The following is a 56,334-nucleotide window of genomic DNA, read 5'->3' as shown; positions in this document are numbered from 1 at the left end:
CGCCGGCCGCGAGTAACGGAGGAGTGGACATCACTGGGTGCGGGTCGACCGCCAGCTCGCCAGCAGCCGAGCCTGGAGCGCGAACATCTCCCGCTCCTCCTCCGGCTCGGCGTGGTCGTAACCGAGCAGGTGCAGCACACCGTGCACGGTGAGCAGGTGCAGCTCGTCGGCCGGCGCGTGCCCGGCGGTCGCCGCCTGCTTGGCCGCCACCTCCGGGCAGAGCACGATGTCGCCGAGCAGGGCGGGCTCGCCGCCGGCCGGTGCGGACTCACCCGGGCCGTGGTCGACGCTGCCCTCGTCCATGGGGAAGGCGAGCACGTCGGTCGGGCCGTCGCCACCCATCCAGCGGTGGTTCAGCTCGGTCATGTAGTCGATGTCGACCAGCAGCACTGACAGCTCGGCGAGGGGGTTGACCCCCATCTCGTCGAGGGCGTGCCGGGCGACGGCGAGCACGGCGTCGGTGTCGACGTCGACACCGGACTCGTTGGCGATCTCGATGGACAACTGCTTTCCTCTGCTTTAGCGGCGGCGGCCGGCCCGGCCGCCCTGGGCGGGTCGCCCAGGCACGGCGTGAACGCCCTGCGCCTGCTGGTTCTCCCGCTCGGCGTCCCAGCGGGCGTACGCGTCGACGATCTCCCCGACCAGCCGGTGGCGGACCACGTCGGAGCTGGACAACTGGGAGAAGTGCACGTCTTCGACGTTTTCCAGGATCTCCCGAACCACCCGCAGGCCGCTGCTCGTCCCGCCGGGTAGGTCCACCTGGGTGATGTCACCGGTCACGACGATCTTGGAGTTGAAGCCGAGTCGGGTGAGGAACATCTTCATCTGCTCGGGCGTGGTGTTCTGCGCCTCGTCCAGGATGATGAACGCGTCATTGAGGGTCCTACCCCGCATGTACGCCAGCGGAGCGACCTCGATCGTGCCGGCGGCCATCAGCTTCGGGATGGTCTCCGGGTCGAGCATGTCGTGCAGCGCGTCGTAGAGCGGGCGCAGGTAGGGGTCGATCTTCTCGTTGAGCGTGCCGGGCAGGAAGCCCAGCCGCTCGCCCGCCTCGACCGCCGGTCGGGTGAGGATGATCCGGTTGACCTGCTTGGCCTGCAACGCCTGGACGGCCTTCGCCATCGCCAGGTAGGTCTTTCCGGTGCCGGCAGGGCCGATGCCGAAGACGATGGTGTGCGTGTCGATCGCGTCGACGTACTTCTTCTGCCCGAGCGTCTTGGGGCGGATGGTGCGCCCGCGTCGGGAGAGGATGTTGAGGGTCAGGACCTCGGCGGGCCGCTCGGCGCTGCCCTGCTCGAGCATGCCGACGGTACGCCGAACGGCGTCAGTGGTCAGGGTCTCGCCTTTCTCGATGAGTTCGAGGAGCTCGCTGAAGACCCGCTCGGCGAGGGCGTTGTCCGCGGGGTCACCGGTGATGGTGATCTCGTTGCCGCGGACGTGCACGTCACTGGTGACCGAGCGTTCGACGAGTCTGAGGATCTCGTCGCCTGCGCCGAGCAGATTGACCATGATCTTCGGGTCGGGCACGGTGATCCTGGTCTGCACCCGGGGCGGGCCGGGAGGTGGGGTGCCGGTCATAGGTTGGGCCGAAGGGCCCTGCGCCACCTGCTCTCGATCTCGGCGCCGGCCTGCTGGCCTGGCGTGCGGACGTTACACCCATCGTATCGGTTCAACGCGGGCCGCATCGCGCCCATTTCCGCTGGCCGCGATCAACTCCCGGCCCGGAAGTCGTACCGGTCGAAGGTCTCCTGGTGGCGGGTGAACCGGTACGTCGCCCAGTGCATCCGGACCACCGCGCCGGCCTCGTTCCGGGTCAGCCGCAGCAGCTCCCCGACCTCCCGACCGGAGACCACCCGGAACACGTCCGGCTGGTCCGCCAGCGGGGTGAAGATCGCCGGCGGACGTCCGGTCGGATCACCGACCCCGCGCGCCCGCAGGGTGCCGTCGTGCCAGGAGAAGACGTACGCGGAACCCTCGCCCCACCAGTGGCCGAGCGCACCCCGCAGGGCCGCCGGCGCGGGTGCGCCGGGTCGCCAGGGCTCGATCTCGGCCGGGTCGCGCTCGACCGCCGCGGCCAGCAGCCGGTGCGACAGGTCGAACAGTTCAGTCGCCGTGCCGGACGAGCCGAGCACGGCGGCGCCCATCGCCGCGGGCGTGCCGTCACCGCCGCGGCGGCCGTACGCCCCGGCGAGGAAGCCGGGCATCGCCCCGTCGTGCCCCACGTGCATCACCCGCTCCCCCTGCGGGATCAGGATCAGCCCGAGCCCGAAGCCCGCGCCCCAGAGCGTCTCGTCGGTGGTGGTCAGCGGCCAGCGCATCTCGTCGAGGGTGGCCGGGGCGAGGACCGCGCCGGCCGGGTCCAGCGCCGCCGGGTCGGCCAGGAACGCCGCCCAGCGGGCCATGTCGGTAGCGGTGCTCCAGAGCTGGGCGGCCGGGCCGACCGCGCCGAAGTCGGTCGGCAGTTCCGGGTGCGCCTCGTCGGAGTAGGCGTCGACCAGGAACCCGGTGGCCGCCGTCGGGCGCGGGGTCCCCGTGGTGTCGGTCAGCCCCAGCGGGGTCAGGATCCGTTCGGTGAGCGCCTGCGCCCAACTGCCGCCGCGGAGCCGGGCGACGAGCTGGCCGAGCACGGCCATGCCGAGGTTGGAGTAGTGGAACCTCCGGCCGGTCGGCAGCACCCGCTCGGCCCGGTCCAGCTCGGCGACCAGTTGGTCGTCGTCCGGTGCGCGCAGGCTGTCCCACACGTCGCCGAACGGCTCGCGTTGCAGGCCACCGGTGTGCGACAGCAGCCGGCGTACGGTCAGCTCGCCGTGCGCCGGGAGGTCCAGGTGCCGGCCGACCGGGTCGTCCAGGTCCAGCAGCCCGTCGTCGCGGCACTGCAGGACCAGCACCGCGGTGAACGTCTTGGTGATCGAGCCGATCCGGAACTGGGTGCCCGCGCCCAGGGGGTTGTCGGTGCCGGTTTCGCCGACGGTGCAGCTCCAGAGCGGTCGGTCGGCCCGGTGCAGCGCCGCGGAGACCGCCGGCACCCGCGCTTCGGCCTGCACCCGCCGGACCAGCCGGGCCAGGTGCTCATCCACCCCAGAGCCAGGTGCCGCCGCTGGGGTCACGCCAGGTCCCGGGCGAGCATCGGGCCGAGCGGCGCACCACCGAGCAGGTGCGCGTGCACGTGGAACACCTCCTGCCCGCCGTACGCGCCGGTGTTGAACATCAGCCGGAAACCGTCGCCGAGCAGCCCCTCGTCCTCGGCCACGGCGGCGGACGTCGCCAGCACGTCGGCGGCCAGCGCCGGGTCGCCCTGGGCGAGCGTGGCGACGTCGGCGTAGTGCTCCTTCGGAATGACCAGGACGTGCACCGGCGCCTTCGGGTCGATGTCGCGGAAGGCGAGCGTGGTGTCGGTCTCCCGGACCACTGTGGCCGGGATCTCCCCGGCGACGATGCGGCAGAACAGGCAGTCGGATCCCATCGGAGCAGTGTAGGGACCGACGGGCCGGGGACGCTCCGGCGCGGCGACCGCCACCGGACTGTCCGCGGGCAGGGCACGCTGAGGCAGGATGACCGGCATGACGGATCGGGCGGTACTCGTGACCGGGGCCTCGCGCGGGATCGGCCGCGCGGTGGCGGAGGCGTTCGCGGCCGGCGGCGACCGGGTGGCCATCCACCACCGCGACTCCGCCGACGCGGCCGAGGAGCTGCGCGCGCAGCTGCCGGGCACCGGGCACGTGGTGGTCCGCGCCGACCTCACCGATCCGGACGCGGTCCGGGTCATGGTCGACCGGGCCGCCGACCTGCTCGGCGGGCTGGACGTGCTGGTCAACAACGCCGGGACGTACGGCGATCGCGACGACCCGCACCCGATCTTCGGCGCGTCGTACGAGGAGTGGCAGCAGCGCTGGCGGCAGGTGGTGGAGACCAACCTGACCGGTGCCGGCAACGCCATCTGGTGCGCCGCCCAGCACATGCGCGGACGCGGCGGGCGGATCGTCAACGTCTCGTCCCGTGGCGCGTTCCGCGGCGAGCCGCACCAGCCGGCGTACGGGGCCAGCAAGGCGGGGCTCAACGCGCTGGGCCAGTCCCTCGCCGTGGCGCTGGCGCCCTACGGCATCACGATCGCCACCGTCGCGCCGGGCTTCGTGGCGACCGACATGGTCACCGAGTACCTGCACGGCGAGCAGGGCGCGGCGATCCGGGCGCAGAGCCCGTTCGACCGGGTGGGCCGACCGGAGGAGATCGCCGCCGCCGTGCACTGGCTCGCCTCACCGCAGGCGGAGTGGGCCTCCGGCACGATCGTCGATCTCAACGGCGCTTCCTACCTGCGCAGCTGAGGTCCACCCCGTCCGCAGATCACCCGACCGGGGAGGTGGTTGGCGGGTCGCGGGAGGGTAAGTCCCACCGACATGGCCGACTCCGCGCTGCTGGACCTCACCGCCGACTACCGGGTGGCCAATGGCCACGACGACGACCCTGTCCTGCTCCGCCCCGACGGCACCCCCGTCGAGACCTGGCGCGAGGACTACCCGTACGACGAGCGGCTGGACCGCGACGAGTACGACCGTGACAAGCGGCTGCTCCAGATCGAGTTGCTGAAACTCCAGGACTGGATCAAGGAGTCCGGTGAGCGTTTGGTGATCCTCTTCGAGGGCCGGGACGCGGCCGGCAAGGGCGGCACCATCAAACGCTTCATGGAGCACCTCAACCCGCGTGGCGCGTCGGTGGTGGCGCTCGCCAAGCCGGACGAGCGGGAAGCCGCCCAGTGGTACTTCCAGCGTTGGCTGGCACACCTGCCGGCGGCCGGCGAGATCGTGCTGTTCGACCGTTCCTGGTACAACAGGGCCGGCGTGGAGCGGGTGATGGGCTTCTGCAGCCGCAAGGAGTACCTGGAGTTCCTGCGGCAGGCCCCGGAGCTGGAACGGATGCTGGTGCGCTCGGGCATCCGGCTGGTCAAGTTCTGGTTCTCCGTCTCCCAGAACGAGCAGCGCACCCGGTTCGCGATCCGTCAGGTCGACCCGGTCCGACAGTGGAAGCTGTCCCCGATGGACATCGCCTCACTCGACCGGTGGGACGACTACACCGAGGCCAAGGAGGCGATGTTCTTCTGGACCGACACGGCCGACGCGCCGTGGACGGTGGTGAAGAGCAACGACAAGAAGCGGGCCCGGCTCGAGGCGATTCGGCATGTGCTGAACCGCTTCGACTACGCCGGCAAGGACCCCGAGGTGGTCGGCACGCCGGACCCGCAGATCATCGGAAACGCCGGGCTGGACCTGGGGCCGGAGGAAGAGGTGGTGCCGGTGTTCCCGAGGCCCTGACGGTCACCAGCGGCCGAGGCGGGCGGCGAGCACGCTGAGGGCCGCCACCCCGGCGGTGGAGGTGCGCAGCACGGCCGGCCCGAGGCGTACGGGTCGCCCGCCGGCCTCGACGAAGGCGGTCAACTCGGCCGGGGCGATGCCACCCTCCGGGCCGATCACCAGCACGATCTCGCCGGTGGAGGGCAGCTCGGCGGTGGTGAGCCGGTCGTCGGCCTCCTCGTGCAGCACGAATCCGGCGGCGGCACCGGCGATCCGACGGACGACGGTGGCGGTGGACTCGTCCGGCGCACCGGCCACCACCGGCAGCCACGGCCGGCGGGCCTGCTTGGCCGCCTCCCGTGCGGTGGCCACCCACTTCTCCCGGGCGCGTACGCCCCGGTCGCCGCGCCACTGGGTCACCGAACGCGACGCCGCCCAGGGCACGATCTCGTCCACCCCGACCTCGGTCATCGCCTGCACGGCCAGCTCACCCCGGTCGCCCTTGGCGATGCCCTGCACCGTCACCAGTCGGGGCACGGGCGCGTCCGCGTACCCCCGGGAGGTGACGGTGACCTCCAGGGTGCCCCGGCCGACGGCCGTGACGACGGCGGCGGCCGTGCCGCCCCGGCCGTCGGCGAGCAGCAACTCCTCGCCGACGCGCAACCGCTGCACGGTGGCGGCGTGGTGCCCCTCCGGGCCGTCCAGGGTCAGCGCGTCGCCGGTGGGCAGCGCCTCCACCAGGAACAGCGGTGCGGACACCTCAGGCGTGCCCGTTGAACGCGTCGCGCATCCGGGAGAAGAAGCCGCCCTGCTTGGACAGCTCGGCGACCTCCTCGCCCCGGGTCTTGGCGAAGTCGCGCAGCATCTTCTCCTGGTCCGGGTCGAGCTTGGTCGGCGTTCGCACGTCCAGGTGGACGTAGAGGTCGCCCCGGCCGGTGCCGCGCAGGTGCGGCACGCCCCGGGCGCGCAGTCGCAGGGTGCTGGCCGGCTGCGTGCCGGCCTTGACGTCGACGGTCTCCTCGCTGTCCAGCGTCTTGATGGTCAGCCGGGTGCCCAGCGCCGCCGCCGTCATCGGCACCGTGACCCTGCAGTGCAGGTCGTCGCCCTTGCGGGAGTACACGTCGTGCGGGCGCTCGTGGATCTCCACGTAGAGGTCGCCGGCGGTGCCGCCGCCGGGGCCCACCTCGCCCTGCTGGGCCAGCCGGATCCGCATGCCGTCCTCGACCCCGGCCGGGATCTTGACGGTCAGCGAACGGCGGGTCCGCACCCGGCCGTCGCCGGCGCAGGTGGGGCAGGGGTGCGGGACGGTGGTGCCGTAGCCCTGGCACACGGTGCACGGCCGGGCGGAGACCACCTGGCCGAGGAAGGTGCGCTGCACCGACTGCACCTCGCCCCGGCCACCGCACGCCTCGCAGGTCGCCAGGTGCGTGCCGGCGGCGGTGCCGGCACCGGAGCACGTGGTGCAGAGCACAGCGGTGTCGACGGTGATCGGGGCCTCCACGCCGAAGGCCGTCTCGTGCAGGTCGAGTTCGAGCCGCAGAATCGCGTCGGCCCCCGGGCGGGTACGCGGCCGTGGGCCACGGGCGCCACCTCCGGCACCGCCGAAGAACGCGTCCATGATGTCCTGGAAACCGACGAACGGGCCGGCGCCTCCGGGGCCACCCGGGCCGCCGGCGCCGCCGCCACCGGGGGCGAGCGGGTCACCACCCAGGTCGACGATCTGCCGCTTCCGATCGTCCGAGAGGACCTCGTACGCGGCGTTGATGTCCTTGAACTTCTCCTGAGCCTCCGGGTCCGGATTGACGTCCGGGTGGAACTGGCGCGCCAGCTTGCGGTAGGCGCGCTTGATCTCGTCGTCGGAGGCTTCCCGGCTCACACCGAGAATGCCGTAGTAGTCCCTGGCCACTGCGTTCCGTGTCCTCATGTTCGTCTCGCGTTGCGCCGGTCGGCGGCCGCAGCCGGCCGCATCGGCCCTGACCAATCAGTTCTGGGCCAGCAACTCGCCCACGTAGCGTGCCACGGCGCGCACCGTGGCGATGTTGCCGGGGTAGTCCATCCGGGTGGGCCCCAGCACCCCCAGGCCGCCCAGGATGGTGGTGCCCGGGCCGTACCCGGTGCTGACCACCGAGGCGGCTCGCAGGTTGTCGAACTCGTTCTCGTCGCCGATCAGCACCCGGGTCGTGCTCGGCTCGGTCTCACCGATGAGCTTGAGCAGCACGACCTCCTCCTCCAGTGCTTCGAGGATCGGCCGCAGGGAGCCCTGGAAGTCGAGCAGGCCGCCGCGGGTGAGGTTCGCGGTGCCGGCGAGCGCGATCCGCTCCTCGTGCCGCTCGACGAGCGTCTCCAGCAGGACGGTGGCGAGCGTGGTCATGGTCGGGCGCAGGCCGGTCGGCGCTTCCTCGACCAGCGCCTGCACCAGTGGGGGCGTCTCGGACAGCCGGGCGTTGGCGAGCTTCTCGTTGATCAGTCGGCGCAGGTCGGTGACGTCGTCGGCGGGCACCGGGCCGGGCAGCTCCACGAGTCGCTGCTCCACCCGCCCGGTGTCGGCGATCATGACGAGCATCAACCGGGTGGTGGAGATCGGCACCAGCTCCAGGTGACGCACCGAGGAGCGGGCCAGGCTCGGGTACTGCACGACGGCGACCTGTCGGGTCAGCTGGGCGAGCAACCGCACCGTGCGGTGCACCACGTCGTCGAGGTCGACCGCGCCGACCAGGAAGCGCTCGATGGCCCGGCGCTCGGCCGGGCTGAGCGGTTTGACCCGGGACAACCGGTCGACGAAGAGGCGGTAGCCGCGGTCGGTGGGCACCCGGCCGGCGCTGGTGTGCGGCTGCCGGATGTAGCCCTCCTCCTCCAGCACGGCCATGTCGTTGCGGACCGTGGCCGGGGAGACCCCGAGCTGGTGCCGCTCGACCAGCGCCTTGCTGCCGACCGGCTCCTGGGTGGAGACGTAGTCCTCGACGATGGCGCGGAGCACGGCGAGTTTCCGGTCGTCGAGACCCATCCTCCGCACCTCCTGTCGCACGTCGGCCGCCGGCTCTCTGGGCCGGCCGGGCCGTCCTGGCACTCGACTGTAACGAGTGCCAGTCTACGTCGGCGGGCCCGCCGACGCGATGATCAACGGACACCCTTCGGTGCGGCCCCCGACACCCCGTCGAGCCGAACGGCCCGCACGACGAGGCGAAGTCGCTCTGGTGCGGCGTTGCCACCGGCACCTACCGTGACATCCATGACTGAACCTCCTCGCCCTCCCGGGTCGGGCGACCCCGGCAACTACCCGCCGGAGCCCACCTCCCCCGGGCCGTACCCGTCGGCCGAGCCGCCCACCGCACCACTGTCCGGGGCGCCCGGCCCGGCCGGCTATCCCCCGGCCGGTGGCTATCCGCCGCCCACCGGTGACCAACCGCCGTCAGGCGGCTACCCTCCGGCAGGCGGCTATCCCCCGCCGGGGGGCTATCCCCCGCCCGGCGGCTACCCGGCCGGTGGGGCCTACGGCGGCCCCGGCGGTGGCTACGCCAACAACGAGGACAAGACCTGGTCGCTGGTCGCGCACTTCGGCGGCGCGCTCGGCGCGCTGGTCAGTTTCGGTCCGCTGGGCTTCGTCGCACCGCTGGTCGCCTACCTGGCCCGCGGCCAGCAGTCGCCGACCGTCCGGGCGCACGCCCTGGCCGCCCTGAACTTCCAGATCCTCTGGTCGATCATCGCGTTCGTGCTGCTCTTCGTGAGCTGGTGCCTGCTCTTCCTGCCCAGCATCGCCGTCGTGGTGATCCAGATCCTGTTCGGGATCATCGCCGGCATCAAGGCCAACGAGGGCACCCCGTACCGCTACCCGATGACCGCCAACTTCATCAAGTGAACCGGGCCGGCCGCTCCCCCGGCCGGCCCGATTCACCGTCGTCCCGGTCCGGGCGGCGGTGGGCCACTCAGGACAGCAGATCGCGGACGACCGCGTCGGCGAGCAGCCGCCCCCGCAGGGTGAGCACCGCCCGGCCGGCGGCGTACTCGTCGGCTGCCAGCAGGCCGCCGGCCAGGGCCCGCTCGGCGCCGGCCCGCCCGGCCGCGTCGAGCACCTCCAGCGGGAGACCGCTGGCCAACCGCAGCCGGAGCATCACGTCCTCCATGTGCGCCTCGTCGACGGTGAGCACCTCCCGGGCCAGGCCGGGAGACTCCCCGGCGGCCAACCGCTTGGCGTACGCCGAGGGGTGCTTCACGTTCCACCAGCGGACCCCGCCGACGTGGCTGTGCGCCCCCGGCCCCAGCCCCCACCAGTCCGCGCCGGTCCAGTAGAGCAGGTTGTGCCGGCAGCGGGCCTCCTCGGTGCGGGCCCAGTTGGAGACCTCGTACCAGGAGAGCCCGGCCGCGTCGAGCGCGGCCTCCGCGGCCAGGTAGCGGTCCGCGGCCACGTCGTCACTGGGGTACGCCAGCTCGCCGCGCCGCATCCGGGCGGCGAGCCGGGTGCCGTCCTCGACGATCAGGGCGTACGCGCTGACGTGGTCCGCCCCGGCGGCGACGACCTGCTCCAGCGAGGCGGCGAAGTCCTCGGGACGCTCCCCCGGGGTGCCGTAGATCAGGTCCAGGTTGACGTGCTCGAACCCGGCGTCGCGCGCCTCCAGGGCGGCGGCGGTGGCCCGGCCGGCGCTGTGTTGGCGATCCAGGATCGCCAGGACCCCCGGGGAGGCGGACTGCATTCCCAGCGAGATCCGGGTGTAGCCGGCGGCCCGCAGCAGCCTCAACGATTCCGGGGTGACCGATTCGGGGTTGGCCTCGGTGGTCACCTCGGCGTCGGCGGCCAGCCCCCAGGTGCTGTCGATGCCGTCGAGGATGCGGGCCAGGTCGTCGGCGGGGAGCAGGGTGGGCGTGCCGCCGCCGACGAAGACGGTGTCGACCCGGGGCGGCGGGGTGTCGCCGAGCACCCGGGCGGCGAGCCTCAGCTCGGCCAGCACCGTGTCCGCGTACCCCTCGCGGCTCGCGCCGCCGCCCAGCTCGGCCGCGGTGTAGGTGTTGAAGTCGCAGTATCCGCAGCGACTGGCGCAGAACGGCACGTGCACGTACACGCCGAAGCCGCGCGCGCCGACCGTCTCGGTGGCGGTGGCGGGCAACGATCCGTCGACGGGGACGGTCTCACCATCTGGAAGGACGCCGGGCATGGCCACTAGTGTGCCCGGCATGACCTCTCCCGACGTCCTCGTGCGGGTCGCCACGGCCCGTGGGGTGACCACCCTCACCCTCGACAGCCCGCACAACCGCAACGCCCTCTCCACCGCCCTGATGACCCAGTTGCTGGCCGGGCTGGCGGACGCGGTCGCCGACGAGACGGTGCGAGTGATCGTGCTCGACCACGCCGGTCCGGTGTTCTGCTCCGGCGCGGACCTGAAGGAGACCGCCGCGGCGTACGCCAGCGGGACGGTGCCGGCCGGGATGCTGGGTGACGTGCTGGCGGCGCTCTGGGAGTGCCCGAAGCCGGTGCTGGCCCGGGTCGGCGGGCCGGCGCGGGCCGGCGGGCTGGGCCTGATCGCCGCCGCCGACCTGGCGGTCTGCGCCGACGAGGCGACCTTCGCGTTCACCGAGGTCCGCATCGGGGTGATCCCGGCGGTGATCTCGGCGACCGTGCTGCCCCGGCTGCACCCGCGCGCCGCCGCCGAGCTGTACCTGACCGGGGACACCTTCGACGGCCGCCGGGCCGCCGAGGTCGGCCTGGTGACGGCCTCCGTCCCGGCGGACGGGTTGGACGACGCGGTACGGGCCTACTGCGACTCGCTGGTGCGCGGCGCGCCCGGTGCGCTGGCCGGCGCGAAGGAGCTGCTGCGGCGACCCGGCACCGCCGAGTTGCGGGCCGATCTGGCCCGGCTCTCCGCCGTCTCGACCGGCTACTTCCTCTCCGACGAGGGGCGCGAGGGGGTTTCCGCGTTCCGTGAACGTCGGCCGGCCCGATGGGTGCCCGCCCTGTCCGACTAGGGCCTGAGGGGCGCCGCCTGCGGTTGGCGGCGCCCCGGTCTCCGGTCCGGTCAGCGGGGTTCGGGTCACCAGGCGGTCGCGCCACCGTCGACCGGGTAGTTCGCCCCGGTGATGTACGACGCCCGGTCGGACGCGAGGAAGACCACCAGCTCGACGACCTCCTCGGGGCGCGCGAAGCGCTTGAGCAGCGTCTTGGCCGTGATGGCGTCCCGCGCCTCCTGGTTGTCACCGAGGTCGCGTTCGCTGGCCGGGGTGAGGGTGGGCCCGGGGCTGACCGCCACCGCGCGGATGCCGTGGGGCGCGCCTTCGAGGGCGAGCTGTCGCGTCATGCCGATGATGCCGGCGTTCGCGGCGGTGTGACCGACCATCGGGGGGACGTGGCCGCCGATCATTCCGGCCATGGAGGCGGCGCTGATGATGACACCGCCGCCCCGTCGGACCAGGTGCGGCCAGGCGAACTTCGACACGAAGTACGGAATGTCGAGTTCTCCGGTGATGGTGTAGCGCCAGTCCTGCACGGAGTAGTCGGGCATCGGGCCGAAGCGCAGCGCGGCGGCGTTGTTGTAGACCACGTCGAGCCCGCCATAGGCGGCCGCGGCGTCGTCGACGAGCTTGCGTACCTGCTCGGGGTCGGTGAGGTCGACCGGCGCGATGCCGGTCATCTCGCCGCCCGCTCGCCGGACGAGTGCGACGGTCTCGTCGTTACCGGCGACCTGGAGGTCGGCCCCGACGACCTTCGCGCCCTCGCGGGCGAAGGTCAGCGCCGCGACGCGGCCCAGACCCCCGCCGGTGCCGGTGATCAGCACGACCTTGCCATCGAGCGTTCCCATGGAACTCCTCCTCGTTCAATGACCAACGCGCCCGGCTTTGCGGCGGTAGGTCGGATTGACATGTCAATCGAGTTAAGCCTTTGACCGGTCAATCGCTTCCCGATGTCGCCTACCCGGTGACGCGCACGACAGCCCTGCGTGTCGGAGTGGCGTGGCAGGTGAGATCGCGACCGGAGCGGGAACGTCGCCAACCGGTACGCGGCAGCGGAGCCGGCACCGAACCGGTCGGAGCCGGCCAAGCCGGGCCCGAACCGCTCGGACGACCCGGAAGGGGCCTGCGGGGACGTACGCTTGTCGGACTGTCGATCTGGGGGTGTGGGTGCGAACTCGGGCAACCGTGGCGGGTGGAGTGGTGCTCATCCTCGTCGCCGTGATCGCGATCTGGCTCGTCGTACGACAGGTCGGCGACAACCTCAGGTTGCCGCTGGTGGCACGCAAGTGCACCGTGCAGGCCGACGGACGTGTCGCGCTGGACGCCGACCAGATGGCCAACGCGGCGACCATCGCGGCGATCGGCGCGAAGCGCGGAATGCCCGAGCGGGCCGTCGTGGTCGCGCTCGCCACCGCGTACCAGGAGTCCGGGCTGCGCAACCTCGCCGACGGCGACCGCGACTCGGTCGGCCTGTTCCAGCAGCGGCCGAGCCAAGGCTGGGGCACCCCCGCACAGATCCGTGACCCTCGGTACGCGGCGAACCGGTTCTACGCGGCCCTCAAGAAAGTGCGTGGCTGGGAGAAGATGCGCGTCACCGACGCCGCCCAGCGGGTTCAGCGCTCGGCGTTCCCCGAGGCGTATCAGAAGTGGGCCGACGATTCCGAGGTGCTCAGCCGGGCCCTGCTCGGCGACGCCAGCGGCGCGGTCGCCTGCACGGTGGGGCGCACACCGGCGATGCACGGCGCGGAAGCGGTCGCGCAACTGACCCGCAACCTCGTGCTGGACTGGGGGCTCAAGGGCACCGACCCGACCGACCAGACCGGGTTGGCGGTGACTCCGGGCGACCAACGCGACGGCTGGCGGTACGCGCACTGGCTGGTCTCGCACGCTCAGGACCACGGCGTGAAGCGGGTCCGCTTCGGCGACCTGGAGTGGACCGCCCGCGGCGGCTCGTGGGGCCGGGTGGACGCGAAACAGAACTCGGCCGGCCAGGTGGTCGCCGAGGTGTTCAACGAGGGTTGACCGACCCGGATCTCTTAACCGGCAGTCACCGCACAATCGGGCAATGCGCATTCAATCGCACTATTGATCACGCAAATCTCACTCTGTGCGTTTCTCTCGCTGCGTGGGGTCCCACCGTGGCCCAATCCCGCACCACGCCCTCCCCGACGCCTGGACCGCCGCGTTACGATCGGCGGCCTGTGCCAGAAAAGGTTTCACCTCATGGGGAGGGGTACGACGCGGTGTTCGATTACGGCGACCGGACCGGTTACGAACCGATCAGCGACACTGACCGCAAGGAGTTCCACGAGCAGGGCTTCCTCCTGCTGCGCAACGTCCTGACGGAGGACCACCGGGCGGCGCTGGAGGCGGCTGTCGACCGCGTCTACGCGGAGGAGCAGGCCAAGGGCACCACCAAGAAGGACGGCACCCTGCACCTGCTGGGCTTCCTGGAGCGGGACGAGCTCTTCGGTGAGCTGCTGACCCACCCGATCGCCTTCCCGTACATGTGGGGGCTGGCCGGTTGGAACATCTACACGCACCACAACCACCTGGACGTCACCCCGCCGGCCGCCGAGCCGGAGAAGCCGTACTGGGGTTGGCACCAGGACGGGTACCGGCAGAACTCCGACCCGGAGACGATGGACCCGAACCTGCCTCGGCCGATGTTCTCGCTGAAGGTCGCGTACGTGCTGTCGGACCTCTCCGAAACCGGCCGCGGCGCCACCAAGGTCATCCCGGGTAGCCACCTGAAGAACTCGCTGCCCCGGCCGGCGGACCTGACCGTGCAGAACCCCGACCCGGAGGGCACGGTGGAGATCACCGCCAACCCGGGCGACGCCTTCATCTTCGACCGCCGGCAGTGGCACTCGCGGTCGACGAACCTGTCGACCATCACCCGCAAGATGCTCTTCGTCGGCTACACCTACCGGTGGATCCGTCCGCTGGACGAGCTGCACCCCGACGTGAACGGCGAGTGGTACCGCAACCGCACCCCGGTGCAGCGCCAGCTGATCGGTGAGGGCACCCACACCGCCAACTACTGGGGCATCAACTGGGACGGGTACGTCGACGACGAGATCCCGCTGCGTAAGGAGCTCAAGGAGCGCGGTCTGCTCGACCGCAACATCCCCTGGCTCCGCTGATCCTCTGCCCGTCGAGCGGCCCCCTGTCACGCTGAGCGTTGGCAGGGGGCCGCTCCACGTGTCGGCGGCGGTCGGCGCGGCTTCTCAGCCCCGCGCGGCGAGACGTCGCCGGGCCTTCTCCCGGATCGACTCCGGCAGCTCCTCGGCGTCGAGCAACCGAGGGAGCAGTTCCGGTTCCAGGCTGGTCGCCCGGAACACCTCGCCGATGGTCACGCCGTGTGCCGGCCGGTCCACCACCTCCACCGGGTCGCCCGCGCCGACCTCCCCCTCGTGCAGCACCCGCAGGTAGGCCCCGGGCGACGCCCGGACGGTGAACCGCTTGATCAGATCCGGTACGCCCCAGAACCCCGCGAAGGTGGTGCAGGGGGTGCGCGGCTTGGTGACCTGGAGCAGAGCAGACCCGACCTGCCACCGCTCACCGATCACCGCGCCGGTGAGGTCGACCGCGTACGTCGTCAGGTTCTCGCCGAAGCCTCCGGGCCCGATCTCCCGCCCCAGCTCGGTCGCCCACCACGCGGCGTCCTCCTCCGCGTAGGCGTAGACCGCCTGGTCGGGACCTCCGTGATGGGCCCGCTCGCCGATGAAGTCGCCGCTGAGGCCGCCGGTGAGCACCGACACCGGGCCGTCCACCGGCCGCTTGTCGATGCCGCTGCGACCGCTCGCGTCGCCGGCCCACCCCGCCTCGGTCACGATGCCGAGGTTCACCGCTGCCACCCTGCCCGTCATGACCGCCAGCCTAGTGGCGGTCCGCCGCCGAGCAGTCCACCCGGCTTCGGGCTCGGCACCGCCCAGCTCTCCCGACGCGGGTTCAGCCCTTGACGGCGCCGGCGACCAGGCCGGAGACCATCCGCCGCTGCACCAGCAGGAAGAAGATGATGACCGGCAGGGTGAACAGGGTGGACGCGGCCATCACCGGCCCCCAGTTGGTGTCGTCCCGACCGAAGAAGAAGGTCATCGCCACCGGCAGGGTGTAGCTGCCCTGGTCGTTGATGAACGTCAACGCGAAGATCAGCTCGTTCCACGCGGTGATGAAGGAGAAGATGCTGGTTGCCACCAGGCCGGGCGCGACCAGCGGGAAGAGCACCCGGCGGAAGATCTGGGCCCGGCTGGCCCCGTCGATCGCCGCCGCCTCCTCCAGTTCCTTCGGCACCGCGGCGACGAAGCCGCGCAGCATCCAGACCGCGAACGGCAGCGAGAATCCGAGGTACGTGAGGATCAGGCTGGGCAGGGTGTTGTAGAGCCCGAGCCGCTGGATCATCAGGAACAGCGGGATGACCAACGCCTCCAGCGGGATCATCTGCACCACCAGCAGCATGATGAGGAAGCTGGTCCGCAGCTTGAAGCGGAACCGGGCCACCGCGGTCGCGGCGAGCAACGCCACCAGGCCGCTGAGCACCACAGTGGAGACGGCGACCAGCGCGCTGTTGAGGAAGAAGTCCAGGAAGCTGACGCCGGGGATCAGGTTGCCGGTCAGGATCTCCCGGTAGTGCGCCAACGTCGGATGGGTCGGCACCGGTTGCGGGGTGGCCGAGAAGATCTCGTTGCTCGGCTTCAGCGAGGTGGAGATCATCCAATAGACGGGGAACGCCGCGAAGAGCGCGACCAGCAGCCCGGCGCCGTTGAGGGCGATTTTCTTCACGACTCGTCCTCCTGCCTGAGCACCATCCGCACGTAGAAGCCGGTGACCACGAGCAGGATCAGCGTGAGGATCACCGCGATGGCAGCGCCGAGTCCGTACTTGGGCGGCGGAGAGAAGGCTTCGGCGTACGAGTAGATGGCGAGCATGAACGTCGGCCGGTCCTGGGTGCCGCCGGCCAGCACGAACTGCTGGGTGAACACCTTGAAGTCCCAGATGGTGGAGAGCACGATCAGGATCCCGAAGACCGGCCGCAGCAGCGGGAATGTGATCTTCCAGAAGACCCGCCACGGGCTGGCGCCGTCCACCCGGGCCGCCTCGTGCAACTCGCTCGGCACGCTCTTGAGACCGGCCAGCACACTCACCGCGATGAACGGGAACGAGTGCCAGACCACCACCAGGGTGAGGATGGCGAAGAACAGCAGCGGTGAGTTGAACCAGCCGTAACCGGTCCAGTCGCTGCGCCCGAACAGGCTGGTCGAGAGCCCGTCCGGCAGCGCGTTGAACAGCCACGTGACCAGGCCGCTCGTGTCGTCGAAGATCCATTTCCAGACGATGGTGCCGGTCAGCGCCGGGGTGGCCCAGGCGAGCATCACGCAACTGGCCACGAACGTCGCCATCTTTCGACCGAGCCGGTTGAGCAGCAACCCCACCAGAGTGCCGAGCACCATGGTGAGCAGCACGTTCGCCGCGGCGAAAAGAACCGTGTTGCGCAGCACGGTCAGGAAGAACGGGTCGGAGAGGATGTCGGCGTAGTTGCCGAGCCCCACCCACGGCCACTCCCGATCGCCGCGCAGTTGCCGGACGCTGTTCAGCCGGTAGAAGGACATCACCACCACCTGGCCGAGCGGCCAGAGCAGCAGCACCCCGATGATCACCAGTGCGGGTAGGAGCAGCAGGTAGGGCAGGCGGTCCACCCGGCGACGCCGCCGCGCGGGGGTCTCCCGCGCGGCGGACGTCTCCGGCACCTCGGTCAGCGTGGTCACTTGGCGTTGAGGATGCTTTCCATCTCAGCGGCCGCGTCGGCGGTAGCCTTCTCGACCGTCTTCTGACCCTTCATGACCGAGCTGTTCATCGCCTGGGTCACCGTCTTCGTCCGGCTGACCTCCACCCACTTCGGGGTGAGCGGCGTGAGCTTGGTGTTCTGCATCGTGGTGGCGAACGACGCCATCACCTTGTCGTTCGCGTACGCGCCACCGGAGACCAGATCCTGGTAGACCGGGAAGAAGCCGAGGCTGCTGGCGAAGCTCTGCGCGTTCTTCTTGTTCAGCAGCACGGTCAGGTAGTCCCAGGCCAGGTCCTGCCGCTCGCTGTCCTTCCAGATCGCCACGTCCGAGCCGCCCGCGAAACCGGGTGCCGCCTTGCCGTCCGGGCCGGGGATCGGGAACGTACCCCAGACCTTCTCGATCTCGGGGTTGTCCTTCTTGATGGCGCCCTGCTGCCAGCTACCGGCGAAGGCCATCGCGGCCTTGCCGGTGGCGAACTGGGTACGCGCGTCGATCTCGTTCCAACCCGCCGCCGCCGGCGGGGCGACCTTGTGCACCGTCACCAGATCGGTCCAGAACTTGACGGCCCGCTGCGCCTCGGGGGTGGTGTAACCGGACTTCCAGGTGCCGCCCTGGTTGCTGGCGATCTCGCCGCCGGCACCCCAGAGGAAGGAGTAGAAGGGCAGCTCGGAGTTGCCGGGCAGGGCGATGCCGTAGGTGCCCTTCTTCTTCGCCTGCACAGCCTTGGCGACGGTGACCAGGTCGTCCCAGGTCTTCGGGGGCTGCACGCCGGCCTCGGCGAACCAGTCGGTGCGGTAGTAGATCGCGCGCACACCCGCGTACCAGGGCACGCCGTACTGCTTGCCGTCGAGCTGAGCGTTGCGCACCAGGTCGGGCAGCAGATCCTTGCCGTCGGCCCAGCCACCCATCCGACCACTCACGTCGGCGAGCGCCTCCTGGGCGGCCCAACCCTGAGTCTCGGTGTTGCCCAGCTCGGTGATGTCCGGTCCCTCACCGCCGGCGAGCGCCGCCTGGAACTTCTTGGGCGCCTCCAGCCAGGGGATGTACTGCACGACCACATCGGTGTCGGGGTGCTTCTGGCGGAACTCGGCCTCGACCCCGTCGAGGAAGGAGTTCTGGGCGTCCCCGCCCTCACCCATCATCCAGACCGTGAGCTTGCTGTCGTCGGACGCGTCGTCGCCGGAGCCTCCACAGCCGGTCAGCACCATCGCGGCCGAGGCCACCATGGCGGTGACCGGGGCCAGCCGCTTCCACCTGTTCACGCCACTTCTCCCCTCGCGCCGCCTGGAACTAACCTTCTCCGCCGCACCCTAGTACGGAGAATTCCTTTACGACAGTGGGTGGGACTGGCCGAAGCGTGGCGACCGTACCGCAGCGGCCCGACGACCGGCACTCCAACATCCGGCCAAAGTCGGGCCTATCAGCACGAAAGAGCGCCCGGCTCTCGGCCGGGCGCTCTTTCCAGTCGTACTGTCCTACCGGTGGTGCTGTGGCGCCAGATGATGCCAGGTCGTTACCGGGTCACGCGGCGACGGCCACCCACACCGGCCACCAGCGCGACGGCGATCGCGGCAACCACGACCTGCACCAGCAGCTCGCCCCAGTCGACACCGCTCGTCTCGGTCGCGATGCCGATGGCGCGCGCCAGGACGGTGCCCAGCAGGGCGGCGCCGATACCGATCAGCAGGTGCAGCCAGATCGGCATGTTCTGCTTGCCCGGGACGACCAGGCGGCCGAGCGCGCCGACGATGAGACCAACAACGATCGCAGTGATGATGCCCCACACGGTGAGCTCCACGGCCACCCTCCTTCAAGAATGTCTGACACACGGTGCGTGTGCTTCCTGTCGTGACCGTTAATTGCCCTACCCACCAAAATTCCAAACCGACTACACGACCCAAACGATCACGACTTGATGAACAACGGCACGAGACCCACCCCCCACCCCGCGCCCCGCGCCCCGCGCCCGCGCCCCGCGCCCGCGCCCCGCGCCCGCGCCCCGCGCCCGCGCCCCGCGCCCGCGCCCCGCGCCCGCGCCCCGCGCCCCGCGCCCGCGCCCGCGCCCGCGCCGATCTTGCACTTTCGGTGGTCGATAGGAGTGGGATGACCGGGATGTCGCAGCAGAAACTGCAAGATCGGCGGGTTGGAGGGTTCCGTGACTCCGCGGTACTGCTTCAACGGCGCCTCGCGCTCACGCGCCGGTGCGCCCGTCGTGTATCGCACCCGGGATGGCGCTACATCCTGGTTGTAGTGGCATCGCGGCCAGGTGGAAGCCACTACAACCAGGATCGAGCACGATCTTGGCGCTAGACGGGGCACCCGGACTCGGCGGCGCAGGACGTGGCGTCCGGACAAAGGACGCTGGACGCAGCGCCGGACGCTGGACGCAGCGCCGGACAAAGGACGCTGGACGCAGCGCCGGACAGAGGCGCAGGGCGTGGCGCCGGACAGAGGCGCTGGACGCAGCGCCGGACACAGGACGCAGGGCGTGGCGCCGGACAGAGCCGTAGGACGTGGCGCCGGGGTGGGCTGGACGACGCTGCGGCCTGATCGGACGCAGCTATTCGCGGGATCAGATCCCCGTCGATCGAGTCTTGACGCACCGAGGGGCGCCCGACCTGATGGCCGAGCGCCCCTCGAAAGTGTTGCGGTACTACAGGTTGCTGGTGTTACCGGGTCACGCGGCGGCGGCCACCCACACCGGCCACCAGCGCGACGGCGATCGCGGCGATCACGACCTGCACCAGCAGCTCGCCCCAGTCGACACCGCTCGTCTCGGTCGCGATGCCGATGGCGCGCGCCAGGACGGTGCCCAGCAGGGCCGCGCCGATACCGATCAGCATGTGCAGCCAGATCGGCATGTTCTGCTTGCCCGGGACGACCAGGCGGCCGAGCGCGCCGACGATGAGACCAACAACGATCGCAGTGATGATGCCCCACACGGTGAACTCCACGGTCGCCCTCCTTCAAAGAATGTCTGACACACGAGGTGTGTGCTTCCTGTCGTGACCGCTAAGTGCCCGACCCACCGAAAGCCCAAACCGACTCACCTCAATAGACAACGCCAGTCGTCAATGCTTCGGAGGTGCGTCGGTTGACGCGGGCGCGTGTCCACACAGGTAGGAGCCCATCTCCTCGGCCCCGCGGGCCTACGGCAGAGATCGGAAAAAAATCCGCGCCGGCGGCCACACGCGCCGCACCGCACGGCCGGCCACACGCGCCGCACCGCAGCGCTGGGCGGCGGCAGACGGCGGCCCACCGGGGTCAGAACGGGCCAGCACACCCCGAAACGCGACGCGCCGAGGCGAGCACAACCCGAAAACGCGACGCGCCCAGGCGAGCACAACCCGAAAACGCGACGCTGACCGGCCAGGACACCCTCACGGAAGCGACACGCCCGGGCGAGCACACCGCGAAACGCGACGCATCCAGGCGGGCACACCGCGGAAACGCGACGCACCCAGGCGGGCACACCGTCGCAAAACGCGACGCGCCCGGGCGCGGACGGCACCCGGGCGCGTACGGCGGCGCGAACTACTTCTTGCCGGCGGCCTTGCCGTCGCCGGAGTCGGAGGAGAGGGCGGCGATGAAGGCTTCCTGCGGCACCTCGACCCGGCCGACCATCTTCATCCGCTTCTTGCCTTCCTTCTGCTTCTCCAGCAGCTTGCGCTTACGGCTGATGTCGCCGCCGTAGCACTTGGCGAGCACGTCCTTGCGGATCGCCCGGATGGTCTCCCGGGCGATGACCCGGCTGCCGATGGCCGCCTGGATCGGCACCTCGAACTGTTGGCGCGGGATCAGGGTGCGCAGCTTGGCGGCGATGGTGACGCCGTAGTTGTACGCCTTGTCCTTGTGCACGATGGCGCTGAACGCGTCCACCGGCTCGCCGTGCAGCAGAATGTCCACCTTCACCAGGTCGGACGCCTGCTCTCCGGAGGGCTCGTAGTCGAGTGAGGCGTAGCCCTTGGTACGGCTCTTCAACTGGTCGAAGAAGTCGTAGATGATCTCCGCGAGGGGCAGCGTGTAGCGCAGCTCCACCCGGTCGGCGGAGAGGTAGTCCATGCCGAGCAGGGTGCCGCGCCGGCCCTGGCAGAGCTCCATGACCGCGCCCACGTAGTCGTTCGGCGTCAGCACGGTGGCCCGCACCACCGGCTCGTACACCTCGGCGATCTTGCCGGTGGGGTACTCGCTCGGGTTGGTGACGACGATCTCCGCGCCGTCGTCGGTGATCGCCCGGTAGACGACGTTGGGCGCGGTGGAGATCAGGTCGAGGTTGTACTCGCGCTCCAGCCGTTCCCGGATGATCTCCAGGTGGAGCAGGCCGAGGAAGCCGCAGCGGAAGCCGAAGCCGAGCGCGCCGGAGGTCTCCGGCTCGTAGTCGAGGGCTGCGTCGTTGAGCTTGAGCTTGTCCAGCGCCTCGCGCAGGTTGGGGTAGTCGGACCCGTCGATCGGGTAGAGGCCGGAGTAGACCATCGGCTTCGGGTCCTTGTAGCCACCCAACGGCTCGGCCGCCGGCCGGCCGTTGATGGTGACGGTGTCACCGACCCGGGACTGCCGGACGTCCTTCACACCGGTGATCAGGTAGCCGACCTCGCCGACGCCGAGCGCCTCGGCCTTGACCATCTCGGGTGAGATGACCCCGATCTCCAGCAGCTCGTGCACGGCGCCGGTGGACATCATCTTGATCCGGTCGCGGGCGCTGATCCGGCCGTCGATGACCCGGACGTACGTGACGACGCCGCGGTAGACGTCGTACACCGAATCGAAGATCATCGCCCGGGCGGGCGACTCGGCCTCACCGACCGGCGGCACGAACTGCCGGACGATCTCGTCGAGCAGGTGTGGTACGCCCTCGCCGGTCTTGCCGGAGACCCGGATGCAGTCGGCCGGGTCTCCGCCGATCAGGTGGGCCAACTCCTCGGCGTACTTCTCGGGCTGCGCGGCCGGCAGGTCGATCTTGTTGAGCACCGGGATGATGCGCAGGTCGTTCTCGAGAGCCAGGTAGAGGTTGGCCAGGGTCTGCGCCTCGATGCCCTGCGCGGCGTCGACCAGCAGCACGGCACCTTCGCAGGCGGCCAACGACCGGGACACCTCGTACGTGAAGTCCACGTGCCCCGGGGTGTCGATCATGTTGAGCACCGCCTGCTCACCAGCCCGCTCACCCTCACGGATGGCCCACGGCATGCGGACGGCCTGGCTCTTGATGGTGATGCCGCGCTCGCGCTCGATGTCCATGCGGTCCAGGTACTGCGCGCGCATCTGCCGCGGGTCGACCACGCCGGTGAGCTGCAACATCCGGTCGGCCAGGGTCGACTTCCCGTGGTCGATGTGGGCGATGATGCCGAAGTTCCGGATGCGACCGGGGTCGGTGGCACCAGGGGCGTTCGCGCCGGGATCGAGCTTCGGTGGCACAGCGGTCCGTTCTGGTCGGCTGACGTGAACAGGCCGGCGCGTCGCCGACCCCCTCTATGTTCCCACGCCGCCGGGGTGCGCCCACTGCGCGGGCGATGGAACGGCCCGAGGACCCCTCACTCCATCGGCGGCTCGACGAAGAGCGCGGCCAGTCGGGGCAGCCGGCGACGCGCCTCCTCCTCGTCGTCGAAGTCCCAGAAGTCATTGAGATCCGGCGTCCGCACCGGGTCGCGGTCCGCCGGCAACTCGGTCGCGGTGGCCTTGCGGTACGCGTCCCACGGCACCGACAGCATCTGCTCGGCGGAGAACTCCTCGCCGCTGAGCGACGCCGCCCGCACCTGGGGCAGTTCGGCCAGCGAGTCCGGTTCGGTGACCGCGCCGGCGAAGACGGCCCGTCCCTGGGTCATCAGCCAGCCCCGGAAGTGTTCGAAGCCCTCAGCCGAGGCACCACCGTTGATCAGGTACGCCGCACCCCACAGATCCGCCTTGTGCGAGGCGGCCAGCACCCGCGTCTGGTGCCGCGCGTACCCGATGATGTCCTCCGGGGCGCGCTCGGCGAGCAACGCCACGGCTCGCGCGGCGACCGGGCCGGGCTCACCCCCGCCGCCGGCCCGTGCCTGGTCGATCAGCTGCCAGAAGTCCTCGGTCCTCATGGCTTGGCAGTCTGGCAGTGTCGCCGTGCGTCGCGCACGTACCCCGGTGCAGCATGGTGTGATGTCCTCTCCCCCGCTGCCGCCGTACCACGCGAGCGCCCTGCGCCCGTCGTGGCCGGCGTTACCGGCGGCGCTGCGGGCCGCGGTCGCCGAACGGCTCGGCGCGCCGGTGGTCACCGCCCGGGTCGCCGGCGCGGGCTTCACCCGCGGGTTCGCCGCCGTGCTCGACACCGCCGACGGTGGTCGGGCCTTCGTGAAGGCCGCGCCCGCCGCCGAGCAACCGCACCTGGTCGACTGGTACGCCCGGGAGGCCGCGATCCTCGACCGGCTGCCGGCCGACCTGCCGGCGCCCCGCCCCCGGTGGACCCTCGCCGCGGCCGGCTGGTTCGTGCTCTGCACCGACGCCGTCGACGGGCACACCCCGCACCTGCCCTGGGTGCCCGCCGAGTTGGACGCCACCCTCGCCGGGTACGCGCGGATCGCCGCCGCCCTGGCCGACCCGCCGGTCGAGCTGACCGCGCTCGGGCTGCCGCACCTGGCCGACCTGGCCCGGTCGGACATCCTCTGGTGGGAGGAGGTCGCGGCCGGTCGGGAGCCGACCCCGCCGCTACCCGAGCCACTGCTCGACCGGCTGCCCGAGCTGGTGGAGTTGGAATCCCTCCTCCCCCGGTATGCCGCCGGAGCGACCGGCCTGATCCACGGCGACCTGCGGGTCGACAACGTGCTGATCGACCCGGACGGCCGAGCCTGGTTCTGCGACTGGACCTGGGTCTGCTCCGGGCCGGCCTGGTTCGACGTGGCCGGCCTGCTGCTCACCGCGTACGCCAGCGGGCTGGACGCGGACCGACTCTTCGCCGGGCACCCGGCCACGGCGGGCGCGCCCCCGGACGCGCTGGACGCGACCCTGGCCGCGTTGGCCGGCTACTACCTCACCGGCGCTGCGGCGGCACCGCCGACGGCCTCGCCGCACCTACCCGCCCACCAGCGGTGGAGCGGCGAGCAGTCACTCGACTGGCTGGCTCACCGCCAGGGCTGGCAGTGACCAGCCCTGGCGCCCCCGGCTCGCGGCCCCGGCTCGCGGCCCCGGCTCGCGGCCCCGGCGGCCCGAGCGGGTTCGGCGGGTTCGGCGGGCCGGTGGCTGTTGATCGACTCGACTTCCTTGAAGTCGGGTTGTCTGCCACGCTGGGTTGCCCCGGTTTCCAGGAAGCCGAGTTGATCAAGCATCGAGCGCCCGGGTGGACCTCCCACAGCCCGGATGAACCGCGCTCTGGCCGAGCCGTTTTGGCTCGTCCCGGGCGACCTGGTAACCTGGCTCTTCGCGCAGCGATGACGCACGTTCGTCATCATGTGCAATAAGCTGACCAACCCGAGCTATCAAGACGAGGCTGTCGCGTGGCGAACATCAAGTCCCAGATCAAGCGCAACCGGCAGAACGAGAAGGCCCGGCTGCGCAACAAGTCGGTCAAGTCGTCGCTGAAGACCGCCGTCCGGAAGTTCCACGAGGCTGCCGAGGCCGGTGACGTCGAGAAGGCGACCGCGCTCATGCTGGACGCCTCGCGCAAGCTGGACAAGGCCGTCAGCAAGGGCGTGATCCACTCCAACCAGGCCGCGAACCGCAAGTCCGCGATCGCGAAGCGCGTGGTGTCGCTCTCCGCCTGACGATTTCACAGTCAGACTGATTCGGAAAACCCCGGGCCCAGGCCCGGGGTTTCCGTGTGTTCAAAGGCCAGCCGTGTTCAACCGAGCCGGCCGTCGCGGGCAACCGAGCCGGCCGTCGCGTTCAACCGAGCCGACCGTCGCGTTCAACCGAGCCGGCTGTCGCGGAACGAGGGCCCTGACGGGGTCGGCGCTCAGTCTGACGGGTTGGCCCGCCGGGGCGGCGGCACCGGGTCGGCGGTGATCACCACGCCGGGGACGCTGTGCGAGATCCACTCCACCCGGGCTCGGCCGACCACCGGTTCCATCTGCCGGCGAAACCGGTCCCGCTCCTGCTCGGGCACGAGCGCGGCGGAGCGGACCACGATCGCGGCCACCATGTCGTTGAGCTTCACCATGGCGGCCACCACGACCGGCAGCACCAGCACCGCCCACCAGCTGACCAACTCGGCGAGGGCCAGCAGCACCGCCAGGGCGATGGCACCCTCGAAGAAGAGGAAGCACAGCACGCCGCCGGGGTTGACGAACCGCAGGCCGAGGAGCCGGGCGTAGAGCGGCCGGTAACGCGCCTCGTCCACGGGAATGGTGGCCCACGCCGGGCGGTTCGCCCCCGTCACCTGGCGCTGCCCTGCCGGGCCGCCGCGACCGAGAAGACCGCACGCTCCAGGGCGTACGCCCGGTCGTCGGAGCCGCCCTTGACGGCCGCGTTGCACTCGGCGGCGACCTGCATGGCCCGGACCAGGCCCTCCGGTGTCCAGCCTCGCCCCTGCCGCTGCGCCCGCTCGATCTTCCAGGAGGGCATTCCGAGGCTGCTGGCGAGCTGGTACGGGCTACCCCGCCCGGCCGACGCCACCCGGGCCACCGTCCGCACCCCGTCCGCCAGGGCATCGGCGATGGGCACCGGGTCGACACCGACGTGCAGGGCCCAACGCAGTGCTTCCAGCGCCGCCGGCACGTCGCCGACCATTGTGGCGTCCGCCACCGTGAAGCCGGTCACCTCGACCCGACCCCGGTAGTAACGGGAGACCGTCTCGGCGCTGATCCGCCCATCGGTGTCGGCGACCAGTTGGGAGCAGGCGGCGGCCAGCTCACGCAGGTCGTTGCCGACCGCGGCGATGAGCGCCTCGGCGGCGTCGTCGGTGCACTTTCCGCCGGCCCGGCGGATCTCGTCGCGGACGAAGGCCAGCCGGTCACGGTGCCCCTTGAGCTTGGCGGCCGGGACCACCGTCGCGCCTGCCGCCCGCAGACCGTCGGCGAACGCCTTGCCCTTGGCGCCGCCCAGGTGCAGCACCAGCAGCTGAACCTCCGGGTCGGGATCCTTCGCGTACGCCAACAGCGCGGTCACCAGGTCCTTGCGGGCGTCCTGGCCGGAGCGCAGGATCAGCAGCCGCCGCCCGCCGAACAGCGAGGGGCTGAGCATCTCGGCGATCTCGCCGACGGTGAGCGCGCTGGCCTGGTACTCGCGGACGTCCACCCCGGGGTCGACACTGCGAACCTTCGCGACAGCTTCGGTGACCGCGCGCGTGGCGAGGAGCTCCTCGTCACCGAGGACGAGCAGAATGGGGGCGAGGCTGGCGGGGGTCACGCCGCCCATATTCGCACGGCCTGCGGCGGGATCGTGCCTGCTCATTCGCTGCTTGATCGGCGCAGCCCGCACACAGCGCAAATCCAGACATCCAACTCAATTGCCTCCTTAATCCGCAAGTCGCCCGATCGGTCGGTGGCCCGTCGTCCCACGGGGGTCAGGGCTGCCGGCCGGCGGGTACACCTCGCCGGGCCACCGCCAGACCACCGTCCGTCCGGACCGCCGCCACGTCGCCGTCCGTGTCGGTACGCAGCACCCGCACGCCGCTCCTGCCCAGGTGGGCGAGCATCCTCGGACTCGGGTGCCCGTAGGTGTTACCCGTGCCCACCGGCACGAGTGCCACCGCCGGCCGCACCGCATCGAGGAAACCCTGATCCTGGTACGCCGACGCATGAGCGCGGCGGGTACCGACAAAAACGGGCCCGGCAGGTGCTGTAACACCTGAGCCCCGGGCCCTCGACCGGGACAGGACCCCGATCAGCCATGAGTGTAGCCGTCAAGGCGGCCCTGCTCGCGACCCGTGATCTCGGGAAGAACGAGCGCGCCGTAGCCATCGCCATCGCTGCCCACGCCAACCAGGAAGGCCACGCCTGGCCGTCCGTCGCCACCCTCGCCGAGTACGCCGGCTGCTCTGAGCGGACCGTGCAACGGGCTCTCAACAAGCTGGTTCAGCTCGGCCGCCTGGTCGTCGCCAAGGTCGCCGGCATCGCGACTCGGGTCTACCGCCTGGTCCTCGGTCAGGGGGTGACGAACCAGCCCGCCGGGGTGACAGATCAGCCGTCCGGGGTGACAGAGCAGGGCACCAGGGGTGACACCTTGGCTGACACCCGAAGTGGTGAAGACCAAGGGAAGAAGAAGACGGACGCAAGCGCCCGGGACTGGCGTCGCTTCCTTCCGAAGAACCCGAAGAACAAGAACACCAACCCCGGCACAAGCGGCTACCCGTACGCCGAGCGTCGAGGGGCGGCCCTGCCGCCCACCAGCGGTACCGACCATTGCCCGCGTCACCGGGGTTCCCTCGCCCACAACTGCGGCCCGTGCCGCTCCGAGGCTCTGGCTGGTGGGCGATGAACGAAACGGCCGCCTACGCCCTGGTGCTGATCCTGATCGGTGGTCCGGCCTCGATGGTCGTTCCGCTCCTGGTCGCTCGGCACCTGTTCCAGAAGCACGACGGCACCCCCGCCGCCCCCGCGACCGAGGAGGCCGCAGCGTGAACATCACCTCTGTTACCTCTCGCCTGACCACCGGCCTGGTCGCGCTGGTCGCCGGCTACGCCTCGTTTTCCCACATCTTCAAGGTTGCTCGGCAGGCTGGCGAGCATGTCTCGGTTGCTGCCGTGCTCCCGCTATCGATCGATGGTCTGATCCTGGTTGGCACGCTGGCGATGCTCGACGACAAGCGCAGCGGGCGGAAGCCTCGCCTGTCCGCTCGCCTCGCTGTGGCGTTCGGCATCGTCGCCACCCTTGCCGCCAACGTGGCATCGGCTCACCCGACCTGGACTGCCCGTGCCGTTGCCGCCGTTCCCCCGGTGGCGTTCCTCATCGCCGTCGAGGTGCTGAGCCGTCGAGGCAAGCTGATCCACCCTGAGCCGGTTGCCCCGGTCGAGCCGGTCACCGCTGAGCCGGTTGCCGTCGAGCCTGAGCCGACCCCCGAGCCGGTTGCCGCCGAGCCGGCTGAGCCGGCCAAGATTCAGCGGGTCAAGCGGGCCAGTGAGCCGAGCCGCAAGCCTGTCCCCCGGTCGCTCACTCAGCTGACCGGATCATGTCGGCTCACCTCGCCGAGCCCGGGGCGACTCATGCCCGCATCGCTGAGCTTGCCGGGGTGTCCCTGGCGACCGTGAAGCGTTACCGCCCCACCCGTTCAACCGGCTCGGCTTCCCCGGCGCAGCCTGCGGCGGCTGTCGTCAGCGAGCGTGCACCTGAGCTGACGGGGGTGACGGCATGACTGAGCTTGAGCGGGCTCTCCGCAAGCTCCAGCGCAAGCACACCGTGTCGCGGGTGGCCTATCGGTACCTCTCCGGTAGGCCGCTCAGCGGCAAACCTGGCTACCCGTACCGGCACCGGGGACCGGGCCGGCTCGCCGGCTGGCAGCGTCAGGTGATCAGGCTCAGTGTGCCGGCTACGGCTGCGCTGGCCGTGGCTCAGCCTGAGCAGGTCGGCTCACTGATCGGCTCGGCTGTCCTGGTGACCGTCTACCGGCTCAGGCGACGGTTCACCATGCGCCTGTTCAACCGGGAGTACGTCGCCCCGACTCTGGCAGCTCTCGTCCCCGCGATGGGTCTACAGACCGGCATACGCCTCCACGTTGATCCGTCGTTGGGCAACCTCACGCCCCGGCTGGCCAAGCCACTCAGTCCGGCTGAGAAGGCCGTACGCCTCTGGTACGGGGAGAACGCGGAGCCGATCATCCGGTGGCTTCCTGAGCGCGCTCAGCGGGCCGCGTGGGCGGCACAGCGGCAGGCGAAGCCGATCACGTCCCGGCTGGCGGTGTTCCGCCGTCCCGCGGACCCGGACAAGGGACCGCGTATCGAACTGACAGCCGATACCCCGTATCTGACCAGGGAGCAACGGCAGCTCGTCTCTTCAATCGTGGGCAGCAAGATTCCCGTTGTTGACTTGGTGGAGACGTGGCACCAAGTAGGGCCGCGGGTAACCGCTACGTGGACTGTTCGTAAGCGTCCACCATCCCGGGTCGGTGCCGAGCAGGTGGCCGCCAACCTTGCCGGCTTGGCTGAATGGGAGTTCTACATCGGGCAGGGTGCCGGGGATCGCCCCGTCACGTTGTCGCTGCGCGACGACTCTCCCCACATCGCGGTGAGTGCGGGCACGGGAGCGGGCAAGAGCGTGCTTGCCGAGCTGGTTGCCGTCCAGGTGCTCAACCGGGGCGGACGGGTGGTCATCCTCGACCGCAAGGGGTCCCATCGGTGGGCCCTCGGGTTGTCCGGGGTCGACTACTGCACGAAGCCGGCGCAGATGCATGACGCCCTGGTCCGCCTCGCCGCTCTCGCCGACGAGCGGAACAACCTGGCGATGCACGAAGCGGAAGACTGGAACCCCGGTCCCCGGGTCCTGGTGATCGCCGAAGAGTTGAACGCCACCATCGGGCAGCTCGTCAACTTCTGGGCTGACGCTCGAAGCAAAGGCGACCCGAAACGGTCGCCTGCCGTGTCGGCTCTAGCCGATCTGCTGTTCATGGGGCGCAGTGCCAAAGTCAACGTGCTGGCTATCGCCCAGATGCTCACCGCACGCGCCATCGGTGGCCCGGAAGCGCGGGAGAACTTTGGGGTTCGCTGCCTCGCCCGCTACACGGCAAACAACTGGAAGATGCTGGTTCCTGAGGCTGCGATGCCCCGCGCGTCCCGGACGCTCGGACGATGGCAGATCGTCATCGGTGGTCAGGCGACTGAGACACAGGTCGCGTACCTGACCGCCGCGGAGGCTCGGGAGCTTGCATGTCCCCGGTCCTCAGGGACTTCCGAGGTCAGCCGCCTATCAAGCCCTGTCGGGGACTTCCTGACGCTGCGTCAGGCCACCGAGGCGGGAGTCATCCCGTGGAAGCTCGACGCAGCCAAGAAGCGACTACAGCGCGGAGTCGGCGAGGTACCCACGCCGCGAGGCAAGGACGGCAACGCCGACCTCTACGCGCGTCAGGACCTCGTCGCGTGGGTGTCGGGAAGCCTCCCGCCAGGTTGACCGTAAATGCAGTACACCGTGTCGTGCATTTAATCGCCCCCCGACGGTAGTCTGCTTCTCAACGGTAGATGTCACAAAGGGACCCTGGATGGCTTCCAGGGTCCCGCGTGAGGGAAGACTCCGCAGCTTCGCAGGCGTGAGTCGGAGCCGCTTCCCGTTCGATGTGGGCCCGGCTGACCGATCAGGTCAGTTGGGCCCGCACCCATTGCCGACCAGCGTCACCGCAAGGCCGACGGCGTAGGCGAGCACCTTGAGTATCAGTGCCACCCACTCCCCGACATCCCACCACCGGTTGGCGTTGGTCCGCCGGTTCTCGTTGCTGGGCCGCGAGGGCCCTTTGCGCCGCGTTGTCACGTACATCCCTTCATGGGTCGGTAGTTGGGCAGAAGGTTCGTCCCCCGCCGGCGGGAGGACGATCCACCCGTCCGTGCCCAACTTGACCTCAAGGGCCAGTACGTGACTTCGATACGCTGGAGACACCATACCGGGCCGACCCGACTCGTCCGTGCGTCGAGCACCATGATCGAACATGCGTTCGATAGACGCGAAAAGGTGCGGACCACGCCAAGGATTCACGTCCATGCCGACGGGCCGCCGGCGGCACCAAACAAGCCGCGTCAGTTACGCGAGGTTGGGATGATCCAGTCGCAGCGACTGTGCAGACCTCGTAGGATTTCAGCCGCAGTAGAAACCCAGGCTGGGCAGGATCACGGCCCGCTAGAGCTTGCCCATCTCAATCAGACCGAGTCCCGAACGACGGCGAGCCCGCAGGTAGCGAGCACGCCCAGGGCGACGAGCCCGATACGGAGCCATGGCACATCCTCAGTCCGCTTGATGCCGACGGACAGGGAGATGCCTACGCAGCCGGCGACGACCACGCAGATGATGATCGATAACACGCGGTACGCCGCGCCGTTCTCAGACCACCAAGCCCACGCGCCGAACACTGCCGGTACGAACATCAGCAGGCTGAGGGCGAGCAGCGGAAAGGCGATCCTCCACCGCTTCCAAACGCTCATCGTGGTCAGTCCTCCTCAGGGCGGTCCGGGCCGGCCGTGCCGTCCGAGTCTGGAAACGCCAAGTCGGCAGCATTGTGCAGCAGTCGAGCCTGCCGCTCTAACTCGGCTCGCTCCTCTGGTGACATGGCATCACGACGGGCCATTGCCTCAGCGAACTCGGCATGCAAGGCCGTGCCATGCCAAGACATGGAGGCCGCCGTGCGGAGGTCTGCCTCACCACTCAGGACGGTGTGGGCCAGTGAACCAAGGGGGTCATTTGGACCTCTGCTGCGAGCCAACTTGGCAAGCACGGCACGGGCAAGGGGCTCCCGGGTGATGTCGTCCGTCATCACGACCCCACGGCGGGGTGGTGATACGGCTTCAAGTCAGGCAGTCTCGCCACCTCCATGCCAACCTTAACCATCTCGATAGAGCCAGCGATGAGCTTAAAAGTCGCTTCGGCGTTGCCGAAGTACGTCGAAATCTCGTTGTACAAGTCGTACGCCTGCCAGGCGTACCAAGCCGCCACTGAGTAGCCGAGAACCGGGCCCACGCCTGTTTCGATGGTGGCCGTGCCAACCACCGCGCTGGCGTTGACGATGATCAGCACGTCGATCAGCTTGGTAATCAGCCCAGTGACCACGGAGTGAAGTTGCTTCGCTGCTTCGGCTGCCCGGCTGTACAGGGCTGCGTACTGATCGCAGGCAGGATGTAGGGCGCGAGCTGCGGAGCCGAGAGAGAGTTGATACTCCTGCTCCCCCTCTGCTGCGTTGCCTCGCCATACGGACGGGACGTCCGCCGCTCCGGTGATGAGGTTCCGACCGAGATCGTCCATCGCGTTGCCGATGATCCGCCAAGCGGCAGCGCAGTGAATGTACGAGTCCCAGTCACCGCTGAATGCCTTGCCCCAACCCTCGAACGGGTCTTCACCGAACAGCCAAACGCTCGTCTGACGCAGCCAAGCTGCCGGGCTGACGAGGTCAGCGAGCGGGTTTATCTGGAACATCTCGACGCCGGTGGCGTAGTTCGGCGGGACCAGCCGTGCCGCAGGATCGGCCACGTCGGCGAAGGGTGAGCGGGTGGCCGTCGGCCAGAGGTCGGGCCTGGTGGGGCCAGCAAGCGTGCTGCGCAAAGTGGACGAGTCGTGGGCACCCGGATAGGTCTTGTCCAACCGCGCTGCGGACGACTCATCAGAGGTCGCGTACTCGCGCTGCGCCAGGTTGACCTGAGTGGCGGCACCCTGAGACAGCGTCTTGAGCCGCTCTAGCCCTTCGGCCATCCGTCGGTAGGCCGTCCGATGAGGGCCTGCAAGCATGAAGAGAAGGCCCTGCTGGTCGAAGGCCAGATCACAATGCCGGGTCATGTAGCCGTGCGCGTCTGCCGCATCCCCGGACGCCCGATGGAGCAGGCCGTAAAGACCATCCATGCCCGCTGGGTCTACGTAGAAGCCGCTCATGCCGGCGGCCTCGCGCTCGTCGATGCGTACGCCCAAAGGAGCAGGCCCCTGCGGCGCACATGATGGCAGCCGACGGTCAGGGTTGGTTTCACGAATCTCCCCCGTGGCGTGATACTTCCCGCGGTCTGGCGCTGTGCAACGGATCAGTAGCTATCAGTGGCTAGCCACTTTGCCCAGTCGCTCAAAGCTGCGCAACCCCGGCTCCCCACTTCGTCACCAACCTGACCAATTGCCGTCTACGGCCCATCGCTGTCTCTAGCAGGGCTCGGCAAAATCCGCTCCTCGCCCGGTGCTTCCTCAGGAGACGGCGACGAATCCTCGCGCAAGTGCAACCGCATCGCGGTGATACTCGCCTGCAAGTTGTTGAGGTATGTCCCATCTAGGACCTGAGCACTCAACGCTCGGGCCGAGGCGGCATCAAACCCCCGGATGTTCTCGTACAACTCCTGGCCGGTAGAGGTCGTCAGACGTACGCGTACGTCCGCCGTGAGGTCAACGCCTGCCATGTCCTCGGCCGTAGGCACGATCACGATCGCCTCGCCCGGTTCGATCCAGCGAGGGAAGGCGGCGGAGGGCTTGAGGCTGAACGATCGGGGTGGTGCGCTCTGGTCAAGCGCCAAGTCGCGTAGGTGGACCTTCACACGGCCGACGTTCACAATCGTGAACTCGAACCCCATGATCTCTGCGAAGAGCTCCGGGCTGGCAGTCGCTAAGGCTTCCACGTACTTGTCAGAACGACCCTCACCGAGAAGATCGAAGACGGTTTTGCTGGTCAGCAGCAGCTTCGGCCGCCGATCTTGCCAGTATGTGACGCCCTGCCACACGGCAACGGCGGTCGCCACCAACGCACCGTACACCGCCACCCAGTCCGCAAATTTCATACCGCATCTCCTGGAATCGACCAGGGCGCGCTACCTTCCCCGGCTGACGCCTGCCTACCTTAAGGTCCTACGCCGTCGACTGGAAACAGCAGCGGCAACGACGGCAGCCATCTCGTCGGGGTCTTCATGTTCCCAAACCGAAATTAGAAGCCACCCAGCCGCGGCGAGGGCCTTGCTGTTCTTCTCATCCCGGGCGACGTTGCGGGCCACCTTGGCCGACCAATAGCCGCTGTTGGCAGACGGCTTCCGATAGTGCTCCGGGCAGCCATGCCAGAAGCAGCCGCGGACTTCCACGGCCACCCGTGCAGGTCGGAAAACTATGTCCGCCTTCATGCGGAGATCAGGCAGGGGCTTAGCGCAAACGCGATAGCGAAGACCACGCCCATGGAGGGCACGCCTTAACAACAGCTCGGGCTTAGTGTCGCGGCTACGGTTTGACTGCATGGACCGACGTACAGCCGGAGTCGAGGCCCAGGAACTATCCGCCATGCTCGCGTTGGTATGCGCCAAGTCTCGGCCTTCACGCCTCTCGCCTGACCGGCTTCCACCTGCCCGACACAACTCGGTCGTCGCCGTCGGGCCAGCAGCGGGAGACAGCCTTCACCTGGATCTCCGTACCCTCGCTGCTTCCCCTTGCCTCTACCTCTACTGAATGAACGTAAGCCGCCTGCTTGTTCTCGGGCACATTGAATGCCCCCAGCAAGGCGCGGGAAAATCGCGAGGTGTTGACTGTATGGATAGCCGGCTTGCGGTTATGGGGGACCGTCGGATACGACCTTGGGAACAGGTAAATACACGGCGGGGGGATCCATGCTGCCTTGCCGGCCTGTCCCACAATGTCCGTAGCTTGCGACCTCAACGACCCATCGACCCCGAAGCTTTTGGGGCAAATGCGCCTGGCAGAGCCGCAGCGCCCGTCCCAAAGAATGAAGGCGTCAACCACCTTTCGCTCGGCTACGATTTTCGGCATCAGCCGAGTCGCGATGCCCGACCACGCACCCTTGCCTGGTGGTTTCGCCAGGCCTTCGGGGCAGAGGCCCCAGACCACGAATTCGTCTGCCCAACTGGGGCGATCCCAGATTGCGGTGTTGTTGCCGTCGAGGCAGCCCTTCGCCTCGATCGCCACCGTCGTGCCATCAGACAGTGAGACTCGATAGTCCTGGCGGCCACCACTACCGATGAAGCCCCACGACTCAATTGCCTTCTGTTGCTGGCAGTACTGAAGCACGGCGGCGATGAATCGCTGCTTATCCACCGGATTGGCGGAACTCTCGCCGCGCATGCTCTCGATGGCGGCACGCAGCAGGGGAAGCCAGTCCTCTTCCTGGATGTCTGCTGAATGGAGAAGGTCAGGACTTGTTTCCGAAAGGTTCCGCAGAATGCTCTTGGTCGCCCCGATCCTGTCGGAGGGAAAGTCGTGACTGCACGGGAGCGTATCTCGAATGTCCCTGCCCTGGATCTCCATTTGCCCGCTCTCCTTGCTGAAGGTCAGCCCGCGACAGCAACGAGTTGGCGCGGCTGCATTTCGCCGTTCATGAGGGGAAGCAAGTAGTGCTTCGCGAGCCAGGAGACAACGGGCACGCAGACAGCATCCCCGAAGCCGAAGAGGACCTGGTTGCTTCGGAGGTTCTTGAGCGTGTAGTCCCCAGCCCCCATCAGGCGTGCGTACTCAAGGGGAGTCATCCACCTGACACGGACCTGATTGCTACCGACCTCAACCACAGCCTGCTTGGACGAGCCACCGCGGGCGGTGCGCAAGCATCCAGAGATGTCGTCGGGGCGAATCTCCCAAGTTGGCTTGCCGTTCCGTGTCCGCCGGTAGGCCGTCCGATACGTGTGGGTCTTCTGCGCTTTCAGCTTCTCAAGCCGCTCCGCCTGAATCGGCGACAGGGAGGCGATGAAGGCATCACGGCGCTTGTCCTCCCACCAGCCGTCAGGCCCAACTCGCTCCACAAGGTCAGAGAGCCCAGAAGTTCGCGGGGGCGGCGGGGCGGGCAACGCGGCCCGGTGCGTCCTCAGGGAGGGGTCACCGAAGGGGGCTAGGAGCCAGTCAGGACGAAGCTCACTGTTGGGAACCGGCTCATCCGGCGGCGGGTTCTGTGCCCCGACGACGAACAAGCGGGGACGCGACTGCGGCACGAAGCGTCGCGCGTCGAGGGTCAACACGTCTGCCGAGTAGCCAAGATCGTTGAGTTCCCGGATGGCGGTCGCCAGGTCTTCGCCCCCATGGCTGGTGGCGAATCCGACCACGTTCTCAAGGGCGACGACTGGGGGACGAGCATTCCCCCCCATTTCCCTCAGAACGTTGGTGAAGCCCCAGAAAGTTGAGGACTCGCTACCGCTGAGCCCTCGACGCCAGCCAGCGAGCGAGAGATCGGTGCAGGGGAAGGAAGCCCACGCCAGGTCAAGCCTCGGCGGCATGTCGCTGCCCTTGACCTTGCCAACATCACCTGGCTCGAAAACATGGCCATCGTCCTTGCCGAAGTGGCCGAGGTACATCTCTTCCTTGGCGGGCTCGATGTCGTTGGACCACACGACGCTGATGCCGGCCTTCTCCAAACCGAGGCGCACAAGGCCGATGCCGGCGAAGAACTCCGCGGCTCTGGGCTTGGAGGTGTCTGGCCCTGTAGGAACACTCGTCAGCGTTGGTGCGATCTTCACCTTGGCGACCCTAAGTCAAATCCCGGCGTAGGTCGATCCTCCGTGGCCGGTGTCGCAGGCCGGATTAGGGACGGGTTGCCTAGAAGTTCAACCGTGCGCCTGGCCTGGCGGTAGTGCTGGACAGCCCTAAGCTGTCGGACGCGCACAGAGGGTGAACAAGGAGGCATCGCATGGCGGGTATTAGCCATGAAGCTAGAGATCATTTTCGCAACCTCGGCAGGAGGCACGGCGAAGAGGAGTTGCGGGCCGACCCGGCGGGAGTGGCCGAACGGCTCCGAGAACTACGGCGCATCGTTCGGCAGGCGCGGCAGATGAGGTAAGTCACTCAGACAAGCTGAGGCCCCGGAGCCACCTTGCTTCATACACCAAACGGTCGTTTGCTGTATGATGATGAGTATGCCGAGGATCAAGAACGCCCCCGCGAACACCGCTGTTGCCTACCTTCGGGTTTCGACCGAGGAACAAGCCGAGTCCGGTGCCGGCCTTGCGGCGCAGCGGGCCGCCATTCAGGCGGAGGCGGACCGGCGCGGCTGGACCATCGTGGCGTGGAAGGAAGACGCCGGAGTATCCGGCAAGTCTGTAGAAGGCCGTGAGGGCTTGGCGGAGGCGTTGGAGCTGGTGGAGTCCCGGCAGGCTGAAACGCTGGTGGTCGCCAAGCTGGACCGGCTTTCCCGGTCCCTGATCGACTTCGCCGCCCTGATGGACAGGGCGCGCGCCAAGCGGTGGAACCTGATTGCCCTCGACCTTGGCATTGATCTTTCCACCCCGGCGGGTGAATTCCTCGCTTCCGTCATGGCGTCTGCCGCTCAGTGGGAACGACGCATCATTGGTCAGCGCACCAAGGAAGGGCTGGCCGCGAAGAAGGCTGCCGGGGTCCGTCTCGGCCGTCCGGCATCGCTTCCGGCGAAGGTTCGTAGCCGCGTTGTGCACGACCACGCGGACGGTAAGAGCCTTGCCGGCATTGCCCGTGAATTGAACGCTGAGAGCGTCCCAACCGCTCAGGGCGGGAAGAAGTGGTACCCCTCCACGGTGAAGGCCGTGCTTGCCTCGCAGGAGGCGCAGCCAGCTGCATAGCCGTCCCAGCCAACTCTTCCTTGGTGTTGTCAGAGCCTTTACGGGTGCGCGGTTCGCTTTCGAATACCCTTGTCCGCGTTGATTTGGACAGCCAAAGCCTTCATCTGTGGGTGCTCATACAGCAGCTCCAGCGCGTGCTCCAGCAGCTTGACGCCATCGAGGACATCGCCCACGGTTAGGGTCTGCTCATGGACGCCTTGGTTGCCCAGCCACTTGACCGCTTCAAGCGTTTCGGCTACATCGGGTTTCGTTGTCTTAAGATCGGAAATCCGCCGAGCCAAAGGCCGCTTCGACGTATCGCCCAACTCGGTCAAGAGTTGTTCAACTGCGAAACGTAACCGGCCAGCAGTCGCACCTGCATCGGCCCACAACAGAGACGCCGCCTGTTCAACGTGACTCTGAACCGACTTTGGACAATCATCGGGGAACCGCATCAGCGGCAACGAGGGCTGCGCGAATCGAAGCAAGTATGCTGATTCATAACCCTGCTCGTCGTAATTGGTGGTGGTTTCGATGATTCGCATCTCGCCCGTCACCAATACGAGTTCACCGCATCGCTTCGCATGGCAATGCAACACTCCGCGAAATTTGCCATCGATCCAATCCGGCTCCCACGCCGGATGCGTCTGCTGAAGCATTACCGAATTTGCTGTTGGTAGGTCCTCGATCGCTTGAACGGAGAGGGTGACGTTCAGGCAAAAGGGGCAGGCAGTCTCAGGCCAGTCATCTTCGACAATCCAGTCAGCCAGCTTAGTGAGAAGTCGATGCATGATGGGAGACTAACTCATCACCCACCACAGCGCGACCAAATAATCAAATGGAATTCCCACAAACCCGGGGCAATCACAGGAACACACATGCGCCTAAAGACATGGGTCCGGGAGGTAAGTCGCCCAAAGTTTCGACCCCTCCCCCATACCTAGGCCCGACCCGGGGGCGAAGTGCAGGAGCGGTGCCATAGCCGCAGGCTTCCTCGATCATCCTGCACTGCTACAACGTCATCCGCGAGCACTGGGGCCCCGGGCGGGCCCCAGCCCGGTTTCGACTCGAACCCAACAACCACGTACTCATCACACCCGCCGCACACCCAGAAGAGCGTTCGTCCACGCTCGTCAGTAACCGCCATGGACGACAACGTATCCGCCCCTGACAGGATGGCTGCGGACACGCTGTGCGCCTACAGGGCCCCAGTGGGGCCGGCACGGTTCCCCCGGCCGAAGTTGCAGGACCCACACGCAGGCCGCAGGTTCGCGAGTTCGTTGGTACCACCCTTACTCAGCGGCACGACATGGTCCGCGGTGGTTGCGGGCCGACGTCGACACAAGGTGCACATGGCCCCGTCCGCCAGGACCAGGGTTCGGTTACGGCGGTATTCGCTGGTGTAGCCACGCTGAGACGCTGACAGCGTGTGGACACGCTTTGGTTTACAGCCAGGGCAACGACTGCCACTGCCAAGCGGGATAGGCCGCTTGCACTTGGTACAAGTGGTGAAGGACAAAGAACCTCCCTAAACGGATCGGCCGACCGCCGATCCTCGATGCCGTTGCGGGAATTAACTTGACGTCGCAGTCAGCGACGACAGGGCAGTTATCTATTAATGAGTTAGATTGGGCCCGGAGATACCGGGCCCACCACAACTACTAATCTTGTCGTTTCAATCACCAAGGAGAAAGGGCGGCCCTCCAAGCCGCCCTTCAAGAGTGAACACGGACGGGATGGGTTAAAGGGAAGGGGTTCAGGCGTTCAACCTGTTCATGCAGCCTTGGGCAAGGTCCAGCCCTTGCCGTTGACGTACACCCCGTGCACGGCCTTAGCAGCACGATCAAACGCGACCCTGGCGGCCTGCTCAGATGGCCAACGCCCGGGGTTGGACGTGTGCAGCAGCCTGCCCACGTCAACCTTGCTGGCAGCGTTCATGTAGGCGGAATCCCCAGCCACTTCCTCAAAAAGCCCTTGCCGCCGCTCCTTGGTGTCGGCTCCGCGGGGCCGCCTATCCTCCTTGACCTGCGCCCTCAGCACCTCGTAAGAGGCTGTGAGGGTGTCCCCGTGGTAGGCGACGCCGACAGACAGGGCCACGTCGGCACTCTCGTTGCCGTTGATCGCAAGGGATAGGGTCCCATCGCCAGACTTCAGCACATCCACGTTATGCCGCATCCAAGCGGCATACTTGGTGTGACCCATAGGACCGCGGGGCGTGTAGTTCATGAAATCTTTACCGGCATGGTGTAGCGCCAACGTGGGGATGCCTTTGGCAATCACCCGGTCAAGATAGATCAGAACCTCGCTCGCCCCTTCCCCCTGGTTGCTGTTCCCGGTGGTAGCACCAAGAATGTTGTCAAACACGAAAAGGGCCGGAGCAGCCGCGACAACCTCCGGGATGAAGGCGTCCCATTCAACGTCCGCAAACGACGCCACGAATACCCGATTGACGCACCCGTAGTTGAACGCACGCCGACCCCACTTCTTAGCTTCCCCGGGATCAGTGCAGACCACAACCACGATGCCGTGGGTGTTAACTTTCCGGCCAAGGAAAGTCGGCTCACCGTTGGCGATAGCGGAAACCATCGCAGCCGTCAGGTTAGTCTTTCCGGCTTTCGGCCTGCCGGTAATCATTGTCGCGTCAGAGTGAATTAGGCCGTCAATCACGAAAGACGGTGTTTCGTCATCCAATCTCTTCCAGTAGGAAGCGGGCTTAAGAGCCACCACCTTCAGGGACCTCCTTTGTTCGGCGGGGTTAAGGAAACACGTCTACAACGGATTGGTAGAGCCTGGCTCTATCGAGCCCTCCCAAACAGTCCTCTTAGTTGGACTCGCTGCTCCGGCGAAAGGGGTGGAGCGGCATCAGCGATGCGCCTGACGCACTCCTCCCACTCATTTCTGGGCATGCTTGATCCGCCGCGATTCAATACGCGGCCTCTAAAAGTGGACAGGCTGAACCTCCTAGCGGCAGAGGTAAACGTTTAAACGGCTTACTGCGGTAGAGACAGTAAACAGGCCCGTTGAGGCCCGTTTAAACAACTTGGCTTGTACCTGCTACCAGGTCACCTGAGGAGTCTATCGAGCGCCAACAGGCCCTCACTCGTTGATTCTCGCACGGCTCGTAACGCCCTCGGCTTCACCGTTTACTGCCGTCAGAGCTGCCTCCACCGAAACTCGACGGCCGTCGGGTCCAACTGCTCGCCCTTCTTCGGTCTGCCCGTCCTGGCAGGTTTCAACACCACTTCAACCAGAGCGGCGAGTACCGCTCGCCTCCATTGGATGTCATCCGCGGTGAGCCAACGTTGCCCTGCCCCCGGGCCATGCAGACCGGCCAGAACGTCCCCCCTGCCCGCGTCGGTCAACTGACCCTCAACCTCGGCAAGCCGGTCCCGTGCGCGTCGGTTCGCCGCGGTGAATTGATCGCGTGTCATCTCGTCCTTACCGAACATTTCCACAAGCACATCGAGCCGAGCCCGCAGCTCGCCAGCCTCGCCCCGCAGGCCAGCTACGTCTGGGCCACTCTCTGCCTCAACGGCGACCAGGTCGGCAATGTCGTCTCTATCAAGCCGGGCAGCGAACACCTTCCCCACGAACTCATCGATCGGGTCGGCTCGCCTGCTGGCGTGGCAACGCTTGCACTTGTAAATCCGGTGCCCCTGCTCGCCGCTCCGGCGAGGGTTGGTGTAGTTGACGCCCATCACGGGCTGTCCGCTCCGCTTGGCGTCAGCCTCCGTGCCAACCTGGTCCTCGCAGCGTGCACAGCGGAACAGGTTGCTACCGAGGTGCCGCACCGCCGAGAAGTTGCCGACGTTGGTCGTCCGCGCAGGGTCGCGCAGCACGGCTAGCGATGCCCTCCACACGTCCTCGGGAACTAACGCCTCCCACGTTCCCGGAGTTAACTTCCGCTTCTCGACGGGCGGACGTGACCGAGCGGACAGCTTCGATCCGAGCGGAGGCATCTCGGCGTACGCCCGCAGACCGGCGTACAGCGGGTTGAGCAGCATCACCCGGACGTTGTTGTGTCGCCACTCGTTGCCGAGGCTGGTGCGAGCACCAGCCCGGTTGAGCATCCTGGTTACCGAGTTGAGCGAAGCACCCGAGGTGATGAGAGCGAACGCGTCCCGCACCAACGGGGCCTCAGTCTCATGCGGCAGCAGATTGCCGTCTCGCCGGTCATAACCGAACGGACGGGGGCCTGTCATCCACGGCTTCCCCTTGTCTGCTGCCTGCCGGTTGGCACGCCGCTGCCGATCGCTCTTGTTCTCGACTTCCGCCCACGCCATCTCGCCGAGCATGCCGGCGAGCATCCGGCCATTCGGGGTAGTCATGTCGATCCCGGTACCACGCACAGGGTGAAGCGAGACGCCGTGCTCCCGACATGCCTCCACCACCCTCAGCCTGTCCGCTGGGGTGCGGTACAAACGGTCGGCGTTCCAAGACACGATGACGTCAACGGCCTGCCGCTCAACGGCTTGCAGCAGCCCCTCAAAGTCTGGCCGACGGCGACCAGAGGTGGCCGACTTGTCGTTGTCGGTGTACGTCTCAACCAGCGTCCAGCCCTTGACATCGATCAGAGCACGGCAGTCCTCTGCCTGCCTCTCGACACCCTCCGCTTCGCCACTCTTGTCCTTCGAAATCCGCAGGTAGATTGCCGCTCGCATCGCTGCTGCTCCGTCTGCTGCTGGGGTGGAGGGGGAAAGTAAGGTAGCATCCGACACTACGCCGAACCGTGGTGGGCGACCTTCAACACGTCCGCCCGCAACTGGCCGGGGGCCGCCCGCGTCACCATCGCGTGCTGCTCCTCGGTCTCCGCGTCGCCGGCCAACAGGATCCGCACCCCAGCCACGGTGGCGCGCAGCACCAGCGAGTTGTTGTTCGGGTCGGACCTGGTTCCGGCCAACGGGTACGGCGGGCCGAGCACCAGCAGGTCGACCCCGCCCACCGGGTGACGAGCGCCGGCCACGGTGGTCAGCAGTGCGGCCCGCCCGCCGATGGCCACCGCCCGAACCAGGTCCCGACCGCTCTGCGGATCGCTGGACGACGGCGTCAGCACGGCACCCACCCGCCGTCCCCGGAACACCCCGGCCACCCCACCCACGTGGTCGGCGTGGAAGTGACTGATCACCAGCAGGGGCACCTCCCGTACGCCGAGCCGACGTAGGCAACCGTCGACCGCACCCGGTTCCGGCCCGGCGTCCACCACCACGGCCCGGCCGGGGCCGACCGGGAGCACCAGGGCGTCGCCCTGCCCCACCGCGCAGGCCACCACCACCCACCCGGTGGGCGGCCAGCCGGCGGCTACCAGTCGAACCGGCAGGGCACCCAGCACGGCGGCGACCCCGACCACGGCCACCAACCGGCGTACGAGTGGCCGGCGCACCGCGATCAGCAGCGCGACGGTCAGCCCGGTCAGCAGCAGGGCACCGGGCACCCCGCCCGGCCACGGCAGGGTGCCACCGGGCAGTCGGGCTCCGTGCCGGGCGATGACCACCAGCCACCAGGCCGGCCAACTCGCCAGCCACGCGACGTACTCGGCGCCGGCCGGCCAGAGTGGCGACACGATTGCCGCCAGCACACCCAGCACTGTCGCTGGCGCGATGGCCGGCACCGCCAGCAGGTTCGCCGGCACCGCCACCAGGCTCACAGTGCCGGAGATCCCGGCGACGACCGGGCCGCAGGCAAGTTGGGCAGCCGCCGGCACGGCCAACGCCTCGGCCAGCCCAGGCGGTACGCCTCGCCGACGCAGTCCGTCCCGCCATCGCGGCGCGAGCAGCAGCAGACCACCGGTGGCCAGCACGGAGAGGGCGAACCCGGGATCGCCGGCCAACTCGGGGTCGACGAGCACCAGCACCGTCACGGCGGCGGCCAGCGCGGGCAGCGCCGCCCGAGGTCGGCCGGCGGCGAGCGCGGCGAGCCCGATCGCTCCCATCGTGGCCGCCCGTACGACGCTCGGCGACGGGCGGACCAGAATGACGAACCCCACCAGCGCCACCCCACACAGTGCGGCGGCGAGCCACGGACCGGCGCGCGACCACCGGGCCAGCAACAGCACCGCACCCACCACGATCGCGACGTTGGAGCCGGAGACCGCATTGAGGTGGGTCATCCCGGTGGCCTGGAAGTCCGCCTCGACGGCGGGTGGGAGTCGGCTGGTGTCGCCCACCACCAGACCGGGCAGCAGCCCACCGGGGTCGTCGGGCAGCGGCGCGCAGGCCCGTTGCAGCCCGGTACGCAGCGTCCCGGCGGCGCGCTGCGCCCAGGACGGCTTGCCGTGCCGGTCCGGTGGGCCATTGGTGCTGAGCACCGCTGCGGTGAGGTCGCCTCCGCGCGGAACGCCGAGCCGCCCGTCGACGGTGAGGCGCTGCCCGGGCAGCAGGCCCCGCCACGCCGGGTCGGTCGCCAGCACGAGTAGCCGTACCGACGCGTGGATCCGTCGACCATCCGGGCCGGTCAGCCGGACCAGCTCGGTCGACACCAGCAGCATCCCCGGTCGCCCGGCGCTCCGGATCGGGCGCGGATCGTCGCGGACCACCAGGTCGACGGTCACCGGCGCGCGTTGCTCGGCGAGGGCACGGATCGCCGGCGCGTCGCGCACGGCGAGTTGGGCGGCGGTGACCGCACCCCCGCAGACCACACCGAGGCCGACCGCCACGGCCACCCACCCGTAGCGCAGCGCCACAGCTCGGGGACGGCCGAGGCCGCCGAGCAGGTGCACCGCACCGACTGCCGTCAGACCGGCCATCGCGCCGGCCACCAGCAGAATCACGCGGCTGCCGAGGTGCAGCCCGGCGAGCGCGGTGAGCCAGGCCGCCACGGCGAGCCCCGCCAGGCGCAGATCCGGCGGCTCCGACCGGGCCTCGCCAACCGGCGACCCGGCCCGAGCAGTCCCAGCCGGCGACACGGCCCGAGCAGTCCCAGCCGGCGACACGGCCCGAGCCGACACGGCGGACAGGGCGGGCTGGGGCCCACCGAGCTGCGGTGGATCAGCGGCGACGACGTGCTCGCTCATACCGTCACCAGGTCCTTGAGCTGCTCGTAACGGGCATCGCCGATCCCGTCGACCTGGCGTAGGTCGCCGACGGACTTGAACCCGCCGTGCTGATCCCGGTGGCTGAGGATCCGTTGGGCGAGCACCGGCCCCACGCCGGGCAGCGCGTCGAGCTGCGCCAGCGTCGCGGTGTTGAGGTTCAGCGGCCCGGCGGCGGGAGCCGCACCGCCCGCCGCGGGCCCGGCCGCACCGCCCGGCACCGGCGGTGGCGTCACACCGACCACGATCAGCTCACCGTCGGTGACCTTGCGGGCGGGGTTGAGCAGCGCCACGTCGACCCCCGGGAGCGCGCCGCCGGCCGCCTGCACCGCGTCGGCGAGCCGGGAGCCGGCCGGCAGGCGTACCAGACCGGGTTTTCGGACCTTGCCCGCGACCGCCAGCACCAGCTCGCCGGAGCTGGACGCGCTCGGGTCACCCGAGGGTGCTGCCGACGCGGCCTCGGTGACCAGCGGAGCGACCGGCTCCGACTGCGGCCGCGAGCGCCAGGCCCAACCGGCCGCGCCCAACACCACCACCACGGCGACGACCGCCAACGCCCGGACACCCCGCCGCCCGGGGTCGAACGCGCCCGGGCCGGGTAGCCGCGACCCCGGCCGGACCGCCGGGCCGTCCGCAGTCGGTTCCACGACCGGCAGGGAGCGCGGGGAGGACAACACGTCCGCCGGCAACGCACCGATCAGGGACGACGGGGGCACGCCCGCGAGCGGCGTCTCCGGCCGGGGCGGCGGTGCGACGACCGTCTCCGTGAGCCGGCGCAGGCGCAGGCGTACCGCTGTCTCCTCGTCGTGTGACACAGCGCGACGCTATGGCGGCGGCCCGGGCGGTGGACGGTCACCAGCGCGCCCTGTGGACAACCACCGCCACTGTGGACAACGCCCTGATCATGCGTTGATCTGCTATGCGTGAGGGAGAACGCGGAGCGTGGCCCGCGTTTCCCGGTCTGGTCATCGGCGCGCACATCGAGCGGACTACCCTCGCCGTATGCCCCACTCCCGCCGTCTGCGCATCGGCACGCGCAACTCTCCGATGGCACTCGCGCAGGTCGAGCGGGTCCGCGCGATGCTCGCCGACCGACACCCCGATCTCGTGGTGGACGTGACGTCAATGTCGACGAGCGGAGACCGCTGGCACGGTGACCTGGCCGCTCTGGGTGGCAAGGGCGCGTTCACCAAGGAGGTGGACGCCGCCCTGATCGCCGGCGACGTGGACCTGGCGGTGCACTGCGTCAAGGACGTCCCCGGAGACCGGCCGGCGCCGGCCGGCACGGTGATGGCCGCCTACCTGGCCCGTGACGACGTCCGGGACTGTCTCGTGCACCCGGGCGGGCTGCGGATAGACCAACTGCCCCCCGGTACCCGGATCGGCACCTCCGCCGTCCGGCGGGTGGCGCAACTGGCGCTGCACTGGCCGAACCTGGTGCCGGTGGCCATCCGGGGCAACGCGAACACCAGGCTCGCCAAACTCGACGCCGGGGACAGGTACGACGCACTGCTGCTCGCGGTCTCGGGGCTGGAGCGGATCGGGCAGGCCGCCCGCATCACCCACCCGATCGACGTCGACACGATGGTCCCGGCCGTCGGCTCCGGCACCCTGGTTCTGCAGTGCCGGGAAGACGACACCAGCACCCGCGACCTGGCAGTCAGCCTCGGCGACCCCCGGGCCTGGCGGGAGACCGTGGCGGAACGGACCATGCTGCACATCCTGCAGGGCAGCTGTCACTCCCCCATCGCCGCGCTTGCCCGCACCGAATCCGACGGACGCCTCGGCCTACGGGCGAGGGTGATCAGCGTCGACGGCAAGACGGTGCTCGACGTACACGAATGGGCGACGGACCCGATCACCCTCGGGACCTCGGTCGCCGCCGCCCTGCTCCGGCAGGGGGCCCGCGACCTGCTCGACCTGCCCGCGCACGACTGAAGCAGCGAGGCTGACGGCCGGTGCGGCGACAGCGCCCGACCGGCCGTCGGGCCTGCTACAGGTACGGGCGGGTGATGATCTCGATGGCGTGTCCCGCCGGATCGAAGAAGTAGAAGCCCCGTCCACCGTGCTCGGTATTGGTCTCGCCCTCCCGCTTCAGCTGCGGGTCGGCCCAGTACGTGATGCCACGCCCCTCGACGAACGCCAGGCACCGCACGAACAACTCATCGTCCACGAGGAACGCGTAGTGCTGCATCTGGATGTCCACCGGTGGCTCGGCGAACTGGAGCAGCACACCCTCGTCCAGCTGGATGTTGGCGAACGGTCCCCACGACGGTGCCTCCGGCAGCTCGAACAGCTCCCGGTAGAACGCGGCCGAGGCGCTCTTGTCCTTGCTGGCGATGATGGTGTGGTTGAACGTGACTGTCATCCGTACCGTCCTCTTCCCGGTCGATCCGAAGACCCGACCGGAAGCCCAGCAGCGTTCACCCACCTCGCAGATGACGAAGCCCCGAGGGCACCGACGCCCCGGATCCCACCCGAGAGACGCGTACGTCGCGTCGATCTCGGCGTGGTGGCTGAAGTAGCCAGAACCTCCGGGGGGTAGGCCCATCTGGGGCGCGTACGGAGGCTAACACAGCGGCGAAGAGCAGCGGCACGACGAGAACGGTCAGCGGGCCTCCGGGTCGAGGCCGAGCACGGCCCTCCCGCCGTCCACCGGCAGCGTCACTCCGTTGATGAAGCTCGCCGCGGGTGACAGCAGGTACGCGACCGCCTCGGCCACCTCGTCGGCCCGCCCGATGCGTCCCACCGGGTGAAGTCGGGTCAGCTCGGCGTCGATCCACTGGGCCCGGGCAGGCTCCTGGGTGGCGAGGAATGCGGCGTGCCGCTCGGTGGCGATCGAGCCGAGCGCTACCGCGTTGGCCCGGATGCCGTGCCGCCCGTACTCGACGGCCAACGCCCGGGTCAGCCCTTCCACCGCGGCCTTCGCCGTCGCGTACGGCAGGGCACCGGACACCGGTCGACGGGCCTGGTGCGACGAGACGTTGACGATCGCGCCGCCGGCCTCGCGGGCCAGGAAGCGGCGGACGGCGACCGCCGCGCCCACCACGGCGGGCCGCAGGTTCAACCCGATCAGCTCCAGTACCGTGTCGGCCGACGCGGCGTGCAGCGTGGCGTCGCGGAACACCGCTGCGTTGTTCACCCAGCCGGTCAGCGGCGCGGCGCGCTCCGCCAGTTCGGCGGCGTGCTCGGCCACCTGCTCGTCGGCGGCGTCGCCGACCACCGCGACGAGCCGGTCGGCGGCCGGATGGTGGGTCAACCAGTCGACCGCGTCGGCGTCGTGTTCCAGTACGACGACGGTGGCACCCATGGCCAGCAGCCGTTCCACCACGGCCCGGCCGACACCGCGACCGCCCCCGGTCACCACCTGCGCGGTGGACACCGCTCAGCCCTCCGGCCGGCGGTGGACGACCACGCAGGCCAGACCCGGCCCGGCGTGCGCGGCGACGACGGCGCCGGCCTCGGAGACGTACGTGTCGTGCAGCCGGTCGCCGAACCGCTCGGTCAGCGCGGCGCGCAACGCCTCGGCCCGTTGCGGCGCGGCCAGGTGGTGCACCCCGAGATCCACGTCGTCGCCGTCGGCGGCCTCGACGGCCAGGTCGACGAGACGGGCCACTCCCCGGCTGGCGGTGCGCACCTTCTCGCGCAGCACGATCGCCCCGTCCGGCATATGCATGATCGGCTTGACGGACAGCGCGGTGCCGACCAACGCCTCGGCGGCGTTGATCCGGCCGCCACGGCGGAGGAACTCCAGCGTGTCGACGTAGAACCAGACCGTGGTGCGGGCGATGGCGGCGAGCGCCGCGTCGCGTACCGCGGCAAGGTCGTGGCCGGCTTCGGCGGCGGTGGCGGCGGCGATGGCCGGGAAGCCCAGCCCCATGCCCGCCGAGCGGCTGTCCACCACCTCGACCCGGCCGTCCAGGTCGGCGGCGGCGAGCCGGGCGGCCTCCACCGTGCCGGACAGCGCGGCGGAGATGTGCACCGAGACGATCCCGTCGGCACCGGCGTCGAGCAGTCGGCGGTACGTGCGGGCGAACTGCTCGGGTGCCGGGCGGGAGGTGGTCGCGGAGACCCGGCGGGCGCTCAACGCCCGGGTGGCGTCGGCCGGCTGGGTCTCCACCCCCTCCAACCCTTCCGCGCCGTTGAGCACGACGGTCAACGGCACGACGGTCAGCCGGTGCGCCTGCACCAGCTCGGACGGAAGGTAGGCGGTGGAGTCGATGACAACCGCGACGGGCATGCCCGGCACGCTAGCCGATCGAGGGCGCGAACGCCGAGGCGCGAATGCTCAGACCGCGTCGACGGCGACCGGGGCGGTGATCAGGCCGACGTTGTGCGCCCGCAACTGCCAGCCACTGACGTCCTGCGGACGCCCGATGGCCGGCGCACGGCCGTCGTGCCGTAGCTCACTCCAGTGGCAGTTGGCCAACGAGCCGACGGAGCGCAGCACGCCGGTGTCCCAGCCGAGCAGATGACCCATGCCCTGCCGGGAGCCGCCACCGTGGGTGGCGATCACCACCGTGCCGCCGGCCGCGGCCTCGGCCGCCTCCCGCAGCGCGGCACCGACCCGCTCGCCGAGGTCGTGCAGGGACTCCAGATCCGCGCCCGGGTCCGGGTCGCCGGCCCGCCAGCGCGCGTACTCGTCGGGAAACCGCTCGGCGACCTCGGTGAGGTGCAGACCCTGCCACTGGCCGAAGTGCCGCTCGCGCAGCCGGGCGTCGGTGCGGACCGGCAGGCCGGTCAGCGCGGCGAGCGCGGCGGCGGTCTCCGCGGCGCGGCTCAGGTCGCTGGCCACGATGGCGTCGGGCCGCAGCGCCGCGAGCAGCGGCGCGGCGGCGCGAGCCTGGTCGCGACCACGCTCGTTGAGGGGTACGTCGAGCTGACCCTGGACACGGTTGGCGGCGTTCCAGTCGGTGTTGCCGTGCCGCCAGACGATCAGTCGGGTCATTCGGCTGCGGCGGACCCGCTGGCGTCGGCCTCGACCAGGTCGCGATCGACGAACGGGATGGTGGGGCAGTCCTTCCAGAGGCGGTCGAGCCCGTAGAACTCGCGCTCCTCGGTGTGCTGGACGTGCACCACGACGTCGACGTAGTCGAGCAGCACCCAGCGGCCACCCCGCTCGCCCTCGCGCCGCACCGGCTTCGCCTTCTCCGGCAGCTCCAGCAGGCTCTCCTCGATGGCGTCGACGATGGCCAGCACCTGACGCTCGTTGGGGGCGGCGGCGAGCACGAACGCGTCGGTGATGGCGAGCTGGTCGCCGACGTCGATGATCGTGATGTCCTGCGCCTTCTTGTCCGCGGCGGCCTGGGCGGCAGCGATAGCCAGCTCGTGAGCGCGTTCGGAAACTGTCACCGTTCTCCTTCGATCAGACGTGCGATCCTCCAAGCGTCTCACACCCGGCGGCACCCCGATCGTCCAGTTCTGGTCGGTTAGCGCCACGAAACTGGTCATAACGGGCGTGCTCAGCGCTGATAGAGGCTCCGCTTGGCGATGTACTGCACCACACCGTCCGGCACCAGGTACCAGACCGGCTCACCTCGGGCGACCCGGGCGCGGCAGTCGGTCGACGAGATGGACATCGCGGGCACCTGGATCAGGCTGACGGTGTCCGCCGGAAGGTGCTTGTCGCTCAGCGGGAAACCGGGCCGGGTCACGCCGACGAAGTGGGCCAACTCGAAGATCTCATCCAGGTCCTTCCAGGACAGGATGCGTTGCAGGGCGTCCGCCCCGGTGATGAAGAACAACTGCACCTTGGGCCCGTACTCGGCCTGAAGATCACGCAGGGTGTCGACCGTGTAGGTCGGCCCACTGCGGTCGATGTCGACCCGACTGACCTGGAAGCGGGGGTTGGAGGCGGTGGCGATCACCGTCATCAGGTAGCGGTCCTCGGCCGGGCTGACCGGCTCGTCGGCCTTCTGCCACGGCTGCCCGGTGGGCACGAAGACCACCTCGTCCAGGCCGAACCGGTCCGCCACCTCACTGGCCGCGACGAGGTGCCCGTGGTGGATCGGGTCGAAGGTGCCACCCATGATCCCGATCCGCCGGATATCTTCCTCCACCCGATGATCGTAGGCCGAGGGTCGTGACCGACCGTCCCGGCCCGCCCTCGCCGTACGTCACCTCACTCCAGCCCACGGTCCAGCGCGCCGCGACCACCCCGCCGCCGCACGGTGATCAGGTCGACAGCGGGGTGGTGATCAACTCAGCTTCCTGGAAGTCGGCGCATCCGGGAGGCTCGGACACCGCGAGTTCATGAGAACCGAGTCGATCAAGGAGGCGCCACCCGACGGATCAGACGGCGCGGCAGGCGCGCCGCGCGGCAGGCGCTCCGCGCGGCAGGCGCGCCGCGCGGCAGGGGTGCCGCACGGCAGGCGCGGGCAGCGGTCAGGCCGAGGCGGCGGCCACCGCCGTGCGGGCGACCAGCGCGCGACGCAGGTCGTCGTCGGCGTCGGTCACCACCCGGCGCAGGCCGGGCGTCAGGTCGTCGCGGGCCAGCAGCGCCGCGGCCGCCTCCCGAGTGGGCTGCGCCACGGCGTAGCGGGGGAACGCCAGGGCGGCCACCCGGTCGGCCGTCCACGGGGTACGCCGGTGCGCGGCGGCCGGCATCTCCGCGAAGTACCGATCGACGTACGCGGCGGTCAGGTCGGCCTGCTCGGGCTGCCAGAACCCCTCGGCTATCGCCTCCAGCAGCCGACCGGACAGGTCGGTGTCCCGCACGATGATCTCCCAGGCGGCCTGCTTCGCCGTTGGGTCGGGCAGGGCCGCCCGGCAGTGGGCGGCCCGTTCCGCGCCCGTGGCGCTGACGTCGGCGGCGGCCTCGATGGCGATCTCCGCCTCGCCGGCGGCCCCCAGCACCACCAGGCGACGCAGCACCGCCCAGCGCAACTCCGCGTCGACCTTCAGGCCGGCCGGCACGTCCCGGCCGGCGAGCCAACCGACCAGCAGATCCGCGTCGGTGGTCGCGGCGATCCAACCCCGTGCGGCGGCGAGCTGCAACGACTCCCCGGCCGGCGCGCCGTCGAGCAGCCGCTGGCACGTCCCCGCGACCCTGGCCAGCGCCGCGGAACGGGTCAGCGGGTCGAGGTAGCGGTCGACCAAAGACCGGCTGAGCGTCAGGACGTCCTCCGCGATGATCACCTCGGTCTCGGCGGGCAGCGCCGCGGCCATCAGGTCGACCAGGCCGGTGACCGGCCGTTCGCCGTCGGTTGTCGAGTCGAGTGCCTCGCGCCAGAGGACCGCCCGGGTCAGCGGATCGGTCAGAGCGGGCAGCACCTGCGGGACGACGTCCGCCGACGCCGGGTCGAGGCGTACTTTCGCGAAGGTGAGGTCACCGTCGTTGAGCAGCAACAACCGGGCCGCCGGCTCGCCGGTCAACGCACCGAGCACGGTACGACCCCCGTCGGCGTCGGGGTCGATGTCCACCTCGTCGCGCCGCGCTGCGCCGTCCAGCGAGTAGCGCCCCACACCGACCCGGTGCGGGCGCAGCACCGGGTACGACTCGGGCGCGGTCTGCACCACGGCCACCTCGCGGTAGCGACCGTCTGCGTCCACCTCGACCTCGGCACGCAGCGTGTTGACCTGCGGGCGGCGCAACCACAGCTCGGCCCAGTCGGACAGATCCCGTCCGCTGCTGGCGGAGAGGCTGGCCAGCAGGTCGGCGAGGGTGGCGTTGCCGAAGCGGTGTGCGGCGAAGTGCGCGTTCAGGCCGGCGAGGAAAGCCTCGTCGCCGAGCCACGCGACCAGCTGCCGCAGCACGCTGGCACCCTTGGCGTACGAGATGCCGTCGAAGTTGAGCAGGCCCGCCTCGGCATCGACGACCTCCGGCGGGGCGATCGGGTGGGTGGAGGGCCGCTGGTCGGCGGCGTAGCCCCAGGCCTTGCGCCGCATGGCGAAGGTCGTCCAGGCCTGGTCGAAGCGGGTCGCTTCGGCGGTGACCCGGGTGCCGAGGTACTCGGCGAAGGACTCGTTCAGCCACAGGTCGTCCCACCAGCGCATGGTGACCAGGTCACCGAACCACATGTGCGCCATCTCGTGGGCGATCGTGGTGGCCCGCTGCTCGCGCTCGGTGTCGGTGACCGCCGAACGGAACACATAGTCGTCGCGGAAGGTGACGATGCCCGGATTCTCCATCGCCCCCGCGTTGAACTCGGGCACGAACGCCTGGTCGTACTTGCCGAACGGGTAGCGCTCGGTGAAGAGCTGGTGGAACCGGTCCAGGCACTGCCGGGTGACGGTGAAGATCTCGTCGGCGTCGGCGTCCAGGTGCTCGGCGAGCGACCGGCGGCAGTAGATGCCCAGCGGCACGCCGTCGTGCTCGGCCCGCCGGACGTGGTACGGCCCGGCGATCAGCGAGAAGAAGTAGGTCGCCAGAGGCGCGCTCGGGGCGAACTCCCAACGCCCGGGGGCCGGGTTGGCAGCCAGCTCGGCGTTGCCCGTGACGATCCACTGCGACGGCGCGGTGACCGAGAGGGTGATCGGGGCCTTGAGGTCGGGCTGGTCGAAGGCGGCGAAGATGCGCTGTGCGTTGTCGAGGAAGGACGTGGCGTAGAGGTACGTCTCGCCGTCGGCCGGGTCGACGAAACGGTGCATCCCCTCCCCCGTCTTCGAGTACGCCATCTCGGCCTCGACGACGAGCGTGTTCTCCTCGGCCAGCCCGTCGAGCGGCAGCCGGTTGTCGGTGAGCAGGCCGGGGTCCAGGTCACGGTCGTTGAGGCGTACACCGTGCAGTGTGACGGGCCTGACCTCGACGAAGGTCGCGGCGCCGGGGGTGGCCCGGAACCGGATCTCGACGCGGGAGCGGAACAGGTCGCCGCCAGCGGTCAGGTCGAGGTCCACCTGATAGGACTCGACAGTAATCGCCGCGCCACGCGCGGTCGCCTCTACACGGGTCAGGCTCGGCATCCGCTTATCCTGCCCGATGGGGATCGGCACCCGGTCACCACACGACCCTCGGCACTGGAGGAAAGAACCATGGCGCAGCACCCCAAGGGCGACTTCGACCTCTCTCGGGCGGTCTGGCAGCGGGCCGAAGGGGACACCTCCGACAGCGCCGTCGAGGTCGCCTTCGTCGACGATCTGATCGGGATGCGCAACTCGGCCGAGCCGGACGGGCCGGTGCTGGTCTTCACCCAGGCCGAATGGGACGCCTTCGTGGCCGGCGCGCAGGACGGCGAGTTCGACCTGGACTGACCGTGCCCGCCGACCAGTCGGTGGCGGATCGCCGTGCCGGTGCCCGTGATCGGGACACCGGCACGGCCGCGCTGGCGGGCAGGCCGGCGCACCTCTGGGTCGGCCACCCGGGGCCGGTGCTCAACCATCGCCGGGGCCGTCGCCGTCGCCCCAACCGAGGCCACCCGGGCCCGGGGCATGGTGGAACCCGGGATGGTCGGCGACGTCGACGCAGCGCTCTCCGTCCGGGCCGACCGATCCGCAGAACAGCCGCTCGGCGCGCTGCCAGGCGTCCGCCGGTGACAGGGCCGCCGCACCGAGCGCCACCTCCGAGCGCAGCAGGCTCAACGCCTCCGCGTACGCCACCGCCAGCTCGCGCGCCTCGGCCGGGCCGGGCGCGGTGAAGCCCAGGTGCACCGTGAAGAACCGATGCGGACGGGTGGGCCGCCGAGGCGGCCCGATCAGGGACCGCCCGTCGCGGCCTCCGCCCAGTGCCCCGGCCACCCGCCGCTGCCGCCAGTGCGGCGCTCTGTTGTCGCGCATCCGCCCTCCCCGTGCTCGTTGCACCAGCAAACCAGGTTCCGCCGCCCCTGGGAGGGGCCAGCCGAGCGGGGTTCAGCGGCGACGACGGGGGTAAGCGCAGCCGCGAGCGCGACCAGCCGCGAGCGCGCGCGTGAGGAGACCCGATGGCGACCATGCCGGCCGACCGCAGCCCGGACAGCACCCTCGCAATGCGCCGCGCCGGCTACCGGTTCATCGGCGAGCGCTGCGAACGGTACGGCAGCGACGTCTTCACGACCCGGATCCTGCTCGCCCCGACCATCTGCCTGCGCGGCCGGCCGGCGGCGGAGTTGTTCTACGACAACGACCGCTTCCAGCGCGCCACCGCGATGCCGCTGCGAGTGCAGCGGACCCTGACCGGGAGGGGTGGGGTGCAGGGGCTGGACGGGCCGGAGCACGTCGACCGCAAGGCCATGTTCATGTCGATCATGACGCCGGCGGCGATCCAGCGGCTCGGTCAGCTCTTCGACGACGAGTGGCGGGCCCGCGTCGCAGCCTGGGAGCATGCCGGTCCGGTGTCGCTCTACGACGAGCTGGGTCGGCTGCTGACCCGGGTGGTCTGCGCCTGGGCCGGGGTGCCGCTGCCCGCGTCACAGGTCGAGCGCCGCGCCGTCGAGCTGCACGCCATGATCGAGGCCCCCGCCGTGCTGGGACCCCGACACTGGCGGGGACGGATCGCCCGGTACCGCGCCGAACGCTGGCTCGCCGACCTCATCGAACGGACCCGGGTCGGTTTCGCCCCGGCGCCGACCGGCAGCGCCCTGGCCGTGATCGCCGAACACCGCGACGGGCGCGGCGACCTCCTGCCCCGGCGGATCGCGGCGGTGGAGTTGCTCAACGTCCTGCGCCCGGTGGTCGCCATCGACCAGTACATCACCTTCGCCGCGCTCGCCCTGCACGACCATCCGGCCTGGCGGGAACGGGTCCGCGACGACGACGAGTCCACCGACCACTTCGTCCAGGAGGTACGCCGTCACTACCCGTTCTTTCCGATGGCGGCCGCCCGGGTCCGACGGTCCTTCGACTGGCAGGGCCACCACTTCCCGAAGGGTCGGCGGGTGCTGCTCGACCTCTACGGCACCAACCACCACCCGACGCTCTGGCCAGAACCGGAGCTGTTCCGCCCGGAGCGGTTCGCCGGCCGCCGGGTGGACCCGTACGAGCTGATCCCGCAGGGCGGCGGCGACCACTGGGCCGGGCACCGCTGTGCCGGCGAGTGGATCACCATCGACCTGATGAAACGGGCGGTCACCAACCTGACCACCACCATGCGCTACGACGTGCCGGTCCAGAACCTGGCCCTGGATCTGCACCGGATGCCCGCGCTGCCGCCTCTCGGGCTGACCCTCACCAACGTCCGCCACTCCTCCCGGACGGACGATGATCGTGCGTGGTCGAGGTGACCGGGCGGACTGAAGCGACCCGCCTACCGATGTCGTACGTGCTGCCGCTGCGCTGGCACACCGACACCGGGCTGACCGAGCTGACCGACTACCTGCGCTGGCTGGGTGACCGGGTGGAGGTGCTCGTGGTCGACGGCTCACCTCCGCCTCTCTTGGCCCGGCACGCCGAGGCGTGGCGGGGGCTGGTCCGGCACCTTCCACCGGATCCGGCTGAGGGTGGGCTCAACGGCAAGGTGCTGGGCGTACACACCGGCGTCCGCGCGGCCGGCCATCAGCACGTGGTGATCGCCGACGACGACGTCCGGTACGACGAGTCGGCGCTGACCGCGGTACACCGTCTGCTCGACAAGGCCGACCTGGTACGACCGCAGAACTACTTCGACCCGCTGCCCTGGCACGCCTGGTGGGACACCGGCCGTACCCTGCTCAACCGGGCGCTCGGAGCGGACTACCCGGGCACCCTCGCCGTGCGGCGCGGCACCTTCCTCGCCATGGGCGGGTACGACCCGGACGTGCTCTTCGAGAACCTGGAGCTGATCCGCACGGTGCGCGGGTACGGCGGCATCGAGGCGACTCCGGCCTGGCTGTACGTCCGCCGGCTGCCTCCCGACGCCGCGCATTTCCGTGGTCAACGGGTGCGTCAGGCGTACGACGATCTGGCTCAGCCGGCTCGCCTGCTGATCGCGCTCGCGGTGCTGCCGGCCGTGGCGGTCGCGTCGCGCCGCCCCCGGCTGTTGCTCGGCGCGGTGGCCGGTGTCGTCGCCCTGGCCGAGGTGGGCCGCCGCCGCGCGGGCGGCACCCGGGTGTTCCCGCCGGCCACGGCGCTGGCGGCCCCACTCTGGCTGCTGGAACGCGGTGTGTGCGGCTGGCTGGCGGTCACCCGACGCCTCCTGCTGGGCGGCGTCCGCTACGGCGACACCCGGATCCGCCGAGCCGCCAACCCCGCCCCGCGCACCCCACGAATGCCCGCGATCTTGCACTTTCGGTGGGGACATTACCGCCGGTAGGCACACAGAACCCCAGCCGAAACTGCAAGACGCTTCTATGTACGTGGTGATCGGTTCGGCTGGTTGCCGCTAGGTTCGGCGTCGATGATTGCTTGGGTGGCTCATTGCCG

Annotated in this window: 57 protein-coding genes and 2 pseudogenes (1 of these 59 only partly in view); 18 read left to right on the top strand and 41 right to left on the bottom strand. The window is 69.5% G+C overall.

Features of this window, described 5'->3' with window-relative positions:
* From ACZ6NZ_RS29625 to ACZ6NZ_RS29605, 5 genes are all read right to left on the bottom strand, one after another.
* Positions 1-55, bottom strand: the beginning of a protein-coding gene (locus ACZ6NZ_RS29625) for a hemolysin family protein (protein WP_465861355.1). It extends 1,370 nt beyond the left edge of the window; only the first 55 of its 1,425 coding nucleotides appear in the window; it begins with the start codon at positions 53-55; its stop codon lies beyond the left edge, outside the window.
* Positions 31-504, bottom strand: a complete 474-nt coding sequence (gene ybeY, locus ACZ6NZ_RS29620) for an rRNA maturation RNase YbeY (protein WP_030491788.1) — start codon at positions 502-504, stop codon at positions 31-33. Before ybeY ends, ACZ6NZ_RS29625 begins: the two co-directional genes overlap by 25 nt.
* 15 nt (positions 505-519) lie before the next feature.
* Entirely contained in the window at positions 520-1,578 is a 1,059-nt protein-coding gene (locus ACZ6NZ_RS29615) for a PhoH family protein (protein ID WP_465861180.1), read from the bottom strand.
* 131 nt (positions 1,579-1,709) lie between these two features.
* The gene (locus ACZ6NZ_RS29610) at positions 1,710-3,077 is read right to left on the bottom strand and encodes a serine hydrolase domain-containing protein (RefSeq protein WP_465861179.1); all 1,368 of its coding nucleotides are present in this window, start codon (positions 3,075-3,077) and stop codon (positions 1,710-1,712) included.
* Between the two features lie 26 nt (positions 3,078-3,103).
* Positions 3,104-3,463, bottom strand: coding sequence for a histidine triad nucleotide-binding protein (locus ACZ6NZ_RS29605; RefSeq protein ID WP_088988083.1), 360 nt, complete (start codon positions 3,461-3,463; stop codon positions 3,104-3,106).
* A gap of 97 nt (positions 3,464-3,560) precedes the next feature.
* On the opposite strand from ACZ6NZ_RS29605, the gene ACZ6NZ_RS29600 reads away from it, so the two are divergent.
* Together ACZ6NZ_RS29600 and ppk2 are read left to right on the top strand one after the other, a co-directional pair.
* Positions 3,561-4,322: an SDR family NAD(P)-dependent oxidoreductase gene (locus ACZ6NZ_RS29600; protein ID WP_366611943.1), complete on the top strand. Its 762-nt coding sequence runs from the start codon at positions 3,561-3,563 to the stop codon at positions 4,320-4,322.
* A 72-nt stretch (positions 4,323-4,394) separates the two neighbouring features.
* Positions 4,395-5,306 (top strand): polyphosphate kinase 2, encoded by a 912-nt coding sequence (ppk2, locus tag ACZ6NZ_RS29595; protein WP_465861178.1) that lies wholly within the window; start codon positions 4,395-4,397, stop codon positions 5,304-5,306.
* A gap of 3 nt (positions 5,307-5,309) precedes the next feature.
* Here the strand turns inward: ppk2 and ACZ6NZ_RS29590 are convergent, their stop codons facing one another.
* The 3 genes from ACZ6NZ_RS29590 to hrcA form a co-directional block, all read right to left on the bottom strand.
* Entirely contained in the window at positions 5,310-6,044 is a 735-nt protein-coding gene (locus ACZ6NZ_RS29590; protein WP_465861177.1) for a 16S rRNA (uracil(1498)-N(3))-methyltransferase, read from the bottom strand.
* 1 nt (position 6,045) lies between these two features.
* Complete coding sequence (gene dnaJ, locus ACZ6NZ_RS29585) at positions 6,046-7,191, bottom strand: molecular chaperone DnaJ (protein ID WP_366612036.1); 1,146 nt, start codon at positions 7,189-7,191, stop codon at positions 6,046-6,048.
* Between the two features lie 75 nt (positions 7,192-7,266).
* On the bottom strand, positions 7,267-8,289 hold the full coding sequence (hrcA, locus tag ACZ6NZ_RS29580) for a heat-inducible transcriptional repressor HrcA (protein ID WP_354946410.1): 1,023 nt from the start codon (positions 8,287-8,289) through the stop codon (positions 7,267-7,269).
* A 225-nt stretch (positions 8,290-8,514) separates the two neighbouring features.
* Here hrcA and ACZ6NZ_RS29575 point away from each other — a divergent pair, with 225 nt between their 5' ends.
* Positions 8,515-9,141 carry a DUF4870 domain-containing protein gene (locus ACZ6NZ_RS29575; RefSeq protein WP_366611940.1) on the top strand — a complete coding sequence of 209 codons (627 nt, stop codon included), beginning with the start codon at positions 8,515-8,517 and terminating at the stop codon, positions 9,139-9,141.
* A gap of 67 nt (positions 9,142-9,208) precedes the next feature.
* Here the strand turns inward: ACZ6NZ_RS29575 and hemW are convergent, their stop codons facing one another.
* Complete coding sequence (hemW, locus tag ACZ6NZ_RS29570; protein ID WP_465861354.1) at positions 9,209-10,432, bottom strand: radical SAM family heme chaperone HemW; 1,224 nt, start codon at positions 10,430-10,432, stop codon at positions 9,209-9,211.
* Between the two features lie 19 nt (positions 10,433-10,451).
* On the opposite strand from hemW, the gene ACZ6NZ_RS29565 reads away from it, so the two are divergent.
* Positions 10,452-11,240, top strand: coding sequence for an enoyl-CoA hydratase-related protein (locus ACZ6NZ_RS29565; protein WP_465861176.1), 789 nt, complete (start codon positions 10,452-10,454; stop codon positions 11,238-11,240).
* 65 nt (positions 11,241-11,305) lie between these two features.
* Here ACZ6NZ_RS29565 and ACZ6NZ_RS29560 read toward each other — a convergent pair whose 3' ends face one another.
* Positions 11,306-12,070: an SDR family NAD(P)-dependent oxidoreductase gene (locus tag ACZ6NZ_RS29560; RefSeq protein WP_465861175.1), complete on the bottom strand. Its 765-nt coding sequence runs from the start codon at positions 12,068-12,070 to the stop codon at positions 11,306-11,308.
* A gap of 313 nt (positions 12,071-12,383) precedes the next feature.
* On the opposite strand from ACZ6NZ_RS29560, the gene ACZ6NZ_RS29555 reads away from it, so the two are divergent.
* Both ACZ6NZ_RS29555 and ACZ6NZ_RS29550 read left to right on the top strand, forming a co-directional pair.
* Positions 12,384-13,244, top strand: a complete 861-nt coding sequence (locus ACZ6NZ_RS29555; protein WP_465861174.1) for a hypothetical protein — start codon at positions 12,384-12,386, stop codon at positions 13,242-13,244.
* 221 nt (positions 13,245-13,465) lie between these two features.
* On the top strand, positions 13,466-14,368 hold the full coding sequence (locus ACZ6NZ_RS29550; RefSeq protein ID WP_091409805.1) for a phytanoyl-CoA dioxygenase family protein: 903 nt from the start codon (positions 13,466-13,468) through the stop codon (positions 14,366-14,368).
* 84 nt (positions 14,369-14,452) lie between these two features.
* Here the strand turns inward: ACZ6NZ_RS29550 and ACZ6NZ_RS29545 are convergent, their stop codons facing one another.
* From ACZ6NZ_RS29545 to ACZ6NZ_RS29510, 8 genes are all read right to left on the bottom strand, one after another.
* Complete coding sequence (locus ACZ6NZ_RS29545) at positions 14,453-15,094, bottom strand: MOSC domain-containing protein (RefSeq protein ID WP_465861173.1); 642 nt, start codon at positions 15,092-15,094, stop codon at positions 14,453-14,455.
* 82 nt (positions 15,095-15,176) lie between these two features.
* Positions 15,177-16,007, bottom strand: a complete 831-nt coding sequence (locus ACZ6NZ_RS29540; RefSeq protein WP_238678492.1) for a carbohydrate ABC transporter permease — start codon at positions 16,005-16,007, stop codon at positions 15,177-15,179.
* Entirely contained in the window at positions 16,004-16,990 is a 987-nt protein-coding gene (locus ACZ6NZ_RS29535) for a carbohydrate ABC transporter permease (RefSeq protein ID WP_465861172.1), read from the bottom strand. Before ACZ6NZ_RS29535 ends, ACZ6NZ_RS29540 begins: the two co-directional genes overlap by 4 nt.
* Positions 16,987-18,273, bottom strand: a complete 1,287-nt coding sequence (locus ACZ6NZ_RS29530) for a sugar ABC transporter substrate-binding protein (protein ID WP_465861171.1) — start codon at positions 18,271-18,273, stop codon at positions 16,987-16,989. The genes ACZ6NZ_RS29535 and ACZ6NZ_RS29530 overlap by 4 nt, the downstream gene beginning before the upstream one ends.
* Positions 18,274-18,524: 251 nt before the next feature.
* Complete coding sequence (locus ACZ6NZ_RS29525; protein ID WP_357357297.1) at positions 18,525-18,809, bottom strand: GlsB/YeaQ/YmgE family stress response membrane protein; 285 nt, start codon at positions 18,807-18,809, stop codon at positions 18,525-18,527.
* 871 nt (positions 18,810-19,680) lie between these two features.
* Positions 19,681-19,965, bottom strand: coding sequence for a GlsB/YeaQ/YmgE family stress response membrane protein (locus ACZ6NZ_RS29520; RefSeq protein WP_465861170.1), 285 nt, complete (start codon positions 19,963-19,965; stop codon positions 19,681-19,683).
* A 580-nt stretch (positions 19,966-20,545) separates the two neighbouring features.
* Positions 20,546-22,423, bottom strand: coding sequence for a translation elongation factor 4 (gene lepA / locus ACZ6NZ_RS29515; protein ID WP_465861169.1), 1,878 nt, complete (start codon positions 22,421-22,423; stop codon positions 20,546-20,548).
* Between the two features lie 116 nt (positions 22,424-22,539).
* Positions 22,540-23,076, bottom strand: a complete 537-nt coding sequence (locus ACZ6NZ_RS29510; protein WP_465861168.1) for a DUF4240 domain-containing protein — start codon at positions 23,074-23,076, stop codon at positions 22,540-22,542.
* On the opposite strand from ACZ6NZ_RS29510, the gene ACZ6NZ_RS29505 reads away from it, so the two are divergent.
* Positions 23,075-24,118, top strand: a complete 1,044-nt coding sequence (locus ACZ6NZ_RS29505) for an aminoglycoside phosphotransferase family protein (protein ID WP_465861167.1) — start codon at positions 23,075-23,077, stop codon at positions 24,116-24,118. The genes ACZ6NZ_RS29510 and ACZ6NZ_RS29505 overlap by 2 nt on opposite strands.
* Before the next feature lie 350 nt (positions 24,119-24,468).
* Positions 24,469-24,735 (top strand): 30S ribosomal protein S20, encoded by a 267-nt coding sequence (gene rpsT / locus ACZ6NZ_RS29500; RefSeq protein ID WP_030491765.1) that lies wholly within the window; start codon positions 24,469-24,471, stop codon positions 24,733-24,735.
* Between the two features lie 191 nt (positions 24,736-24,926).
* Here rpsT and ACZ6NZ_RS29495 read toward each other — a convergent pair whose 3' ends face one another.
* The 3 genes and pseudogenes from ACZ6NZ_RS29495 to ACZ6NZ_RS29485 all read right to left on the bottom strand — a co-directional run.
* Positions 24,927-25,349 (bottom strand): hypothetical protein, encoded by a 423-nt coding sequence (locus tag ACZ6NZ_RS29495; protein ID WP_366611917.1) that lies wholly within the window; start codon positions 25,347-25,349, stop codon positions 24,927-24,929.
* Positions 25,346-26,326 (bottom strand): DNA polymerase III subunit delta, encoded by a 981-nt coding sequence (gene holA, locus ACZ6NZ_RS29490; protein WP_465861166.1) that lies wholly within the window; start codon positions 26,324-26,326, stop codon positions 25,346-25,348. Before holA ends, ACZ6NZ_RS29495 begins: the two co-directional genes overlap by 4 nt.
* A gap of 148 nt (positions 26,327-26,474) precedes the next feature.
* A pseudogene (locus tag ACZ6NZ_RS29485) lies at positions 26,475-26,711 on the bottom strand (hypothetical protein); the annotation flags it as partial.
* A gap of 89 nt (positions 26,712-26,800) precedes the next feature.
* On the opposite strand from ACZ6NZ_RS29485, the gene ACZ6NZ_RS29480 reads away from it, so the two are divergent.
* The 4 genes from ACZ6NZ_RS29480 (at position 26,801) to ACZ6NZ_RS29465 (ending at position 30,009) form a co-directional block, all read left to right on the top strand.
* Positions 26,801-27,388, top strand: coding sequence for a helix-turn-helix domain-containing protein (locus ACZ6NZ_RS29480; protein WP_465861165.1), 588 nt, complete (start codon positions 26,801-26,803; stop codon positions 27,386-27,388).
* Positions 27,385-27,531: a hypothetical protein gene (locus tag ACZ6NZ_RS29475; RefSeq protein ID WP_465861164.1), complete on the top strand. Its 147-nt coding sequence runs from the start codon at positions 27,385-27,387 to the stop codon at positions 27,529-27,531. Before ACZ6NZ_RS29480 ends, ACZ6NZ_RS29475 begins: the two co-directional genes overlap by 4 nt.
* Positions 27,528-28,157, top strand: a complete 630-nt coding sequence (locus ACZ6NZ_RS29470; RefSeq protein WP_465861163.1) for a DUF2637 domain-containing protein — start codon at positions 27,528-27,530, stop codon at positions 28,155-28,157. Before ACZ6NZ_RS29475 ends, ACZ6NZ_RS29470 begins: the two co-directional genes overlap by 4 nt.
* A gap of 157 nt (positions 28,158-28,314) precedes the next feature.
* Positions 28,315-30,009 (top strand): type IV secretory system conjugative DNA transfer family protein, encoded by a 1,695-nt coding sequence (locus tag ACZ6NZ_RS29465; RefSeq protein WP_465861162.1) that lies wholly within the window; start codon positions 28,315-28,317, stop codon positions 30,007-30,009.
* Positions 30,010-30,746: 737 nt separating this feature from the next.
* Here the strand turns inward: ACZ6NZ_RS29465 and ACZ6NZ_RS29460 are convergent.
* The 6 genes from ACZ6NZ_RS29460 to ACZ6NZ_RS29435 form a co-directional block, all read right to left on the bottom strand.
* Positions 30,747-31,028 (bottom strand): hypothetical protein, encoded by a 282-nt coding sequence (locus tag ACZ6NZ_RS29460; protein WP_465861161.1) that lies wholly within the window; start codon positions 31,026-31,028, stop codon positions 30,747-30,749.
* A gap of 328 nt (positions 31,029-31,356) precedes the next feature.
* A complete protein-coding gene (locus ACZ6NZ_RS29455) occupies positions 31,357-32,499 on the bottom strand; it encodes a hypothetical protein (RefSeq protein ID WP_465861160.1) in 1,143 nt (380 codons plus the stop codon).
* A 200-nt stretch (positions 32,500-32,699) separates the two neighbouring features.
* Positions 32,700-33,344 carry a hypothetical protein gene (locus ACZ6NZ_RS29450; protein ID WP_465861159.1) on the bottom strand — a complete coding sequence of 215 codons (645 nt, stop codon included), beginning with the start codon at positions 33,342-33,344 and terminating at the stop codon, positions 32,700-32,702.
* A gap of 54 nt (positions 33,345-33,398) precedes the next feature.
* Positions 33,399-33,833: a very short patch repair endonuclease gene (locus tag ACZ6NZ_RS29445; RefSeq protein WP_465861158.1), complete on the bottom strand. Its 435-nt coding sequence runs from the start codon at positions 33,831-33,833 to the stop codon at positions 33,399-33,401.
* Positions 33,834-33,864: 31 nt separating this feature from the next.
* Positions 33,865-34,809: a hypothetical protein gene (locus ACZ6NZ_RS29440; protein WP_465861157.1), complete on the bottom strand. Its 945-nt coding sequence runs from the start codon at positions 34,807-34,809 to the stop codon at positions 33,865-33,867.
* 23 nt (positions 34,810-34,832) lie between these two features.
* Positions 34,833-36,005 carry a DNA cytosine methyltransferase gene (locus ACZ6NZ_RS29435; protein ID WP_465861156.1) on the bottom strand — a complete coding sequence of 391 codons (1,173 nt, stop codon included), beginning with the start codon at positions 36,003-36,005 and terminating at the stop codon, positions 34,833-34,835.
* A gap of 396 nt (positions 36,006-36,401) precedes the next feature.
* Here ACZ6NZ_RS29435 and ACZ6NZ_RS29430 point away from each other — a divergent pair, with 396 nt between their 5' ends.
* Entirely contained in the window at positions 36,402-37,079 is a 678-nt protein-coding gene (locus ACZ6NZ_RS29430; protein WP_465861155.1) for a recombinase family protein, read from the top strand.
* Positions 37,080-37,117: 38 nt separating this feature from the next.
* Here the strand turns inward: ACZ6NZ_RS29430 and ACZ6NZ_RS29425 are convergent, their stop codons facing one another.
* The 6 genes and pseudogenes from ACZ6NZ_RS29425 to ACZ6NZ_RS29400 form a co-directional block, all read right to left on the bottom strand.
* Complete coding sequence (locus ACZ6NZ_RS29425) at positions 37,118-37,849, bottom strand: DUF4145 domain-containing protein (protein WP_465861154.1); 732 nt, start codon at positions 37,847-37,849, stop codon at positions 37,118-37,120.
* Between the two features lie 407 nt (positions 37,850-38,256).
* Positions 38,257-38,412, bottom strand: a complete 156-nt coding sequence (locus tag ACZ6NZ_RS29420) for an HNH endonuclease (RefSeq protein ID WP_465861153.1) — start codon at positions 38,410-38,412, stop codon at positions 38,257-38,259.
* A gap of 419 nt (positions 38,413-38,831) precedes the next feature.
* Positions 38,832-39,785 carry an AAA family ATPase gene (locus ACZ6NZ_RS29415; protein ID WP_465861152.1) on the bottom strand — a complete coding sequence of 318 codons (954 nt, stop codon included), beginning with the start codon at positions 39,783-39,785 and terminating at the stop codon, positions 38,832-38,834.
* Between the two features lie 425 nt (positions 39,786-40,210).
* Complete coding sequence (locus ACZ6NZ_RS29410; protein ID WP_465861151.1) at positions 40,211-41,719, bottom strand: recombinase family protein; 1,509 nt, start codon at positions 41,717-41,719, stop codon at positions 40,211-40,213.
* Positions 41,720-41,778: 59 nt separating this feature from the next.
* A pseudogene (locus ACZ6NZ_RS29405) lies at positions 41,779-44,067 on the bottom strand (ComEC/Rec2 family competence protein); the annotation flags it as partial.
* Positions 44,064-44,900: a ComEA family DNA-binding protein gene (locus ACZ6NZ_RS29400; protein WP_465861150.1), complete on the bottom strand. Its 837-nt coding sequence runs from the start codon at positions 44,898-44,900 to the stop codon at positions 44,064-44,066. The gene ACZ6NZ_RS29400 and the pseudogene ACZ6NZ_RS29405, both read right to left, overlap by 4 nt.
* A 187-nt stretch (positions 44,901-45,087) precedes the next feature.
* On the opposite strand from ACZ6NZ_RS29400, the gene hemC reads away from it, so the two are divergent.
* On the top strand, positions 45,088-46,023 hold the full coding sequence (gene hemC, locus ACZ6NZ_RS29395) for a hydroxymethylbilane synthase (protein ID WP_465861149.1): 936 nt from the start codon (positions 45,088-45,090) through the stop codon (positions 46,021-46,023).
* 55 nt (positions 46,024-46,078) lie between these two features.
* On the opposite strand, the gene ACZ6NZ_RS29390 is transcribed toward hemC, so the two are convergent.
* The 6 genes from ACZ6NZ_RS29390 to nadD all read right to left on the bottom strand — a co-directional run bounded on the left by ACZ6NZ_RS29390 (position 46,079) and on the right by nadD (position 50,144).
* Complete coding sequence (locus ACZ6NZ_RS29390; protein WP_465861148.1) at positions 46,079-46,453, bottom strand: VOC family protein; 375 nt, start codon at positions 46,451-46,453, stop codon at positions 46,079-46,081.
* A gap of 240 nt (positions 46,454-46,693) precedes the next feature.
* On the bottom strand, positions 46,694-47,467 hold the full coding sequence (locus ACZ6NZ_RS29385) for an SDR family NAD(P)-dependent oxidoreductase (protein ID WP_465861147.1): 774 nt from the start codon (positions 47,465-47,467) through the stop codon (positions 46,694-46,696).
* Positions 47,468-47,470: 3 nt separating this feature from the next.
* Complete coding sequence (locus ACZ6NZ_RS29380) at positions 47,471-48,325, bottom strand: DegV family protein (RefSeq protein WP_465861146.1); 855 nt, start codon at positions 48,323-48,325, stop codon at positions 47,471-47,473.
* Positions 48,326-48,373: 48 nt separating this feature from the next.
* On the bottom strand, positions 48,374-49,033 hold the full coding sequence (locus tag ACZ6NZ_RS29375) for a histidine phosphatase family protein (protein WP_465861145.1): 660 nt from the start codon (positions 49,031-49,033) through the stop codon (positions 48,374-48,376).
* Positions 49,030-49,437: a ribosome silencing factor gene (rsfS, locus tag ACZ6NZ_RS29370; protein WP_238670899.1), complete on the bottom strand. Its 408-nt coding sequence runs from the start codon at positions 49,435-49,437 to the stop codon at positions 49,030-49,032. Before rsfS ends, ACZ6NZ_RS29375 begins: the two co-directional genes overlap by 4 nt.
* A gap of 110 nt (positions 49,438-49,547) precedes the next feature.
* On the bottom strand, positions 49,548-50,144 hold the full coding sequence (nadD, locus tag ACZ6NZ_RS29365) for a nicotinate-nucleotide adenylyltransferase (protein ID WP_355009302.1): 597 nt from the start codon (positions 50,142-50,144) through the stop codon (positions 49,548-49,550).
* Between the two features lie 23 nt (positions 50,145-50,167).
* Between nadD and ACZ6NZ_RS29360 the strand changes: the two genes are divergently transcribed.
* Positions 50,168-50,341, top strand: coding sequence for a hypothetical protein (locus ACZ6NZ_RS29360; protein ID WP_465861144.1), 174 nt, complete (start codon positions 50,168-50,170; stop codon positions 50,339-50,341).
* A 128-nt stretch (positions 50,342-50,469) separates the two neighbouring features.
* Here the strand turns inward: ACZ6NZ_RS29360 and pepN are convergent, their stop codons facing one another.
* On the bottom strand, positions 50,470-52,986 hold the full coding sequence (gene pepN, locus ACZ6NZ_RS29355; RefSeq protein WP_465861143.1) for an aminopeptidase N: 2,517 nt from the start codon (positions 52,984-52,986) through the stop codon (positions 50,470-50,472).
* A 69-nt stretch (positions 52,987-53,055) separates the two neighbouring features.
* Here pepN and ACZ6NZ_RS29350 point away from each other — a divergent pair, with 69 nt between their 5' ends.
* A complete protein-coding gene (locus ACZ6NZ_RS29350) occupies positions 53,056-53,274 on the top strand; it encodes a DUF397 domain-containing protein (protein ID WP_030336536.1) in 219 nt (72 codons plus the stop codon).
* Between the two features lie 120 nt (positions 53,275-53,394).
* Here the strand turns inward: ACZ6NZ_RS29350 and ACZ6NZ_RS29345 are convergent, their stop codons facing one another.
* Positions 53,395-53,796 carry a hypothetical protein gene (locus ACZ6NZ_RS29345; protein ID WP_366611904.1) on the bottom strand — a complete coding sequence of 134 codons (402 nt, stop codon included), beginning with the start codon at positions 53,794-53,796 and terminating at the stop codon, positions 53,395-53,397.
* A 143-nt stretch (positions 53,797-53,939) separates the two neighbouring features.
* Between ACZ6NZ_RS29345 and ACZ6NZ_RS29340 the strand changes: the two genes are divergently transcribed.
* Positions 53,940-55,217, top strand: coding sequence for a cytochrome P450 (locus tag ACZ6NZ_RS29340; protein WP_465861142.1), 1,278 nt, complete (start codon positions 53,940-53,942; stop codon positions 55,215-55,217).
* Entirely contained in the window at positions 55,205-56,224 is a 1,020-nt protein-coding gene (locus tag ACZ6NZ_RS29335; protein WP_465861141.1) for a glycosyltransferase family 2 protein, read from the top strand. The genes ACZ6NZ_RS29340 and ACZ6NZ_RS29335 overlap by 13 nt, the downstream gene beginning before the upstream one ends.
* Positions 56,225-56,334: the final 110 nt, after the last annotated feature.

This window comes from Micromonospora sp. NPDC047756 (assembly GCF_055587245.1).
Note: the sequence above shows the minus strand (reverse complement) of the source record. Positions and strands in the feature narration are given on the sequence as shown.

Coding starts and splice junctions, on each gene's coding strand:
- ACZ6NZ_RS29615 (WP_465861180.1), bottom strand. CDS start 1,578: ATGACCGGCACCCCACCTCCCGGCCCGCCCCGGGTGCAGACCAGGATC.
- ACZ6NZ_RS29605 (WP_088988083.1), bottom strand. CDS start 3,463: ATGGGATCCGACTGCCTGTTCTGCCGCATCGTCGCCGGGGAGATCCCG.
- ACZ6NZ_RS29600 (WP_366611943.1), top strand. CDS start 3,561: ATGACGGATCGGGCGGTACTCGTGACCGGGGCCTCGCGCGGGATCGGC.
- ppk2 (WP_465861178.1), top strand. CDS start 4,395: ATGGCCGACTCCGCGCTGCTGGACCTCACCGCCGACTACCGGGTGGCC.
- hrcA (WP_354946410.1), bottom strand. CDS start 8,289: ATGGGTCTCGACGACCGGAAACTCGCCGTGCTCCGCGCCATCGTCGAG.
- ACZ6NZ_RS29575 (WP_366611940.1), top strand. CDS start 8,515: ATGACTGAACCTCCTCGCCCTCCCGGGTCGGGCGACCCCGGCAACTAC.
- hemW (WP_465861354.1), bottom strand. CDS start 10,432: ATGCCCGGCGTCCTTCCAGATGGTGAGACCGTCCCCGTCGACGGATCG.
- ACZ6NZ_RS29565 (WP_465861176.1), top strand. CDS start 10,452: ATGACCTCTCCCGACGTCCTCGTGCGGGTCGCCACGGCCCGTGGGGTG.
- ACZ6NZ_RS29560 (WP_465861175.1), bottom strand. CDS start 12,070: ATGGGAACGCTCGATGGCAAGGTCGTGCTGATCACCGGCACCGGCGGG.
- ACZ6NZ_RS29545 (WP_465861173.1), bottom strand. CDS start 15,094: ATGACGGGCAGGGTGGCAGCGGTGAACCTCGGCATCGTGACCGAGGCG.
- ACZ6NZ_RS29505 (WP_465861167.1), top strand. CDS start 23,075: ATGGCTTGGCAGTCTGGCAGTGTCGCCGTGCGTCGCGCACGTACCCCG.
- ACZ6NZ_RS29510 (WP_465861168.1), bottom strand. CDS start 23,076: ATGAGGACCGAGGACTTCTGGCAGCTGATCGACCAGGCACGGGCCGGC.
- holA (WP_465861166.1), bottom strand. CDS start 26,326: ATGGGCGGCGTGACCCCCGCCAGCCTCGCCCCCATTCTGCTCGTCCTC.
- ACZ6NZ_RS29480 (WP_465861165.1), top strand. CDS start 26,801: ATGAGTGTAGCCGTCAAGGCGGCCCTGCTCGCGACCCGTGATCTCGGG.
- ACZ6NZ_RS29475 (WP_465861164.1), top strand. CDS start 27,385: ATGAACGAAACGGCCGCCTACGCCCTGGTGCTGATCCTGATCGGTGGT.
- ACZ6NZ_RS29460 (WP_465861161.1), bottom strand. CDS start 31,028: ATGAGCGTTTGGAAGCGGTGGAGGATCGCCTTTCCGCTGCTCGCCCTC.
- ACZ6NZ_RS29450 (WP_465861159.1), bottom strand. CDS start 33,344: ATGAAATTTGCGGACTGGGTGGCGGTGTACGGTGCGTTGGTGGCGACC.
- ACZ6NZ_RS29445 (WP_465861158.1), bottom strand. CDS start 33,833: ATGGCGGATAGTTCCTGGGCCTCGACTCCGGCTGTACGTCGGTCCATG.
- ACZ6NZ_RS29440 (WP_465861157.1), bottom strand. CDS start 34,809: ATGGAGATCCAGGGCAGGGACATTCGAGATACGCTCCCGTGCAGTCAC.
- ACZ6NZ_RS29430 (WP_465861155.1), top strand. CDS start 36,402: ATGCCGAGGATCAAGAACGCCCCCGCGAACACCGCTGTTGCCTACCTT.
- ACZ6NZ_RS29425 (WP_465861154.1), bottom strand. CDS start 37,849: ATGCATCGACTTCTCACTAAGCTGGCTGACTGGATTGTCGAAGATGAC.
- ACZ6NZ_RS29420 (WP_465861153.1), bottom strand. CDS start 38,412: ATGTGCACCTTGTGTCGACGTCGGCCCGCAACCACCGCGGACCATGTC.
- ACZ6NZ_RS29410 (WP_465861151.1), bottom strand. CDS start 41,719: ATGCGAGCGGCAATCTACCTGCGGATTTCGAAGGACAAGAGTGGCGAA.
- hemC (WP_465861149.1), top strand. CDS start 45,088: ATGCCCCACTCCCGCCGTCTGCGCATCGGCACGCGCAACTCTCCGATG.
- ACZ6NZ_RS29390 (WP_465861148.1), bottom strand. CDS start 46,453: ATGACAGTCACGTTCAACCACACCATCATCGCCAGCAAGGACAAGAGC.
- ACZ6NZ_RS29380 (WP_465861146.1), bottom strand. CDS start 48,325: ATGCCCGTCGCGGTTGTCATCGACTCCACCGCCTACCTTCCGTCCGAG.
- ACZ6NZ_RS29375 (WP_465861145.1), bottom strand. CDS start 49,033: ATGACCCGACTGATCGTCTGGCGGCACGGCAACACCGACTGGAACGCC.
- pepN (WP_465861143.1), bottom strand. CDS start 52,986: ATGCCGAGCCTGACCCGTGTAGAGGCGACCGCGCGTGGCGCGGCGATT.
- ACZ6NZ_RS29350 (WP_030336536.1), top strand. CDS start 53,056: ATGGCGCAGCACCCCAAGGGCGACTTCGACCTCTCTCGGGCGGTCTGG.
- ACZ6NZ_RS29345 (WP_366611904.1), bottom strand. CDS start 53,796: ATGCGCGACAACAGAGCGCCGCACTGGCGGCAGCGGCGGGTGGCCGGG.
- ACZ6NZ_RS29340 (WP_465861142.1), top strand. CDS start 53,940: ATGGCGACCATGCCGGCCGACCGCAGCCCGGACAGCACCCTCGCAATG.